This is a genomic window from Rhodoferax bucti, from assembly GCF_005876985.1.
Taxonomy (GTDB): Bacteria; Pseudomonadota; Gammaproteobacteria; order Burkholderiales; family Burkholderiaceae_C; genus Allorhodoferax; species Allorhodoferax bucti.
In genome coordinates this window covers 565,427-623,097 of record NZ_VAHD01000001.1, presented here as the reverse complement: position 1 = coordinate 623,097, position 57,671 = coordinate 565,427, and the positions used below count along the sequence as shown (strand labels likewise).

Here is a 57,671-nt window from a genome sequence, read left to right as displayed (position 1 = left end):
ACCGTGCAACCCAAAAGGTGGCCCTGATCGCTTCCAGCGAAGGCGGCATGGACATCGAGGAAGTGGCTCACTCCACCCCCGAGAAGATCATCACCGAGATGATCGACCCCCTGACTGGCATCACCACAGAGCAGAGCAAAAAGGTGGCAGCAGCTATCGGTTTGACTGGCGCTTCCGTCGACCAAGCTGTGGACATTTTCGCCAAGATCTACAAGTGCTACATGGACACCGATGCGTCCTTGGTGGAAATCAACCCCCTGAATTGCGACAGCAAGGGCAACGTCATGGCCTTGGATGCGAAGTTCAACTTCGACCCTAATGCGCTGTTCCGCCACCCCGAAATCGTGGCGTACCGCGATCTCGACGAAGAAGATGCGGCCGAAGTGGAAGCCTCCAAGTTCGACCTGGCCTACATCAGCTTGGACGGCAACATCGGTTGCCTGGTGAACGGTGCCGGCTTGGCCATGGCCACCATGGACACCATCAAGTTGTACGGCGCAGAGCCAGCCAACTTCTTGGACGTGGGCGGCGGCGCTACTCCCGAGAAGGTGACCGAAGCCTTCAAGATCATGTTGAAGAACCCCAAGGTCGAGGCCATCATGGTCAACATCTTCGGCGGCATCATGAAGTGCGACACCATCGCGACCGGCGTGATCACGGCTTGTAAGGCGGTGAACCTGTCCGTGCCATTGGTGGTGCGTATGAAGGGCACCAACGAAGACTTGGGCAAAAAGATGCTGGCCGAGTCCGGCTTGCCCATCATCAGCGCCGACAGCATGGCCGAAGCGGCCGAAAAAGTTGTTGCAGCCGTCAAAGCCCGCTAAGGAAACACCATGTCGATCTTTATCAACAAAGACACCAAAGTCATCACCCAAGGCATTACCGGCAAGACCGGCCAGTTCCACACCGAAAAGTGCCAGGAATACGCAAACGGCAAGAACTGCTTTGTGGCCGGCGTGAACCCCAAGAAGGCGGGCGAGTCCATCTTCAACATCCCGATCTACTCTTCCGTCAAGGAAGCAGCAGGTCAGACCGGCGCGACCGTATCGGTGATTTACGTTCCCCCGGCAGGCGCTGCAGCCGCTATCTGGGAAGCCGTAGAAGCGGACTTGGATTTGGCGATTTGCATTACTGAAGGCATCCCCGTCAAGGACATGCTGGAAGTGCGCAACAAGATGAAGGCCAAGGAAGCTGCCGGGGGCAAGAAGACCTTGCTGTTGGGCCCCAACTGCCCCGGTTTGATCACGCCTGACGAAATCAAGATCGGCATCATGCCCGGTCACATCCACCGCAAGGGCCGTATCGGCGTGGTGTCCCGCTCCGGTACGCTGACATACGAAGCCGTGGCGCAACTTACCGAAATCGGTCTGGGCCAGTCTTCTGCGGTCGGTATCGGTGGCGACCCGATCAACGGTTTGAAGCACATCGATGTGATGCAAGCGTTCAACGAAGATCCCGATACAGATGCGGTGATCATGATCGGTGAAATCGGCGGACCCGACGAAGCTGAAGCTGCTCGCTGGTGCAAGCTGAACATGAAAAAGCCTGTGGTCGGTTTCATTGCCGGCGTGACAGCCCCTCCTGGAAAGCGCATGGGCCACGCTGGCGCCTTGATTTCCGGCGGTGCTGATACGGCTGACGCCAAGCTGGCGGTGATGGAAGAGTGCGGTTTCAAAGTGACCCGCAACCCCTCCGAGATGGCGAAGCTACTGAAGGCTTTGCTCTAACTGCGATTAAGATGCCCCTTCGAAGCGAAGGGGCGTCTTCCTGCCATGCAGATGCCCAGTTCGCAAGACTGGGCATTTTTTTTAACTGGATATATACGCTATGGACTTGCTGCAACACGCAGACTTCTGGATCGGTCTGATCAAGATCGTTTGGATCAACATCATTTTGTCGGGTGATAACGCGGTGGTCATCGCGTTGGCAGCCCGTTCTTTGCCGGTAGAGCAGCAGAAAAAGGCGGTGCTTTTCGGCTCCGGGGCCGCAGTGGTGCTGCGGATTGCACTGACCGTGGTGGCGGCCAAGCTGATGCAGATTTCTTTCCTGCAAATTGTGGGTGGAATCTTGCTGTTGTGGATTGGCGTTCAGTTGCTGACCGACAGCGATGGGGACGACCATGCGGATGGTGCCAAAGGTGGCCTGATGGTGGCGGTACGTACCATTTTGATTGCTGATTTGGTCATGAGTTTGGACAACGTGATTGCGGTGGCTGCTGCAGCACAAGGCAGCATGGTGCTATTGGTTCTTGGCTTGGCAATCAGTATTCCCTTGGTGATTTTTGGTAGCACCCTGATGATCCGCTTGATGGAGCGCTTCCCGGTCATTGTGACTTTGGGGGCTGCGCTGATTGGTTGGGTCGCCGGCGAAACCATTGCGAGCGACACCGCGCTGAAGTCGGTCGTGGAGTCACACCACTGGCTGCATTGGGCTGCTGCTGCGGTGGGCGCATGCCTCGTGCTCGGTGTGGGCAAAGGCTTGAACCGGAGCCATGCTCCTGAGACCGCATAACGCCTGACGCGATCACCCGGCCACTCATCGTGCGCTGTGGCCTTTTGTCCGCAGAACTGCAAATGTGCGGTCGGGTGCCTTGTGAGCGCGCTGAGGCTCTGCTATCGTCATTTCAGTCAGTTTTTAACTTGCGAATAACAGCGGCCGCCAGGTCTGCGGACTCAGTGGGGGCCTTGTGACTGGAAAGCAAACAAAAAAAGCAGGTTTTTGGAGGGCGGACTGGTTCACGGGCATCGTGCTGGTCCTTGCTTCTCTGGTGGTGTACACCACCACAGACTTTGCCGGTACCTTGGAGCGCCGGTTTTACGATGTGGGGAGCAGCTCTGCCAACCGACAACCGTCGGACCGTATTGCCGTTATCGCCATTGATGACCAGAGCATCGCCAATCTGGGGCGTTGGCCGTGGCCGCGCAGCTACCAAGCCCAGTTGATTGACCTACTCGCCCAGGCAAAGGCGAAGACTGTGGTGCAAACGGTTTTTTTCCTGGAGCCTCAGATCGATCCTGGTTTGGTCTACATCCGGAAGCTCAAAGACCAAGTAAGCGCTTTGGATGAGTCAACCCCTGGTGTGCAGGCCATGGCGGCCACCTTGTCGGAGGCCGAAACGGCGCTAGATACAGATGCTGTGTTGGCTGCCAGCTTGCGCGCGGCCAACAATGTGTTGATTCCTGCCGTGTTTACGTTGGGCGAGCCGCAGGGCAAGTCAGACAGCCCTTTGCCCGCCTTTGTTGCGAAGCACGCGATCAATGATCCTTCCGGGTTTGCCCTAGCGTCTTCACGGGGGCAAATGCCGATTGAGTTACTGGGTAAAGAGGCTGCCGGAGTCGGGCATCTGAATCAATTGTTGGATGTGGACGGTGCGGTGCGCGTTGAGCCCCTTTTGGTGAACTACTACGGTAAAGCGGTACCTTCCATGGCCTTGCTGGCTGCGATGACCAGCTTGAACCTGGGCCCCGCTGATATTCGTTTGAATGCGGGAGATTCGGTACAAATTGGTCGTCTGAAGATCAAGACGGAGACCTCAGGGCTGATGCTTCCCCAGTTTTACCGCGACAGGGATGGGCGCGCCGCTTTCCAGGTGGACTCTTTCTACGACGTAGTGAGCGGAAAAATACCGGCTAGCAAGTATGCGGACAAGATCGTCATCGTGGGCGCGACTGCCGCTGGCGTAGGCAATCAATTTCCGGTGCCGGGGCATCCGGGCTTGTCTCCTGCCGAAACAGTGGCCCACATCACCTCTAGTATCTTGAGCGAGCATTTCATTGTGCAGCCTTCGTGGGGGTTGTGGGTGAGCTTGGGGGCACTGCTCTTGGTGGGCGGCTATGTGGCGTGGTTGCTGCCACGCCTATCTGCCGGTGCCGGAGCACTGGGCACTGCAGTTTTGCTGGTAAGCGCTGTGCTCGCAGAGTACGGGCTTTTGTCGGCCGCAGGCATGTGGGTAAAGCTTGTGTTGCCTGCCTTGGTGCTGCTGACCGGGCATGTGGGACTGACTACCAAGCGCTTTCTGATGACGGAGGCGGGTAAGGTGAAGTCTGACGAAGAATCGGCAGAGACCAATCGCATGATGGGGCTGGCGTTGCAGGGTCAAGGCCAGTTGGATATGGCCTTTGACCGTTTTCGCCGTGTGGCGCCCAGCGACGCTCTGCTGGGTAATTTGTATGGGCTCGCACAAGACTTTGAGCGCAAGCGGCAATTCAATAAAGCCCAATCGGTGTACGAGCACGTGGCGAGTATTGATCCGTCGTACAAGGATGTGAAAGTCAAGTTGGGTCGTGCCAAGCAGCTTTCCGAAACGGTCATATTGGGCTCCTCCGCGCACCCGGGTGGCACCTTGTTGCTGGATGGTGGGCCGGTGGAGAAGCCCATGCTGGGTCGATACCAAGTCGAAAAAGAGCTGGGTAAGGGCGCCATGGGTGTGGTGTACCAAGGGAGAGACCCCAAAATCGGACGCGTTGTGGCCATCAAAACCATGGCGTTGAGCGCAGAGTTTGCGGGCGACGAGCTGGTGGATGCGCGCGAGCGTTTTTTCCGAGAGGCCGAGACAGCGGGCCGGTTGCAGCACCAGAATATCGTGACGATATTTGATGCGGGTGAGGAGCATGACCTGGCTTACATCGCCATGGAGTTTCTGAAGGGGCGAGATCTGGCAGAGCACACCAAGCCCGGCCACTTGTTGCCGGCACCGGTAGTGATCAGTATTGTTAGCCGCGTGGCCCTCGCGTTGGACTATGCGCATCGCCAGCAAGTGGTGCACAGAGACATCAAGCCAGCCAATGTGATGTACGAGCAGGCTACCGATACGGTGAAGGTGACAGACTTTGGTATTGCCCGCATTACTGACAGCAGTAAAACTAAAACCGGGTTGGTTTTGGGTACCCCCAGTTTCATGTCCCCGGAGCAGCTGGCGGGCAAAAAGGTGGATGGTCGCTCTGACTTGTATTCCCTGGGCGTGATGCTGTACCAGTTACTCACGGGGGTATTGCCTTTCCGTGGAGAGTCTATGGCTGAGCTGATGTACAAAATAGCTAATGAAGATGCGGCGGGTATACGGGAGCACCAACCCCAGTTGAGTCCACACATTGCGTACGTAGTCGGCAAAGCACTGAGTAAGCAGCCTTCTGCACGCTATCAGTCTGGCAGCGATTTTTCAGCGGAACTGCTGGCAGGCATTCCTATTGACCAGCCCGTGGCGGTCGCTGGCACAGTGGCCGCGGCTGAGCCATCGAACTCAGATGGCAAGCAGGATTCTCAAGCCTTTGCTCAGACGATTGCACAGCAGCGGTCCGAGGCGTCCTCTGCCGGTCCGCAATAAAGCGGCCTCATACAACCCATAAAAATGAACTACCAATTTCACGCCATCACGGACGCTGGCCGCGCCAGAGATAACAACGAGGATTCGGTCGCATTCGACGAAGAGGCGATGGTTGCGGTGTTGGCGGATGGCATGGGCGGATACAACGCGGGTGAAATTGCCAGCGGCATGGCCACGGCATTCATCAAGTCAGAGTTGAGCCGCTGGCTTGTAGAGGCTGGCCCTGTGGCGCAACCCAAAGAGATTCGTCGGGCCATGGAGATTTGCGTAGACAACGCGAATCTCGCCATCTTTAATTCTGCAAATGCCAATGCCGCTTATGCCGGAATGGGGACGACGCTTGTATTGGCTGTATTCCGGGGCGGCCAGGTGACGGTGGGGCACATCGGTGACTCACGCTGCTACCGCATTCGTGACGGCGTGATGCAGCAGGTCACCAAAGACCACTCACTGCTCCAAGAGCAAATCGACGCAGGAATGATCACGCTGGAGCAAGCGGCGGTCTCGCCCATCAAGAATTTGGTGACCCGCGCATTGGGGGTCGAGCCATCGGTCATGTTGGAGGTCAACGAGTATCAGGTACAGCCGGGAGATGTGTATCTAATGTGCTCAGACGGCTTGTCCGATATGGTCCAAGACGAAGTAATCGCTAGAATCGTAGCCGAGGGCTCAGGGCTAGGCCAGATTGCAGAGAGCCTTGTTATGGCTGCCAACAATAATGGCGGAAAAGACAATATTTCTGTACTGATGGTTGCTGTGAGCGAAGCAGCAGAAAAAAAAGGCATTTTTGCCAGGCTGCTAGGGAAGTAAATTACAAGTGTTTTCCAGAACCAACTACAGGAAAAGGAGTCGATCATGCCGAAGATGATCGTTTCGATCGATGAGGTCGTGATCAAAGAAGTCCAACTCACCAAGGACAGAACCACCTTGGGACGCAGGCCTTACAACGATATCGTTATTGATAACCTGGCAGTAAGTGGAGAGCATGCCGTGATTTTGATGGCAGGCTCCGATGTGTTCTTGGAAGACCTGAACAGCACCAATGGCACGTATGTGAACGGGAAAGCTGTGAAAAAGCAGCAGCTCAAGCATGGCGACGGCATTGAAATTGGCAAGTACAAAATCAAGTTTGTTGCTGATGGTGTGGTGGAAAATTTCGATAAAACCATGATCGTGCAGGCACGCCCGGCATTTGCTGCTCCGCCGCAAGCGGCTAATTCCGGATTTGCGGCCAGCGCGGGCGATTCGCAGGGGTTGGGTGCATTCCACGCTGCGATCAAAGTACTCTCAGGGGCTGCCTCCGGACGTGAGGTTCCACTGACCAAAGTGGTCACCACTATCGGGAAGCCCGGCGTCGCAGTTGCTGCGATCACGCGACGACAACACGGGTTTGTAGTGCATCACGTCGAGGGTGCGGGCAATCCGACCGTGAATGGCGCACCTATCGGTTCAGACCCGATTCCGCTGAAAAATGGTGACTTGGTAGAGTTGGCCGGAACTCAAATGCAGTTTGTGCAAAGCTGAGCCCGTTTTTCTGAGCCCCAGTGAAGGCCATTAAACGACATTGGCCCCGTATTGCGGTCACCCTGATACCGCTGGTATTTGCACTGCTGCACGCCACTGGTGCTCTTCCCTTGGGCGTACTACAGCGGCTTGATGACATCATTTACGACGCTCGTCTGCGCGCCACCATGCCGCAAACCATGGATGAGCGGATCGTCATCGTTGATATTGATGAAAAGAGTTTGGCGGAGATCGGCCGCTGGCCGTGGGGACGGAACAAGCTCGCAGAATTGGTAACCGCCTTGTTTCAGAATCAGCACATCGCGTTGCTGGGCGTGGACGTCGTCTTTGCTGAGCCTGATAACAGTTCGGGGCTTCAACAACTCATGGCGTTGGCAGGTAACGAGTTGAAAGACCAGCCGTCTTTTACAGACAAGCTCCAACAACTCAAGCCCCGTTTGGATTACGACGCAAGTTTTGCTGCGGCTCTCAAAGACAAGGCCGTTGTTTTAGGGTATTTCTTCACTAACGATGCGCAGGGCCGTGCGAGTGGCCAGTTGCCCCTCCCCGTGTTTGGTGCAAGTGATCTTGAGGGCCGACAACTGCCTGCGCCGGAGTGGTCGGCCTATGGCTCGAATTTGGAGCAATTCGCGCGTGCTGCGCCCTTGGCGGGGCACTTCAATTCGGTGACGGATTCAGATGGTGTGGTGCGCTCCATACCGTTGATAGCGCAATACAAGGACGACTATTACGAGTCGCTTTCCTTGGCGATATTCCGGGCCGTTGTTGGCTTGCCAAAAATAGTGCCGCAGTTTTCAGCAGAAGCCTATCTATCGCGCGACGATCAGGCTCTAAATAAGCTATCGCTAGTTCAAGGCGATAAAGCACTGGACATCCCGGTGGATGGCCGTGGTACTGCGCTTATTCCTTATCGGGGGCGAGGCAATTCGCAGGGCGGCTCATTCAAATATTGGTCTGCGGTAGATATTCTGAACAAGCAAGTTCCTCCCGGCGAGCTAAAAAACAAGATAGTTTTGCTGGGTACAACCGCGTTGGGGCTCTTTGATATGCGCGTTACGCCCGTGGGGGAAACCTATCCCGGCGTGGAAACGCATGCGAATGTCATTTCCGCACTGTTGGATGGGCATATCTTGGTCAAACCCGATTATTCGATCGGGTATGAAGTGGTGACTTTGATGGTGTCGGGCCTGATGCTCGCCATTTGTTTGCCGCTTTTGAGCGCGGCCAGAGCGGTGCTGCTGAGTGTGCTGGTGTTGTCGGCATTGACGCTGCTTAATCTGTGGCTGTACCTCGGTCACGGTCTCGTGCTGCCCTTGGCTTCTGCTGTGCTGATGACAGTAACCGCTTTTGCGCTCAATATGAGCTATGGCTATTTTGTAGAAAGTCGCTCCAAGCGGGATCTTGCGAACTTGTTCGGGACCTATGTGCCTCCAGAGCTGGTGGATGAGATGCTCGAAGACCCGGACAGTTACAGCATGCAGGCGATGAACCGCGAGATGACCGTGATGTTTTGCGACATGCGGGGCTTTACCAACATGTCTGAAACCATGGAGCCCTTGCAACTCCAGGCCATGCTGACTGGCGTGTTCAGCAAGTTGACGGCAGTGATTCGCGGGCACCGTGGCACTATCGACAAATACATGGGCGACTGTGTGATGGCCTTCTGGGGTGCTCCTATCGAATCTTCTGCCCATGCCCATCTAGCGGTATCAACGGCCTTGGATATCGCGGCGGTGGTGCGAGAGATCAATGAAGACCATCAAGCACGGGGGTTGCCGGTGATAGGAATCGGCATAGGAATCAGCACAGGAACCATGTGTGTCGGTGACATGGGTTCGGACATCCGGCGCAGCTACACCGTGATTGGTGACACGGTAAATCTGGGTGCGCGATTGGAGTCTCTATCCAAGGTGTATGGCGTTGATATTGTGGCGAGCGAGCAGACAAGGCGCATGGCGAATGACTTTGTGTGGCAAGAGTTGGACAAGGTCCGCGTGAAAGGCAAAGACAAGTCCGTGACTATCTTTTGCCCACTCGCTATTGCGAAAAAGGCTGAGAGTGCGGTTCTGGAAGAAATTAAGCTGTGGACCCAATTTCTGAAGGCGTACCGCGCGCAAAACTGGGATCAGGCGGATGTGGCGCTACTGAACATATCCCGTTTAAATGCCCATAAGTACCTTTACCGCCTTTACAGTGAGAGAGTAGTCTCCATGCGGTATTTGCTGTTTGATCCTGATTGGGATGGTGCTACCAATTTCGAAACCAAATGAGATGGAGACGAGCAGGTGAAGGTACGCGTGCTGGGCTGTTCAGGAGCAATTGCTAAGGATTGCAAGACGACTTCTTTCCTGCTTGATGCGGCAATGCTCATCGATGCAGGCACAGGAGTGGGAGATCTGACATTGGAAGAAATGTTGGGAATCGATCATGTGTTTTTGACCCATTCCCACCTCGACCATATTGCGGCCCTTCCCCTGATGGTGGATGCCGTGGCATCCCGGCGTAAGTCCCCGGTGACTTTGCACGCTTTGCCTGAGACACTGAGCGCATTGAAAACACATGTTTTCAATAATGTGATCTGGCCCGATTTCACGTTGCTGCCAACGGTTCAGAATCCCTTCATTCAATTTTCCCCGCTCAGCGTTGGTGAGGTCAGAGAGATCGGCAACTTGATGATTGAAGCTTTACCAGCCAGCCATTCCGTGCCTGCAGTTGGCTACGCAGCATCGTCTGCAGGTGGAGTGAACTGGGTATTCACCGGAGATACGGGCCATAACCCCGCGCTCTGGTCGCGTATTAATCAGATGAGGGTCGGCATGCTGGTGATTGAAACGGCATTCAGCAACCGAGAGTCGGAGCTTGCGGTGCTGAGCAAACACCTCGCACCGCAGACGTTGGCTCAAGAATTACGCCACATTGATCAGTCCAACCTGTACCCCATCTACATCACACATACCAAGCCTGCAGAAACGAACCTCATCATGAATGAAATTGCTTTGTTTGAGCACAGCACGATGGCGGGGGCTGCTTGTGAACACGATATCCGTTGGCTCAGTGCTGGGCAGGAGTTTGAGTTATGAGTATCCCTACGAATCAAGATTCGCCAATCAAAATCAGCGAGCAGGCATTTTTTGAATCACAAAAACATCCCATCAAAAAAAGGGGGATGACATTCGAGGCACTCTTCTACCGCCAACTGCATCAAGTCACCGCCAGAATTCATGATACCGAACACCTCGAGCAAATCATGCTGGAAACCAGCCAGGATATTTGCAAGTTATTGAATGCTGATCGATTGACCCTGTACGCGTTGGCGGAGGATAGAGTTTCTATTGTTTCGAAAATTAAAACAGGCTTGAATACTAGCCGGGAGCTCAAGCTTCCAATTTCTCCCCAGAGTTTGGCTGGCTATGCGGCATTCAGTAAAACAGCTCTTAATTTGTCGGATGTGTATGACGATGAAGCGCTGAGAAAAATACATCCTTCTCTGAACTTTCTCAAAGAGGTCGATAAGCGTTCCGGCTATCGCACCAAGCAAATGATGGTGGCGCCTATTTTGGAGGGAAAGGCGCTCTATGGTGTGCTCCAAGTTATCAATAACAAAAGTGACGAGCCATTCGGTGAGCTGGAGCTGGACGGTGTAAACGAGCTGTGCAAAACACTGGCTACTGCAATACGCCACCGTCAGAGGCAGCATGACAATACGCCTCGTAAAAAGGCGACTAAATACGATGTGCTGGTAGATGCTGGTTTGATGACGGAATCTGATCTCCAGCAGTTAACACAAGAATCCAGGGATGAGGGTACTCAGCTGGAGGACTTGATTATTAGCAGGACGGGTTTGCGGCCAGGGCAAATCGGGCCTAGCCTGTCCCAGTTTTTTGGGGTGCCCTATGAGCCTTTCAACTCTGGGCGTATTCGCTCCGAAATACTTCATGGCCCACTGAAGCGAGAGTTCCTGGAGGAGCAAGAGTGGATTCCTCTGGAGGAATCGCCCGAGGGTTTGGTGATCATGTGTACAGATCCGGAAGCCGTGCGTGGCTCCAGAGTGGTACCGCAGGTGTTTCCCCGTATCAGCAAGTTTGCGTATCGGGTCACCACGCAGCAAGAGTTCAATGAAACCTTAGCGCAGATATTCGGTTCTGTTGCAGACAGTGGGACCATTGATCAGTTGCTGGCGGACATGGATGGTGGGCCTATTGATGACGGTAATAATGATGAGTCGTTGGAGTCCGCTGCTGCAGATAATGAATTGGTGAAGTTTGTCAATAAAGTAATTATTGATGCCTATCACCAAAAAGTGTCTGATATTCACATCGAGCCTATGCCAGGGAAGTTTAAGACAGGCATTCGTTTTCGTATTGATGGCAGCTTGGTTCCGTATGTTGAAGTGCCTGCGCATTTCAGGCAGGCTATGGTCACACGCTTGAAGATTATGTGCGATCTGGATATATCTGAGCGCCGTAAGCCGCAGGACGGAAAGATTAAATTTAAGAAGTATGGTCCACTGGATATTGAATTACGCGTAGCTACGATTCCATCCGCCGGAGGGGTGGAAGATGTAGTTATGCGCATACTGGCTGCCGGCGAGCCTATCCCTCTCGAAAAGTTGGGCTTGACCGAGCACAACAAGACGCGCCTGGAAGCCACAGTGAGCAGACCCTACGGCCTCTTTTATGTATGTGGGCCTACCGGTTCGGGTAAAACCACCACTCTGCACTCCATATTAAAGTTTCTCAACACACCAGATACTAAGATTTGGACGGCCGAAGATCCTGTAGAAATTACACAAAAAGGCTTGCGGCAGGTTCAAATCAATAAAAAGGCAGGAATTGACTTTGCGCTCGTGATGCGAGCTTTCTTGCGTGCCGACCCGGACATCATCATGGTGGGCGAGTCGCGCGATAAAGAAACGGTGTCCATGGGCGTGGAAGCGTCCCTTACAGGACATATGGTGTTTTCCACATTGCACACCAATTCGGCACCGGAGTCGATTACCCGGTTGCTAGATATGGGCATGGACCCATTCAATTTTGCAGATGCTTTGCTGGGAATTCTGGCGCAACGCTTGGCCAAGAAATTGTGTGATTGCAAACAATCATACGTACCCTCCCCCGAGGAGCTGCGTTTGTTTTGCAAGGAGTACGCCGAAGAATTGCGCAGCACCAAAGCGTGGAAAGACAACTACGCCGCTGAATCCCAAAAGTTAGTCGATCAATGGACCCAGAACTATGGGCAGGAGGGGCAGCTGCGGCTCTACAAGGCTGTGGGTTGCGACAAGTGCAATAAGACGGGATACAAAGGACGTATCGGTTTGCACGAACTGATGGTGGCTGACGACGAGCTCAAAAAACTCATTCAAGAGCGCGCGCGCGTGGCTGAGCTGTTTGCGACGGCCGTAGAGGGTGGCATGCGTACGCTGAAAATGGATGGGATGGAGAAGGTGTTGATGGGAATGACAGACCTGAAGATGGTACGACAAGTTTGTATCAAGTGATGTCGAAGTCATGCTCTTTGTCCGCTTCACGCCGCATTTTTGACATAAATGTCAGTGATTCATTGCTTTAGTGTTTGTTTGCGGCTTATTGGGGCTTGGCACGTTAAGTGCATCTTGCTGAACCCTTTTTTTATTGGAGTTATTTATGAAGCGTTCTATTCAAAAGGGTTTTACCCTGATCGAATTGATGATCGTTGTTGCGATCATTGGTATTTTGGCTGCCGTGGCGTTGCCTGCTTATCAAGACTACACTGTGCGCGCACGAGTATCCGAGGCTATTCTTGCCGGATCAACATGTAAAAATACAATTACTGAGACAATTTTAAATTACTCGAGCACAGGGCTTCCCGCTGCAGATACATGGGGGTGTGAGCAAAATACTGGTGAGAGTGCTGCATCTGCACCGACTAAATATGTGTTGTCTTTGAAAACATCTACCACTGGGGTTATTACAATTCGTACAACAAACCTTGGTGATCTTGGTGATGCAAAAGATAAGACAATCATCATGACGCCTTATAAAGACGATACTACTACTTTCACTGCTGCAACAGAATTTAATAAGCCTGTCTTCAAGTGGAAGTGCGGTCCCGGAACTATGAGTGCTAAATACCTTCCTGGTTCTTGCCGTGGTTGATTGATTTAGATTTTTAATAAAGCACCTTCGGGTGCTTTTTTTTTAGGAGGGCGAGGTGCGTGTTAAAAATTATCTGTTAATAGTGTTTGCTACTTCTATTTTTCTATCATATCTGTTGCCTAATCACTATGCGCCCTGGTTGAGCTTCCATCAAGAAGCGCTTGCTGCGTTTGCATTTATTGTTATATTGCCATATTATTGGGGTGGAGAGGCAATTAATGTTCCATTTGGAAATATATTAATATTTTTTGCTGCTCTTCCTGTTGTTCAATATGGCGTAGGAATTGTTGATTATTTTGGTGATGCAATTATATGTGCGTTATATTTTTTGGGATTTTATCTGGTTTATATGATGGGGGTTCGTGCGCGTTGGAGTGTTAATTTAAATATAAAAGATAAGGTGTTGAATTCTCTGTTTTTGGGAATTCTGTTTGCATCTCTATTGTCGGTTGGGATCGCCTTGCATCAGACGCTGGGGCTTCAGCGCTTTTCGGTATGGCTTGTGGAGACTCCAGCCGCGACTAAGGCAGTAGGAAATTTAGCTCAATCGAATCATTTGGCAAGTCTCTTGTTTTTGGGGCTTGTCGCCTTGGATTTTTTATATAAAAATAAAAAAATAAATAAATATTTATTGCTGATAGGGCAGATATATCTGAGCGTGGGCTTGGCTGCGGCTGGATCTAGAACAACCTTTGTTGTTTTTCTTTCTATCATTGTGCTGGCGCTGTATTATCTCAGGGTTCATCGAGTCTCGTTATTTCCCATGGTGGGGCGGATGGCATTTGCACTTTTGATGGGTTATTTTTTTTATTATGAGTTTATAGATTACTACCATATGAGAGATCCTCACACGTCTGTTGATGTATTGACATCAATGGATAGTGGTCGTGTACGATTGGCTTACATAAATATTGCATTGAGAGCAATAAAAGATGCGCCAATTTTGGGGTATGGAGTGAATCAGGTGGTTTTTTTAAATGAATATGTGAAGGGTGGTGAGTATGTGACATATACTTACTTTAACAGTGTTCACAATCTATTTTTGGATTTGTTTATTTGGCTTGGTTTGCCTTTGGGGGTATTTTTTGTATTTTCATTTGGCCGGGAATTGAGGGCCATTTTTTTAAATGGCCGGAGTGAGATGGGTTTTATTTTGATGACGGGGGTTTTGGTTGTCTTTGTGCATTCAATGCTTGAGTATCCATATAGGTATGCCTATTTTTTACTTCCAATTGGGTTTTTTATGGGTTATCTTCGAGCTAAACCCGATAAGAGTTTATCAAGTATGAAGTTGATTTCTCAAGGCGGAGACAGAACATTCTTTGTAATTGGATGCTTTGCCGTGCTGGCTGTGTTGGCTCTGATTTTGGAGTATTTTCCATACGAATCGGAGTGGAGTGATTTGGCTTATCGTGAGGCGAAAATTGGAAATCAGCCGCCAAGAAATCTACCAAGCGTATATGCACTGACAAATCTTTCTTCGGTAACAAAAATATACAGAATGCATCCGTCTGAGTATCTCGATGAAGATAATTTTAAAGATTTGAAGAAAGTGGCTCGCCATAATCCAACGGGACAAATTTTGATGCGCCTTGCTAATGCGCAGTTTCAACGTGGTGATTATTATGGCTACGATGAAACTATGAAGATATATTGCTCGACAAGACGGAGTAATAATTGTTATTATGATTCTTTTTCAACTGGAGATGATAAAGTTCGTTGATTATTTTTCTGTTGGTAGACGGAATATTGGACTTTTTTCAATAATTCATATTCTGTTATGCAGCGTGTTAGGTTGCACCATGGTTATGGCGAACGAACTGCCGATCGGGGGAGTTGATATTCCCACTCATTTCGAGCGCCACCTGGGCGACCGCACAGCCCAGGGCCTCTATCGCGATCCGGACTATCTAGACGACCTAGTCATCGCCGATTACCTGCAAAGCATCTGGCAGCCCTTAATGGCTTCCGCCCGCCAACGTTCAGAAATCTCTCCCGAGTTAGACGCTGCGTTTGCATGGCAGTTACTCCAAGGCAAAGACAGGACGATTAATGCCTTTGCCCTGCCGGGGGGCTACTTTGGAATTCATCTCGGTTTAATCGGTGCGGTGTCCAGCAAAGACGAATTGGCTTCGGTGCTGGCCCACGAGCTCAGCCATGTGACCCAGCGCCATATTGCACGGCTCATCAGCCGGCAAAGTGAGCAAGCGCCGTGGTTGGTCGGTGCGATGATTTTGGGTGCTATGGCTGCCAGCAAGAACCCGGGCGGAGCGAACGCCGTGATCGTGGGCGGGCAAGCGGCAGCCGCTCAAGCCCAGCTCAACTTCTCCCGCGACATGGAGCGGGAGGCGGACCGTATCGGCTTGGGGGTTGCGGGTCAAGCCGGCTTCGCCCCATCGGGGTTTGTGAGCATGTTCGAGAAACTGCAGCAGGCCAACCGCAGCAACGATTCCGGTAACTTCCCTTATTTGCGCAGCCACCCGCTCACCACGGAGCGGATTGCCGACATGAAGTCCCGCATCCCTGAAGCAAGCAAGGCACCAGACAGTGGCAACATGGAGCACGCCATGGTGGCCGCTCGCGCCCGTCTTTTGTCGAACGCCTCCGTCGACGGACTTCGGTCTTGGTATGCGGAAGCCGATCCGATACGGCTGGAAAAGCTCGCCCCGTTTCAGCGCGCAGCCGCTTTGTATGGAGCCGCTCTGGCCGCCACGAAGCTGCGGGAATTTGACAAAGCGCAGGCGTATGCCGCTGCCTTGAAGTCATTGGTGGCAAGTGACCCCCAAGCTGGTGCGCAGTGGCTCTACCTCCACGCCGAAATGCATATGGCCATGGGCCAGCCCGCGCTGGCACTGTCGCTGTGGGGCGCTGTGTCTACCCCGCCGCGCACACGCGCTGCGCTCTTGGTGTGGGCGTCCGCATTGCTGGCCACAGGGCAAGCGGGGCAGGCTGCAGATGCGCTACAGCTATGGGTGTCAGAGCGACCGCTGGATGCCGCAGCATGGCAGCAACTGGCTTTGGCGCGTACCGCCCAAGGCCGCACGGTGGCCGCAGTGCGAGCCGAAGCGGAGGTGAATGTGTCGCAGCTTGACTACGCGTCCGCCATCACACGATTGAAGGCGGCGCAAGACATCGCCCGCAACGCAGCTCAGGCTGCAGATCACATTGAAGCGTCTATCGTGGACGTGCGGTTGCGCCAGGTTGAGCAGTTACTTCGGGAACAGGCTGTCGAGCGCTGAGTTGATCACCATACCGGCGACGGTATAAAGCAGCGAGCCCAGCAGTGCAGCGCTGAAATCGCGCACCTGAAAGCCGTCCAGTAAGCTGGCGGCCCACCAGAACATGAGCGCATTGATCACAAAAAGAAACAAGCCCAAGGTGAGCAAAGTCACCGGCAAGGTCAGCACCACCAGTACGGGCCGCAGCAGGGTGTTGAACAAGCCGATCACCACTGCTGCAATCAAGGCGGACCCCAAGCTTTGCACTTGGACGCCTGAATAAAAATGCGCCACAGCCAACAAAGCCATGGCGCACAAAAGCCACTTGATCAGTAATTTCATGCGCCCCAGCATAGCACCGGGGCGCATGACTACCACTTAGCTGGCAGATGCCTTGCCCGCCGCCTGGCGTTTTTGGTTCCACCAGCCGGCACCCAGTACCGCCACGATCGCCAGTACATACAACGCCCAACGGGTCGCACTCTGGGTGCTGCTCAAGTCTGCATCCTTGCCAAATACGGATGCCAGCCACGGCTCATGCACCACCATCTTGGCCGCTGTAAAGGCCAGGACCGCAGCGCCCACTTGGATGATGGCCGGAAAGCGCTCCACCAGTTTCAGCACCACATTGCTGCCGAACACGACGATGGGCACGCTGATCAGCAGTCCGATGATGACCAAATCCATCGCGCCATGCGCCGCACCTGCTACGCCGAGCACGTTGTCCACGCCCATGAGCGCGTCTGCCACGATGATGGTTTTCATCGCACCCCAAAAGGTAGTGGCCGACGGGCCATCATGGTCGCCATCGCCCTGGTCGGCCAGCAACTGGTATGCAATCCACAACAATCCCAAGCCGCCCACCAGCATCAGGCCCGGAATCTTGAGCAACCAGACCACGCCCACCGTCATGGCCGAGCGCACCACGATGGCACCCACGGTTCCCCAGATGATGGCTTTTTGCTTCAGTGCGGGTGGCAGGTTACGGGCCGCAAGCGCGATGACGATGGCGTTATCACCGGCCAACACCAGATCAATCAAAACAATGGCCAGCAGGGCGGACCACCAGGGAGCGGACATGAATTCCATCAAAGCACCTCACAACGAAACAAAGAAGCCGTTGCAGGTGGGAGGCGGATAGGACCACGACTCCGCCTGCAATGGGCGTGAATCGAAGGTCTTGCTCGAATATCCAGTCTCGGATACCCCGACAGACCGGAAGCTTGCGCTTCGTATTGACGATCTGGCGAAGCGGCGTGGTGCCGCTTGGAGCTACTCCCCCCCGGAGAAGCGCGCAATATACCACTAGAACTTTTAGGCCTAAAAACTCGAGGGCTTCCCGCAAGCGCCTGAAGTCCGTAGGCCATTCGACCCGTCCACGCGTGCTGGCAGAGCTGCGGTATATGATGCGCCTCCCTCAAAGCCCCTCATCAACCCACTAGCGACAGAACTCCGTGGCCGGCATACACATCACTGATATTGAGTCGGCCATTAACTTTTGGCGTGCGCGCGAGCCCTCGCCGGATGGCGTGTCGCTGCCCGCCCCTACGCGGGCGCTGGCCGAGGTGTATGCCTTACTGGTGTACTGCCGCGAAACAGAGGCCGACGAGCACAGCATGCCGCCCAAGGCGCTCGCGGCCTGGCAAACCTGGTACGAGTCAACGCCCGACACCCCGTGCATTGCCATTTGCTCCACCAGCCAGGGGGACGAAACCTGCAAGGGCTGCGGACGCACCTTTGAAGAGGTGCAACTCTGGCCGGAAATGCGCCCAGCCGAGAAGCGGGCCACGTGGCGCCGTATCACGCTGGATGCCAGCTCCTGGCGTTTCAATCGCTATGCCGAGCGGGCAGCGGAAGCCAAATCACGCAGCTGATTCGCGATCGATCGTGTCGCCAGGTTTGCTATTAAATTTATAGCTACTCGCGCAGATTCCACCTGCGCTAGTGGCCGATTTGGCCCTTGTGCTGAACCCGTTACTTCCAGCGGATCGGCTCGATATCGACGGTGCTGCTGCCGTCCCCTAGCATCAACACTCCCTCTTGGACCGTAGCTTGCAGCTGCATGCTGCGCGCCGCCAGCTTGGCCAAGGCCTGGGAGGTCACGGACGGGATGCGCCACACCTGCAATTTGTCCAGGCGAGTGAGCTTGGTCTCAATGCCTTTCCACCAGATGTCCGCCGAGTGGGCAAAGGGATAGAGCAATACGCTATCTGCTTTGTTACAGGCTTTGGAAATCGGCTTGTCTTCGGGCTGGCCCACCTCGATCCACAGGCGCTTCTGCCCGGTGAAATCAGTGAGTGACACATCCGGATCTTCCGGATCGGACAGGCCCGCCCCAAAGGCCAGCGTGCCATCGCCATTGCACACGCTCTGCAGCTTGTGGGCATTGAAAGCCAAGGCCACCAAGCGCACCATCATGCGTTCATCGGTCTCGCTCGGGTGGCGAGCCAGTGTGAGCGCGTGGTCCGCGTAGTAGCTGTTTTCAATGTCTGCAATCTGCAGATTGGCTTTGTAGATGGTGGATTTGAGTGCCATCAGACGCGCTTTGCCAACTCCGACGCCTTGCCGGTATAGCTACCGGGCGTCATGGCCAGCAAGCGGTCTTTCTCGGTCTGGGGAATGTCCAGCCCGGCAATAAAGCCCTGCATCAGCTCGCGGGTCATCGCGGCACCCCGGGTGAACTTCTTGAGTTGCTCGTAAGGCTGGGGCAGGCCAAAGCGGCGCATCACGGTCTGAATGGGTTCGGCCAGCACTTCCCACGACGCGTCGAGGTCTTCGGCAATGGCGGCTTCGTTGATTTCCAGCTTGTTCAGGCCGGTCATCAGCGAGCTGTAGGCCAGCACCGCATAGCCCAAGGCAACGCCCATGTTGCGTAGCACGGTGGAGTCGGTCAGATCGCGCTGCCAGCGGGAAATTGGCAACTTCTCGCTCAGGTGGCGTAACAGCGCGTTGGCCAGGCCCAGGTTGCCCTCGGCATTTTCAAAGTCGATGGGGTTGACCTTGTGCGGCATGGTGGACGAGCCCACTTCGCCATCTTTGAGCTTCTGCTTGAAGTAACCGAGGCTTACATAGCCCCAAATGTCGCGGCTCAGGTCGATCAGGATGGTGTTGGTGCGTGCCACTGCGTCAAACAGCTCGGCCATGTAGTCGTGCGGCTCGATCTGGATGCTGTAAGGCTGGAAGGTCAGGCCCAGGCCCAGCGGCTCAGGGGTCTCGATGACTTTTTTGCTGAAGGCTTCCCAGTCGAACTCGGGCCAGGCGCTCAGGTGGGCGTTGTAGTTGCCAACCGCGCCATTCATCTTGGCCAGAATCTTGACGTTGGCAATGCGGTCGCAAGCGGCTTGCAGGCGCACCACGACGTTGGCCATTTCCTTGCCCACGGTGGTGGGGCTGGCAGTCTGGCCGTGGGTGCGGCTGAGCATGGGCACGTCGGCGTAGGCGTGGGCCATGTCGCGCAGCTTGAGCACCAGCTTGTCCAGGGCGGGCAGCACCACCACGTCGCGCGAGGCGCGCAGTTGCAGGGCGTGGCTGGTGTTGTTGATGTCTTCGCTGGTGCAGGCAAAGTGCACAAACTCACCGGCTTTTTCCAGCTCGGGGCGGGCTTCAAACTTGGACTTCATCCAGTACTCGACCGCTTTGACATCGTGGTTGGTGGTTTTTTCAATCGCCTTGATGGCTTCGCCATCGGCTTCCGAGAAGTTCTTCACCAGGCCCAGCAAGTAAGTGCGTGCTCCGGGGCTCAGGGGCTTGAATTCGTCAAAGCCGGCGTCGCTCAGGGCGATGAACCATGCCACTTCCACCTGCACACGGCGGTGCATATAGCCCAGTTCGCTGGTCAGCGGGCGCAAGGTGGAGAGTTTGGCGGCGTAGCGGCCGTCCAGCGGAGAGAGGGCGGAAATGGCGGAGAAGGTCATGCCCCGATTGTAGGTTGTGCGCCACGGACAACCCCATGGCCCGTCGCAACCCCCCCTGCTGGATAGAATCGTGATTCAAGTCACAGCAAAGTCCACATGAAACTCATCGGTTCCACTTCCAGCCCCTTCGTTCGCAAAGTCCGCGTAGTAATGGCCGAGAAGAAGCTCGATTTCACCTTCATTCTGGAAGACGTGTGGGGTGCGGACACTCGCATCGCCGACTCCAACCCGCTGGGCAAAGTGCCCTGCCTGGTGATGGAAGGGGCCGAGGCGCTGTTTGATTCCCGCGTGATCGTGGAGTACCTCGACACCTTGTCCCCCGTGGGCAAGCTGATTCCAACCGTAGGCCGCGAGCGGGCTGAAATCAAAACCTGGGAAGCGCTGGCCGATGGCCTGATGGAAGCGGCCATTCTGGCCCGCCTGGAGGCCACCTGGCCCGGCCGTACCGAGGCCCAGCGCAGCCAGGTCTGGATCGACCGCCAGATGCTCAAAGTGCACGATGCCCTTAAAGCGATGGCCCGTGGCCTGGGGGACAAATCGTTTTGCGCCGGCATTCACCTGACCCTGGCCGATATTGCGGTGGGTTGTGCGCTGGGGTATCTGGACTTCCGTTTTCCGGATATTCAGTGGCGTGACGACCACCCCGGGCTCGCCAAGCTCTATGAAAAGCTGGCGCAGCGCCCCAGCTTTGCCGACACTCTGCCGGCCTAAGAACGGCGCGGCCTGGCAGCCCGAATGCGGCTGCAAGCCGCGTGCTTACAAGGCATTACACAAATGCCCTCGCCAAAGCCGGGCGGACTATTTACAGTCTGCCCACTATGCCGACATATAAAACTGTCTATAAATGCCGCGAATGCGGGGCCACCAACTACCAGCCAGTGATTGCGCGGGCCGCCAACGGCGATCTCAAAGCCACGGGGCAGTACAAATGCACCGGCTGCCGCAATGTGTTCCCCAGCCTGCGGGCGTGGTGGGAGCCGCGCCGGCAGGCGGACTTTCAGCCCAGCCAACGCACGCCGCTGGAAATCACCCCGCAATGAGGCGCCTTGAGGCGCCGCATGTGGGCGGTGCGTCAGCTGTTGGCCCGCTTTTTCAGCCAGCGCATCAGGCCGCCGACCAGCGGTAGTTTTTCGTACAACTCCTCGGCCGCATCCCAGTAGTCGCGGTGCAAAGTTACCAAACCCGCCTCGTTGAACACCACGTGGGTGGCGCCCAGAATGACTTGCTCGGTGCCCGGCGAAAAGCGCTTGAACCGGAAGCGGAATTCCCAGGTTAGAAAACACTGCGAGCCCTGCACCACCCGCTCCAGCACCACAAACCGGGGTTGATCCAGTGCCACAAACATGTGCCTGAATATGCGCTGGATGTCGGGCAGCCCGGTCACGTCATTGAACGGGTCTTTGAAGCGGGCGCCGGGGGCGTAAATCTGCGGCAGCTCGGCCACCGTTTGCGGTGTGATGTGCTCAAAGAAGTCCACCATCCGCTGCACGGCGGCGTGGTGGGGGTCGACGGGCGCGTGGGTGGGTGATGCGTTCATAAGGTGGCGCGTTTCACCAGCGCGAAAAACAAACGGTCGGGCAGCAGACGCAGCAGTTGCATCCACAGGGTAAACCGTTTGGGGAAGTGGATTTCAAACCGCCCTTGGGCCCAGCCCTTCACCATGGCTTGCGCTGCTTGGGCGGGGGTGATCAGGGCGGGCATGGCAAAGGCGTTGTTGGCGGTGAGTGGGGTTTGTACAAAGCCCGGGCTGATGAGCGACACGCCCACGCCATGGGCTTGCAAATCGAGGTACAGGGTTTCGGCCAGGTTGATGAGGGCGGCCTTGGTAGGGCCATATGCCAAGCTGTTGGGCAGGCCGCGGTAGCCGGCCACACTGCCCACCAGGCTGATGTGGCCGTGGCCCTGTGCCAGCAGGGCCGGTATCACGGCTTGCAATACATAAAGTGCGCCGGTGTAGTTCACTTGCAGGTGGCGCTCCATGTCGGGCACATCCAGCGTAAAGGCGCGCATGGCGTTGTAGTGGCCGGCGCAGTAGATCACGCAGTCCAGCGGGCCGGCGGCTAGCAGTGTGTGGGCGGCGGCTTGCACTGCCGCCGGGTCGGCGGCGTCCAGCACCAGTGCGCGGCTGCCGGGGTGGCGGGCGACAAAGTCTTGCAAGGCGGCCTCTTTGCGGGCAGACACGGTCACCTGTGCACCCAATGCGTGCAGGGTGGAGGCGGTGGCCTCCCCGATGCCGCTGGAGGCTCCAACGATCCACACCGACTTGCCCTGCCAATCCTGAATGGGCGGGTTCAGCGGCGCAAAGAAACCCCTTGCACGTCTTTTTGCTACTGTTTTAGTAGCGTATGGCGCAGGCTGGTTCTGGGCAAATGCTTGTTTTGGCATAAAAATTAGCGCTTGGTGAACGACAGCGTGACTTCGCCCAGCGTCACCCCGAATTTGCGCATGGTGGCCTTGTTGAGCATGACTTTGTCGGTCATCAGGTACATCCAGTCGGCAAACTGAACGTCGTAGACTTTTCCATCCACCGGCAGGCTCAGGGTGTAGGTCCAGAAAAACGCATTGCCGCGTGCCTGGCCCTGTGCGGTGCCGACCACATCGCCGGCGGTGCCGGTGTACTTGCCATCCGGCAGCTTGGTGAGGCGCCAGACGCGCTTTTGCGTGCTGCCGTCAGAGTAGGTGAAGTCTTCATCCAACACGCCCTCGTTGCCTTGCCAGCTGCAGCGCATGACGACGGTGAAGCGCTTGACCACGGCACCCGAGCGGTCGGTGAAGACGCCATAGGCATCCAGCGTGCCGTTGAAGTAGTTTTGGAGGTCCAGCTCCGGCTTCTCGGCGCGGTACTGGTCGATGTGTTGGGAGGCGCAGCCCCCCAGCACCAGGGCGCTGCCGGTGGCGGCAGCGAGGAGTAGGCGTCGTTTCATGGGGACCTCCGCAGAACAAGGGTGGTGAGCAGAAGTGCCGCCACGGCTTTCAAGGCACAGGGCAGCAGGCAGTAGGCGAATGTGAGGGTGTTGAGCGCCTGCGCATCCCGCGCGCCGGGGGTGTAGCCCAGCCACGCCAGCGCGGGCAGGGCCACGCCGGCGGCCAGGGCGAGGTTGAGTTTGGTGGCAAAGTTCCACCAGCCGAAGTAGGCGCCCTCGGCGTGGCCACGGTCACCACTGCCGGCGATGACGCCCGCCAACAGCGCGCCGGGGATGGTGAGGTCGGTACCCAGCGCCACGCCGGAGAGCGCGCACACCAGAACAAACGGCAGCGTGTCCCCCGCGCCCAGCCCGGCGGCGAACACAAACACGGCGATCGACAAGCCCATGCCCGCCAACCAGGTGCGAGCCAGCCCGATGCGCGCCACCAGCTTGAGCCACAGTGGAATGGCGAGCGCCGCACACACGAAGTAGCTGCCCAAAAACAGCGGCTCGCTCTGGGGCGCGGCCTGAAGCCGGTCTTGCACAAAAAACAGAATCAGCGTGGCGGGGATGGCGCTGGCAATGCCGTTCACCACAAACACGGCCAGCAAAGCGCGGAACGCGGGGCGGCGAAAGGGCTGCCAGATGGAGGTGTCGGGGGTGGGTGACGTGGCGTGCCGCTCAGGCTGCGGTACCTGTGGGCGGGGGGCGCGGCTCCACGCCCACCATCCTGCAGTGAGTGCTATTAAAAAAGTAGCAGAAGTCGCAGATAAGCCGAGGGCTAGAGGCAGAATTGACGCTAAAACGACCCCTGCCAGACCTAAACCTTCCCGCCAGGCAACGATGCGGCTGCGGTAGTGTTCATCTCCTCCCAGCATGGCGCCCCAGCTTTGGTGGCTGATGCTGAGAAAACTGTAGGCGGCGTAGGTCACCAGCAGGCTCACGGTAGCCCAGAGCAACAAGGCATCGGTGCCTTGCACCTGCGGGAAAAACAGCAAATAGAAGCCCGCCCCCAGCAAAGCGCAGGCCACTGCCGCCCGTTGGAGCAAGGTGCCTGCCCCGCGGCGGTACAGCCGGTCGCTCCAGCGGCCCAGTAGCGGGTCGATGAGTGCATCCAGCAAGCGGGCCAGCAGCAGCACCGCACCCAGCGCCGCCAGCGGTACCCCGAAGGCCTTGGCATAGTGGTTGGGCAGGGTGACATACAGCGGCAAGGCCACAAACGCCAGCGGCAGGCCCATCAGCCCATAGCGCCAGCCCTGTGGGGCAGGCAGGGTGTGGGCGAGTGGGCTCATGGTGCGAGGCCGGACAACAGCTCGGTGCGCAAGCGGGGTTCGCTGGTGGTGTCGGCCAACCAGATGCCGAAGAATGCGCGGCTGAAGTCAGCGTCTTTGACCGCCGGCCGGGGCTGGCCGTTGAACCAGAAACGCGCCCCTTGGCCGGGCGTGTGCAGGCCGGTGATGCGGTCGCCCGCCTTCACATCTGGAAACGCGGCGTTCATGGCGGCCAGCCAGCGCTCGGCGGTGTCCGGGGCGATGGGGCCGCTGCGCCGCATTTCGTCGAGGGAGCGTTGGGCGATGGCGCTTCCGCTCAGGCTCCGCAGGTAGCCCAGCTCCAAGGCGAAAGGGTGCTGCCCGTAGGTGGCGGGCTTGAAGCCGGGGGTGACCCACAGGCGGGCGTCGTAAATGTTGAGCCCGAAAAAGCGCATGCGGGTGCTGCCGGCCAAGGTGGCGCCCGGTAGTTCGCTGCTCACTTCGGGGGGCTGCGTCGCGCCGGTTTGTGCCACGGTTGTACTTGCCAGCAGGGGCAGGCTGGCGGCCGCACCCAGCGCGAGCAGGCTGCGGCGGGCGAGCAAGGGGGGGCGCGGGGCGGGGTGGTGCATGGTGGGCAGCTTCGGTGGTGGGGCGGGCTGGCGCTCAGTCCGGCTTGCGCAGGGTGTACTGCACGACATCGATGTTGTCTTCAAGGAATGCCGCCTCGCAGTAGCAGAGGTAGAACTCCCAGATGCGCATGAAGCGCTCATCGAAGCCCTTGGTCAGTACGTCAGCGCGCTTTTCCAGAAAGGCGTCGCGCCAGCGCTTGAGGGTTTCGGCGTAGTCGTGGCCGAACGAGAGTTCGTTCACCACATCCAGGCCCGCAGCCCGTGCATGGGCGCGGAATTCTTGGGGGCAGGGCAGGCAGCCACCGGGGAAGATGTACTGCTGGATGAAGTCGGTGGAGCCGATGTAGCGGGCAAACAGGGCGTCGTCGATCACGATGCTCTGGATGCAGGCGCGTCCGCCTGCCTTGAGTTTGTTGGCGATGGTGGCGAAGTAGGTGGGCCAGTATTCGCGGCCTACGGCCTCGACCATTTCAATGGAGCAGATGGCGTCGAAGGGCGCGTCCGAGATGTCGCGGTAGTCCTGCAGCCGCAAGTCGGCTTGGTTTTGCACACCCAGTTTGCGCATGCGGTCTTGGGCGAAGGCGAGTTGCTCGGTGCTCAGGGTCACGCCGGTGAGGTGCGCTTTGAATTCGGTCGTGGCCATTTCGGCCAACGCGCCCCAACCGCAGCCGATTTCCAGCACCCGGTCGCCAGCTTGCACACCGGTCTCTTCCAGGGCGCGGCGTACTTTGGCTTTTTGGGCGGATGCCATGGGCTGTGCCAGGTTGGAGCTGAACAGCGCGGAGGAGTAGTTCATCGTGTCGTCCAGCCACAGGCTGTAAAACGCGTTGCCCAGGTCGTAGTGCGCGTGGATGTTTTTCTGGCTATTGGCCTTGGTGTTGCGGTTCAACAGGTGCTTGATGCGGTAGAGCAAGCGCCCGGCCCAGCTACCGTAGATCACGCCCTCGACTTCAGCCCGGTTTTTCACCAGCACCCGAAGCAGCTCGGTGAGGTTGGGGGTGGTCCAGTCGCCGGCGATAAAGCCTTCGGCAAAGCCGATGTCGCCGGACTTGAGAGCGGCGCCGCAGACCTTCCAGTTGTGCAGCACCAGGCTGGCGTGCGGGGTGGCGTCACCGCCAAAGCGATGCGCGCTGCCGTCGGGCAACTGCACGGTCAGGCTGCCGTGGCGCAGTTGGCGCAGCAGCTTGAACACGGTGCGGGCAGCGGCCGGTGTGCCGGGGGGCAGGGCGGTGGACGGCTGGGTGGCCACACTGGGGTTCAGGGTGTTGGTGTTCATATCGGTCTCTTGCATTTCAGAGTCAAGGGGTATCGGTCGTGCGGGCAGCCAAGGGTTGGCGGGTGGTCAGCAGCACCGGAGGCACAGGCTTGCGGAAGAAAGGCACTTTTTTGATCCACAGCTTGAGGGCCTGCCAGTGGATGCGGGCTACCACGCCCAGCGTCATGGCGGGGTAGTGCCACAGAGCGTGGCGCTGGCTTGCAGCAGTCAACGCTTCAAGTTTGCCGCTCACGCTGGTTTCTATTAAGGGGCCGTGGGCATCGTCGTAGTCAATACGCGCCACCGTGCGGCTGCGGTCGGCGGTGAGCATGAAGCGGAAGCGGTACCCGCCTTCGACCGGGCAGAAGGGGGACACGTGGAAGACCTTGTCTGCCCGCAGCTCCTGCCCGTAGCGGGGCTGGTCCAGCAGGTAGCAGTGCCGCTCGCCGAAGGTGTTGTTCACCTCCACCAGAATAGCGCGCAGGCTGCCATCTGCCCGGTGGCAGTACCAGAAGCTCACCGGTTTGAAGGTGAAACCCAGCACCCGTGGATAACAGTGCAGCCAGACCTCGCCGATGGCATCCACAACCCCTTCGCGGTGCAGCAGTTCGTCCAACCACGCCAGGGCGCCGCCTTGCTCCAGCGTGCGGCCATCGCCATGGTCGCGGTCAAAAAAGCTCAGGGCTCCGGAGCGATTGCGCGCGAGTGCGCCGCTGCCATGGCGCGCCATGCTGCGCAGGGGCAGCATCAAAAAGTAGGTGCCGTAGACAAAGGCATTGCGCACCGGTTTGAGCCGGGCATGCCGCACCTCCCCAAAGCCGATCAGGGGCACGGCGTGGTCTGGGGTAGCAGCGAGGGCGGGCATGGTGGGCAATGGGTTCAGGGGGCTTCCAGTCCCAGCCGCGCCTTCAGAAGGCGGGCAACTTCCAGCCCGGACTTGAGGCCGTCTTCATGGAAGCCGTAGCCCGTCCAGGCGCCGCAGAAGTAGGTGTGTTGCTGCCCTTGAAGGGCAGGCACCTGTTGCTGCGCTTGAATGGCGGCGAGGTCAAACACCGGGTGGGCGTAGTCAAAACTGCCATGCACCAGGGCGGGGTCGATGTCGCTCACCGGGTTTAGGGAGACGACCACGCTTTGCGCAAAAGGCAGTGGCTGCAACATGTTGAGCAGGTAGTGCAGGCAGACCCGTGCGCTGTCCTGGCCAGCGTCTGCGCTGCGTTCGTAGTTCCATGCAGCCCAAGCACGGCGGGCTTGTGGCAACACACGGGTATCGGTGTGCAGCACGGCGCGGTTGGGCTGGTAGCGGATGGCGCTTAATATTTCACGCTCTGCGGGGCTGGCGTCACCCAGCAGGGCCAAGCTCTGGTCAGAGTGGCAGGCCAGCACGACTTCGTCAAAGCGCTCGGTGTGCCCGTTCATGCTCAGCGAAACGCCCTGCGCGTCACGGACGATGTGTTGCACGGGGGTATTCAGGCGCTTATCGGCAATCTTTGCGATGATTTTCTCGACATAGTGCCGGGCGCCCCCGGTCACTGTCCACCACTGGGGCCGGTTGCTCACCTGGATCAAGCCGTGGTTGTGGCAAAACCGGATCATGGTGGCGACCGGAAACTGCAGCATCTGGTCGGTCGGGCAGCTCCAGATGCAACCCAGCATGGGCAGAAAGTACCAGTCGCGGAACTCGGCCGAGAGTTGGTGCTGTACCAAAAACTCGGAGAGGGGCTGCATCAGCTCCTTTTCGGCGTTGCGTACCGCAATGTCGGTGGCCAGGGCATTGAACCGGAGCACGTCCCGCAGCATGCGTAAAAAGCGCGGGTTCACCAAATTGCTGCGCTGGGCGAACACGGTGTCCAGCGACGAGCCGCTCCACTCCAGGGGACCGCCACGCTTGGCTCCGGGCACCTGCACCGAGAAGGACATGTCCGACTTTGCCGTTTCCACGCCCAACTCCGCAAACAGTGCAATCAGCTGGGGGTAGGTACGCTCATTGAACACCAGAAAGCCGGTGTCCACCCCATGGGTGATCGGGCCGCTGGGGCCGGGCAGTGTCACATCCACCGTGTGCGTATGCCCACCGAAGTAGTCGCCCGCTTCCAGTAAGGTGATGTCGACCAAGCCTCGCAGGCGGTGCGCAACCGCCAAGCCGGAGATGCCGGAGCCGACGATGGCGACTTTCATGTGGCGGCTCCCGTGGCGGTTCGGGGGGCGAGGAACGGAGAGTTCATACGACGAGGCTTATACGAAGCCGTAATTATTGTGACTGATTGGTAATATATCGCATTGATAAGTTTTGTGGGTGGTGTTTTTTAAGGATCAAAGTCCCCGGTGCTTGCCATGTGACTGAAATGTGTCAAGTAATTGACATACGTCAGGACTAAAATTTCTGCAGTTTTGAAAGGTTGTCATGCTCTACCCTGAACTCTTTAAGCAGTTGGAATCCGTGCGTTGGGACATGGACAAAGACATCCCCTGGGATAGCTTTGACCCCGCCATGCTCTCTGACGAGCAGGCCGCCACCATCAAGATGAACGCGATTACCGAGTGGGCCGCGCTGCCGGCGACCGAGATGTTTCTGCGGGACAACCGGGGCGACAGCGATTTCTCTGCCTTCATGTCCATCTGGTTCTTCGAGGAGCAAAAGCACTCTTTGGTGCTGATGGAATACCTGCGTCGCTTCCGTCCGGACCTAGTGCCGACCGAAGAAGAGCTGCATGCGGTGCGCTTTGAGTTCGATCCCGCCCCCGCGCTGGAGACATTGATGCTGCACTTCTGCGGCGAAATTCGCTTGAACCATTGGTACCGTCGCGCTAGCGACTGGCATACCGAGCCGGTGATCAAGGCGATTTACACTAAGCTCAGCCAGGACGAAGCCCGCCATGGTGGTGCGTATTTGAAGTACATGAAGCGTGCCATCGGCAAGTTCGGGGTGGAAGCCAAGTCGGCCTTTGCCAAAGTGGGTGTGCTGATGGCCAGTGCGCGCCGTACAGCCCAAGCCTTGCACCCGACCAATTTGCATGTGAACAAAGCGCTGTTCCCGAATGACACCATCCAGAGCCGCCTGCCCAACCCCGAATGGCTGGAGCACTGGTTGGACAAGCAAATCAACTTCGACGCGGTGTGGGAAACCAAGGTGGTGGAGCGCATTCTGCACAACATGAGCCTGCTCATGGAGCACAGCTTTACCACGGTGCAGGAGCTCAACAAGTTCCGCAAAGAGCTTGCCAAAGAGCTGGTGGCTGCGCCCCAGCCTTTACCAGGGGCGGTCTGATTTCGGCAGGCTGGTGAGCGGCAGCAGCCGCTCCAGGTTGAGCTGAATCTTCACGTCTTTGTGGGGCACGCTGGCCACAATCCGGTATTCGCGCAGGTGGGTATCGCGCAAGATGGGCTCCACCGTGGGAACTCCACTGCGGTTGAGAAGCACCGCCACCCGCGGTGTGGTGGTGTTTTGGCCGCGTTGAATCACGACGGCTACTTCTTGGGTGGTCAAGCGCACAAAGGAGCCCGGCTGGTAAATACCGACGGCCTTGATGATGGCAGCACCTGCTTCATCAATGGCCTGGTTCTCATCAAAGTAACAGGCTTGCATGGCGGCGGCTGGCGCAATCGGTGGGCGCGAGGCACGCGGCGATAGGCGTGCTGCAAACATGTCGGCGCGCCGAATCAGCCGGGCCATGCGGTCTGCCGGGGTGCGGCTCGCCAAGGGCCCCGGCACTGCACGGTGGTGGTCCCGCACTATTTCTAACCACAGAGGGTCTTGAACCCCGAGGTCCAGCAGCATTTCGACCGAGTGGTGGGAATGGTTGTTGACCTGCTGTCGCTGCGAAGTCGCCGGAGGCTCCAGTTGAAGGGCCAGCTTGTCTTGCAACTCGGTCATGCCGATGTTCATAGTGAGTGCGGCTTTGCCGATCAGCTGTTGCTCGGCTTCCGGCCACGCCAGCACTTCCTTGGCGGCCAGCATGCACATCAAGCTAACCAGCATGGCGTGGGTCGCGCTGTACATGCGGAGCTCGGAGGCAGACAGATAAATCAGCGCAAACAAAGCCCCATCCGGGTTGCGCTGGATGTGGCGCATCAGCTGGCGCTGTAGGCGCTCTAGCCGCTCCTGAAAACTAGCGGGCTGCGTATCGCGCAGCAGAGTGTTGGCAATCGCTTGCAGGTCCAGCCAGTCCATGCGCTCATCTTGGCTGGCCTGCCGGGCGCTACGGGTCTCTCCAGAAATCTGGGTGTTGGCAATTTCCCCTAGCGACTTTTCGGCCCGCACCAGCCCGTGGAGCTGGTCTACATAGGCACGGTGGTGGGCTTCGGAGTCGGCCACATCAATGAAAAGTCCACCGCCGCGCTCCGAAAACTCTTTCAACTCACTGCGTGAGGGCACCACAAAGCCTTTGCGTGCCAGCAAGGTGCCGTCCTTGTCCATCAATGGAAAAGGGAGTGGGTGTCCGGTGCGGACGGATTCGATGCTGACTGGAACGAGGTGCATAAGGCTGCGCGATTATGCAGTCACCATCGGCAGGCCGGTGGCGCACTTGAATTGGGCGGTGAAAGGGGTGGAACTGATAGCATCACCCGCATGACTGACGCCGTGCCACTCCCCGAATTTCTCCACAAAATCACCGACGATGCCGGCCTGGAACAGGCGCTTGCGCATTTGCCCCGCCCCTGGGTGTTTACCAACGGCGTGTTTGATGTGCTGCACCGCGGCCATGTGCTCTATCTGGCGCAAGCCCGCGCGCTAGGTGGCAGCCTGATCGTGGCGCTGAACACGGATGCCTCGGTACGCCGGTTGGGCAAAGGCGACGACCGCCCCCTGAACGCGCAAGACGACCGCGCAGTGGTCATGGCCAGCCAAGGTGCGGTGGACCTGGTGACTTGGTTCGCCGAAGACACGCCGGAAGCCTTGATCGCCCGTATCCGCCCTGATGTTTTGGTCAAAGGCGGGGATTACGACATGGCCAAGTTACCGGAAACCCGGCTCGTGGAATCCTGGGGCGGGCGTGCGCAGGCCTTGCCGTTTGTCAGCGGTTACTCCACCACGGGCTTGGTGCGCAAAATTCGCGCACAAGCCGCTCCTCGCTAACTACCGAACACCTGTTTCCAAAGCCGAAGGCCGGCCAGCTGTGCCGGCGATGTCGGGTCTTCCGGGATTTGGGTGGGCACCTCGTCCAAGCGGGCTTTGTGCTGGATCTGGCGCAGCTCCCGGTAGGCCTGCGCTGCGTCGTCCCCGACGGGGCTGGGTAGCAAGCCGGCCGCTTGGGCACGCTGCAGCAAGGCAATATTGCCCACGTTGTCCAGCAGTTCCGCATGGGTATGGCCTGCGCTGAGGACCAAGAACTGCACGGCAAATTCAATGTCCACCATACCACCCAAGCTGTGCTTGACATCAAAGTTGTCCGGGTGCACCGGGTGGCCACTGCGGACTTTGTCACGCATGCTGTGGATTTCGGTGCGTAGTGCAGGCGTGTCGCGGTGGCTGCAGAGTACTGCGTGGCGCACGGCATCAAAGCGCGCGGCGAATTCCGGGCTGCCGAAAACGCAGCGCGCGCGGGTGATGGCTTGGTGCTCCCAGGTCCAGGCGGTGTTGCTGCCGCGCTGTTGTTGGTAGTTACTAAACGCATCAAAACTGGTGACCAGCAGGCCCGAGTTGCCGTTGGGCCGCAAGGCGGTGTCGATCTCGTACAGATCGCCCTCCCCGGTTTTGACGGTGAGCCAGTTGATGAGCTTGCGCACTAGTGCGGAGTAAATTTCCGAGGCGTTGTCGTCCTGGTCGTCGTAGACGAACACGATGTCCAAGTCGCTGCCATAGCCCAGCTCTTTGCCCCCTAATTTGCCGTAGGCCAGAATGCCGAAGCGGGGTGTTTCCAGATGCCGGGACTTGAGCCGACGCCAGCACCAACGGGTCGTCACGCCCAATACCGATTGGGCCAAGGCGCTCAAATCGTCGGCGACTTGTTCCACGGTCAACCGGCCTTCCACATCGCGCGCCAAGGTACGGAATACCTCAGCATGGTGGGCCCGGCGCAGCAGGTTGAGCAGGTTCTCGTCGTCGTCTTCACCGCTGCCTTGCAGGGCTTGCAAGCGACGCTCCAGGTCGGCTTCAAAACCCGTCAGGTCAAAGCGCTCGTCCAGGATGCGGCTGTCTGCCAGCTCATCAATCACGCCGGGGTGTTTGAGCAGGTACCGTGCGGGCCAGCGGGCGGCGCCCAGCATGCGCAATAAGCGCTCGTGCACCTGCGGGCGCTCCAGCAGCATGGCGAGGTAGCTCTCGCGGCGTAGCAGTGGCTCCATCCAGTCGGCCAGGCGGACGGCCGCGTCTTCGGTCACGCGGCCTTCGCTCAGCCACAGGGCGGTGCGTTGAACCAGCCGTGCCAGCCGCTGTCGGGACTCTTCTTTCAGCGCCAGCACACGGGGGTGGCTGCGCCAGAAGGCAATACGCTCCTTGAACACCCCGGTCAGCGTGTCCAGCGTGGTGTCAAAGTCGTACACCTCTGCGTGTGACTTGCCGGAGCAGCCTTTGCACTCCTGGGTATTGCCGCCGAGCAAAGCGTCAAACTCTTGCGCCACCAATTCGCGGTGGCGGTCCAGCTCGCACAGCAAGGCACTGCTGTCGGTCAGGCCCAGGGAGGCGGCCATCCATTGCAGGTCGGCGGTGTCGGTAGGCAAGACATGGGTTTGCTGGTCATCCAGATACTGGATGCGGTGCTCCACCTGGCGCAAAAACACGTAAGCCTCGGCGAGCCCGGCAGCGGTAGCCGCTGGCATCAGGCCCGCTTGCACCAAGCGCTGCAGGGCGCTGACGGTAGGGCGGGTCCGTAAATCGGGAAACTGCCCGCCCCGCACCACTTGCAGCAGTTGCACGGTGAATTCGATCTCGCGGATGCCGCCACGCGACAGCTTCACATCGTTGCTGCGCTCCGGCCGACCGGCGCTGCGCTTGGCGGCGTGGTCGCGAATCTGGCGGTGCAGCACGCGCAAGGAGTCGAACACGCTGTAGTCCAGATAGCGCCGGAAGACAAACGGCACCACGATGGAGCGCAGCTGCAGCGCGGTGGACGAGCCAATGGCGGCAGCGGGCGCCACGATGCGGCTCTTAAGCCAGGCAAACCGCTCCCACTCGCGCCCCTGCACATGGAAATACTCCTCCAGCGCGCCCAAAGACACGGCCGGTGGGCCCGAGTTGCCGTTGGGCCGCAGCGCCAGGTCGACCCGGAACACAAACCCATGGTCCGTGCTGTCGCCCACCAAGGCGTAGATGGAGCGAACCATCTTGGCAAAAAACTCTTGATTGGAAATGCGGCCCCGCCCGATGGCGTCACCGGCGGTATCGCCATCCTGGTCGTACACATAGATGAGGTCAATGTCGCTGGACACGTTGAGCTCGCGCGCGCCCAGCTTGCCCATGCCGATCACGAAGAGCTGCGCCACTTCGCCGGACGGCCCTTGGGGCTCGCCGTATTGCAGGGCGAGGGCCGCATAGCTTTCAATAAACGCAACATCCAGCGCCAGCTCCGCGAGCAAGGTCATGACCCCGGTGACTTGGGGGACATCGGCCTGGCCCGTACTGTCCAGCGCAGCCAAGCGCTCCAGTGTCAGTTGCCGGGTGATGCGCAATGCGGTGCCGGTATCGTGGCCCAGGGCACGCAAGGCATGCACCAGTTCGGTCAGTGTGGTTTTGTCCGGCAAGCCGGGCGGCAACATGCTGATTTCCTGGGCGTAGCGGCGGCGTATCCGCTGGGTAAACCGGGTGCCGTCTGTCACAGCGGGATTCTCAAGGCGGGTCATAATTCCTGACTAAGTCCTCACAGCACGATGAACGAATTGATCTCCGCCCCTTCACCCCAACTTAGGGTGTTTGCAGTCCTTGCGAAATGGGCGTTGCGTTTGCTGGCTGCGGGCTGGGTGGCCATGGGCTTGCTCTGGTGCGGACTGCATTTCATCATTGTGCCGCGAATTGCGGATTTCCGTCCCTGGGCCGAGCAGCAGGCCACGCAAGCACTGGGGTTGCAGGTGCGTATCGGCGATATGCAGGCCCGCTCAAACGGGGTGATTCCGTCGATCGAACTCTTGCGCGTCACCGTGTTTGACAAAGACGGTCGGGAGGCCTTGCTTCTTCCCAGCGTTTCCGCCGCCTTGTCTCCCCGCTCTTTGATGGGCGGCGGTTTTGAGCAGCTGTATGTAGACAGCCCGCAGCTGGATATTCGTCGTACCCGCGACGGACGCTTCTGGGTGGCGGGCTTGCCGGTGTCGGATGCTTCCTCTTCAGACGGTGCTGCGGCAGATTGGCTGTTTTCCCAGCCGGAGCTGGCGCTGGTGCGCGGCACCGTGACCTGGACGGATGAGACCCGCGCGGTGGAGCCGGTACGCCTGAGCGGAGTGAGCCTAGTGGTGCGCAACCGCCTGCGGACTCATGCCTTGCGCCTGGATGCCGAGCCTCCGGCCGCGTGGGGGGAGCGCCTGAGTCTGCAGGGAGTGTTCAAGCAGCCCTTGCTGTCCCGCCATGCCGGCGAATGGACGGAGTGGGAGGGCCAGGCCTATGCTGATTTCCCCCGGGTGGACCTGGCGCATTTGGGGCGCTATGTGGACCTGGGTGTCCAGCTCACACAAGGCTCAGGCGCTTTGCGCGCTTGGGTCGATGTGGTGCGCGGAACCCCGACGGGGGCAACGGCCGATGTGAGCCTGGCCGCCGTGCGCCTGACGACCGACCCCAAGCTCGAACCGCTGGCCTTGGCCTCGGTGTCGGGCCGGCTGGGGGCCAAGTCACTGCCCGATGGCACTGAGTTCCGCACCGAGGCCTTGCAGTTTGAAACCCAAGACGGCCTGCGCTGGCCCGGCGGCAATGTGCGCCTGCAATTGCTGGCAGCCCAAGCGAAAGAGCCGGAGCACGGCGAGTTGGCGGCGGATCGCCTGGACTTGGCGGCTCTGGCCCAGATTGCCGGAAAGTTGCCGCTGGATGACAACACCCGCGCCATGCTGCAAGCCCTCAATCCTCGTGGCACGGTGGACCAACTGCAAGCTAGCTGGAAAGGTCCGGTGCACAGCCCCAGTGCTTACACGGTCAAAGGCCGCGTCAGTCAGCTGAGCCTGCCGTCATGCCATTGCGCCGGACAGGCCCGCCCCGGCGTGCAGGGCTTGGATGCAGATTTTGAATTCGACCAATCGGCGGGTAAAGCCACTCTTGCACTGCAACGCGGCACGGTGGATGCCTATGGCGTGTTCGATGATCCGGCGGTGTACTTTGAGCAGCTCAGCGGCGATGTGCAGTGGAAGCTCGACAAGCTCTGGAGCGTGACCGCATCCAATGTGCGTTTTGCCAATGCCGATGCGCAAGGCGAGTTGCAGTTCAAGTGGCAAGGCCCAGCAGCTGGTCATGCAGGCCCCGGTGTGCTGGATTTGCAAGGCAGCCTGAGCCGCGCAGATGGCGCCCGTCTGCACCGCTACCTGCCGCTCGTGATGGAGAAGGATTCGCTCGACTACATCCGCGCCGCTGTATTGGGTGGCAGCGCCAGCAATGTGAAATTCAAGCTCAAAGGCGATCTGGCCAAGTTCCCTTACAGCAATGCCAAAGATGGCGAATTTCGTATTTCGGCCGATCTACAAAACGGTTCTATGGCCTTTGCACCGGCCTATTTGCTGCCCAAGGATAGCCCGCAGTGGCCTGTGCTCAACCAACTGCAGGGCGAGCTGGTGCTCAATAATGACCTGCTGCAAGTCAAGGTCAACCGCGGCGTAGTGGGCAACACCGGGCTGCAGATCGGCAAGGCCGAGGCCCAGGTCACCCGCCTGTATGAGGCTTCTACGCTCAGCGTGACGGCCGATGCCAAGGGGCCGTTGGCAGACGTGCTGGGGGTGGTGAATACCTCCCCCTTGAGCCTGCTCACGGACAAGGTACTGGCACGCGCCACCGCCACCGGCGTGGCGGACTACAAGCTCAAGCTCGCCTTTCCGGTGGCGGATGTCAACAAAATCACGGTCCAGGGCAGTCTGGTGCTGGCCGGCAATGACGTGCAGGTGGTGCCGGACACGCCCAAGCTCAGCCGCGCCCGGGGTACGGTGAACTTCACCGAAGCCGGTTTCAGCGTGGCCGGTGCCCAAGCCCGTGCGCTGGGGGGCGATGTGCGGATAGAGGGCGGATTGGCCCTGACCGCCAACGCTCGCAACCTGCCCAACACATTGAAATTTACCGGGGTCGCTACGGCAGAGGGCGTGCGCCAGGCCAAGGAGTTGGACGCGGCGGCTCGTCTGGCGCAATTCGCCAGCGGTTCGTCGGCCTATGTTGCTACTTTGGGCGTGCGGTCCGGTGTGCCGGAACTCTTGATCAATACCAATCTGGTCGGCATGGGGCTGACCTTGCCTGCACCCTTTGCCAAGGCGGCAGATACGCCCTTGCCGGTGCGGTTTGAGTCTGCTTTGCAACGCCCGGCATCTGCAAGCACTCCGGCCACGCCGGGCCGCTTGCGGGACCAGGTGCAGCTGGACATCGGGCGTCTGGCATCGCTCACCTTTGTGCGTGATCTGTCGGGTGCAGAGCCCAAGGTGTTGCGAGGGGCCATGGGCGTGGGGCTGGCGGCCGATGAGTCGGCGCCGTTGCCGGAGGATGGCGTGGTCGCCAACCTGAACATTCCACGTCTCGACACCGACGCCTGGAGCACCGTGCTTGACAAGCTGGGAGCGGAGAGCGGTGGCGCCGGGCCTACCCGCCTGAGCGCAGGCACCGGTTATATGCCGACGGTGGTGGTGTTGCGCGCCAAGGAGCTGCTGGTGTCGGGCCGCCAGATCAACAATGTGGTGGTCGGCGGTGGGCGGGAGGGCAACTTGTGGCGGGCTAACCTGGATGCCTCGGAGCTCAGCGGCTATGTGGAGTACCGCCAACCCTCGGGGGCCAACGCCGGGCGCTTGTATGCGCGCTTGGCCCGTTTGGTGATCGGTCAGAGCAGTGCGCAGGATGTGGAGTCTTTGCTCGATGAGCAGCCCACGGCCATTCCTGCGCTGGATATTGAGGTGGATGACTTCGTGCTGCGCGGCAAAAAGCTGGGCCGCATCGACATTGAGGCGGTCAACCTCGGCAGTGCAGGTGCCCGGGAGTGGCGGCTGAACCGTTTCAACATCCAGACGCCTGAGGCCCAGCTCACGGCCAGTGGCAACTGGGCCAGCATCAACGCCAGTGCGGCGCCGGTGGGGCGCAGTGTGCGGGAGCGGCGGCGCACGGTGCTGAACTTCAAGCTCGACATCCACGACTCCGGTGAGCTGCTCACCCGCCTGGGCATGCCGGGTGTGGTGCGCAAAGGCGAGGGCAAGGTGGAAGGCCAGGTGGCATGGGCGGGCTCGCCCATCACGGTGGATTACCCCAGCATGAGCGGCAAGTTCAATGTGAATGTGGATACCGGCCAGTTCCTGAAGGCGGACCCCGGCATTGCCAAGCTGCTGGGGGTACTGAGCCTGCAAAGCCTGCCCCGCCGCTTGACCCTGGATTTCCGCGATGTGTTCAGCGAAGGCTTTGCCTTCGACTATTTCCGGGGCGACATCGCCGTGGAGCAAGGCATTGCCAAAACCAGCAACCTGCAAATGAAGGGCGTGAATGCAGCCGTGCTGATGGACGGCCAGGCCGACATCGGCAAGGAAACCCAGAATCTGCGGGTGGTGGTGGTGCCGGAAATCAATGCCGGCAGCGCCTCTTTGATTGCCTCCGCCATCAACCCGGTGGTGGGCTTGAGCACCTTCCTCGCGCAGCTCTTGCTGCGCGGCCCGCTGGTGAATGCCGCCACCCAGGAGTTCATCGTCGATGGCACCTGGCTGGACCCCAAAGTAACCCAGGTGCCGCGCAAGCCCTGAGGGCGTGGCGCCCCTGACCGTGGAGTAAGACATGAAAGTAGCTGCCCTTCAAATGGTGTCCACCGGCGACCTGCAGGACAACCTGCGCACCGCCCGAGCGTTGCTGGAGCAGGCCGCCGCAGGCGGCGCCGAGTTGGCGGTGCTGCCAGAGTATTTTTGCCTGATTGGCCTGAAAGACTCCGACAAACTGGCGATCCAGGAGCCCTTCGGCAAAGGGCCGATCCAAGACGCCATGGCCTTGGCTGCCCGCGAGCTGGGTTTGTGGATCGTGGCCGGCACCCTGCCTTTGAGCGCCAGCCAGCCGGACCATGTGTTCAACAGCTCGTTGGCCTTCAACCCCCACGGCGAGTGCGTGGCCCGGTACGACAAGATCCACCTCTTCCGCTTTAACAACGGCACGGAGAGCTACGACGAATCCCGTGTGCTGGAGCGTGGCAACACCCCCACGGTGTTCAGCCTGCCCTCCAAGGACGGCGTCACCTGGTCGGTGGGCCTGAGCGTGTGCTACGACATGCGTTTTGCCGAGCTCTACCGTGACTATGCCAGCCGTGGGGTGGACTTGATTCTGGCCCCTAGCGCCTTCACCCACACTACGGGCGAGGCACACTGGGAAGTGCTCTTGCGTGCCCGTGCCATTGAAAACCTGTGCTTTGTGGCGGCGGCGGCCCAAGGTGGCGTGCATCCCAGCGGGCGCAAGACGTGGGGCCAGAGTGTGCTGATTGACCCCTGGGGCACCGTGCTGGCCCAACAGGCGCAAGGCGCGGGCGTGGTGTTGGCGGATCTGGACTACGCCCGCCTCCAACAATGCCGCACCCAGCTACCAGCTTTGCAACACCGGGTGCTAGGCTAATTGCTATGAAATTAGTAGCTGCTTGCGCATGTTCCACGAGCGCCAGGGCTACTTTTTGTCTTCATTGTCGTCCGGCGGAAGTTCGCCGTTTTCCCGGCCTGAAAACATGGTCCACCAGATGATTCCGATAAATATCAGGCCGGCCCCCAGGGCTTCGAGCAATAGCAGTGTCATGGGTCGTGTCCTGGTGTGGTGGTCTTGGGCCGCCATTGTAGGAACGCTGGCCGCCTGTGGCAGTGCGCCGCCTGTGGCGCCGTCGCGGGCGCCCATGGAATCCTTCCGCATCCCGGCCACGCCTGCGGCCAGTACCGCCACCGCTGCACCGGGGCGCAGCCGCTGGGTGCCCGTGGCGTGGGAAGAGCTGCCCGGTTGGGGCAACGATAGTTTGTTCGAAGCCTGGAATGCCTGGCTCAAGAGCTGCGAAAAACCCCAAGCGCCCTTGGCCGCCTTGTGCGGCGATGTGCGGCGCCTCAGCATCGGCAGCCCGCAAGAGCAGTTGGAATGGATGCAGACCCGTCTGCAACCCCACCGTGTGGAAACCCCCCAGGGCGAGTCCACCGGTTTGCTCACCAGCTACTACGAGCCGGTGCTGGAGGCGCGCCGTAGCCCGGCGCCCGGCTTTACCGTGCCCCTGTACCAGGTGCCTGCAGGCTTGGCCCAGCGCAAGCCCTGGTTCACCCGGCAGGAGATGGATACCTTGCCCGAAGCGCAGACCGCGCTGCGCGGCAAAGCCTTGGCGTACCTGGCCGACCCGGTGGATGCGCTGGTGCTGCAGATTCAGGGCTCGGGACGCATGCGCATTACCCAGCCCGATGGCAGTCAGCGCATGGTGCGTCTGGCGTATGCGGGCACCAATGACCAACCCTACCGCAGCGTGGGGCGTTGGTTGCTGGACCAGGGCCTGGTCAAAGATGCTTCGTGGCCTGGTATCAAAGCCTGGTTGGCACAAAACCCGCAGCGCCAGCAGGAGCTGTTGTGGTCCAACCCCCGGGTGGTGTTTTTCAAGGAAGAGCCTTTGGGCGAGCTGGACGCCGCCTTCGGCCCCAAGGGCGCACAAGGGGTGGCGCTCACGCCCGGCCGCTCGATTGCGGTGGACCCCGGCAGCATTCCCTACGGTGCGCCGGTGTGGCTGACCTCCAATGGCAATCAAACAAATTTGCAAAAATTGGTACTGGCCCAGGACACTGGCAGTGCCATTACTGGGGCCGTGCGGGCCGACTATTTTGCGGGCTGGGGCCCGGAGGCGGCAGAGCTGGCAGGCCGCTTGCGCCAGCCCTTGCAAATGTGGATTTTGTGGCCCAAATGAGCCAAAAGCCGGTAGGATGGATGCATTGAATCTGTGAGATTCGGAATACAAGGATGGAGCCATGAGCAAAGAGTTACGTGAGATTGACGAGCGGACCAACCTGGCTGCCAACAGCATGTTTGAGCTGCTGCTGTTCCGCTTGGGCGAGGCTCCGGGTACCCAGCGGCGCGAGCTGTTTGGCATCAACGTGTTCAAGGTGCGCGAGATTCTGGTCATGCCCGAAATCACCGCCATGGTGAACTCGCCACCTGCCGTCATGGGCGTGGCCAATATCCGCGGGCAAATGATCACCGTGATCAACCTGCCTCAAGTGGTGGGCTGCACGCCCACCAAGGGTTTGGGTATTTTGTTGGTGACTGAATTCGCCCGCACCACCCAGGCCTTCGCGGTGGAAGAGGTCAATGAAATCGTGCGTTTGGAGTGGAAGCAGGTGCTCTCCGCTGAGAACACCGGCGGCGGCTTGGTGACCAGCATCGCCCGCCTCGATGGCAATGCCGAAAACACCCGCCTGGCCCAGGTACTCGATGTGGAGCAAATCCTGCGCGATGTGATGCCGCAGGAGGCCAAAGACGACACCGCCAGCACCACCCCCAAAATGCGTTTGGAGCCGGGCCAGGTCATTCTGGCGGCCGATGACTCTGCGGTCGCCCGCATGATGATCGAGAAGGGCCTCAAGGCCATGGACGTGCCTTACATCATGACCAAAACCGGCAAAGAGGCCTGGGAAAAAATGCTGTCGCTGCAGGCCCAGGCCGCGCAGGAAGGCAAGACCATCAAGGACAAAGTGGCTCTGGTGCTGACCGACCTAGAAATGCCCGAGATGGACGGCTTCACGCTCACCCGCAACATCAAGCAGGATGGCCGTTTCAGCAGCGTGCCGGTGATCATTCACTCCTCGTTGACCGGGGCGACCAATGAGAGCCACGTCAAGAGCGTAGGGGCGGATGCCTACATCGCCAAGTTCGTGGAAGAAGAGTTGGCCGCCACCATCCGCGAAGTGTTGCACCGCTAAGCGTGCAGCGGCATCACATCTTGCACTGCACCAGACCTGGCCCTTCGGTGAGCACAAACTCCCGGAAGGCCTGATTCACCCCGCTCAAGCTGGAGTCGCGCCGGTGCAGCAGGCACCAGTCCAGCATTTTTGGCATGTCTTCCATGTGTAGCACGGCGAGTTTGCCGGCTTCAAATTCCACCTGGAACGTGTGGGCCGACAAAAAGCTGATGCCCATGCCGGCAATCACCGCCTGCTTGATGGTCTCGTTGCCGGACAACTCCATCGATAGCCGCACCTGCAGGGATTGCGCCTGAATCAGGTGCTCAAAGAAGTGGCGCGTCGCCGAACCCGGTTCCCGGAAGATAAACGGCTCGTTGCGCAAGGCATCCCAACCGATGCGTTTTTTCCGGGCTAACGGGTGGTTTGCCGCCGCCACGATGCAATGCGGGTTCTGGGCAAAGGTTTCGGCCTCCACATCGGCCTCGGAAGGCGGGTAGCCCGCAATAGCAACGTCGAGCTGGTGATCTTGCAGCATGGCCAGAATGGTTTCCCGCCGGTCTACCGTGAGTTTGAACTTCACACCCGGCCAACGCTGTGCAAACGCCATCATCAGGGTCGGCGCAAAGTAATGGGCGGAGGACACCACTCCCAAATGCAACAGCCCGCCACGCCCGCCTTCGGCAGGGTGGAAGGCTCCCATGGATTCCTCTGCCAGCAGCACCTGGTTGAGGATGCGCCTGCACTGCCGCAGCATCTCCTCGCCCGCTTGGCTCAGGCTGACTTTGCGTCCGGACTTCACCAGCAGCTGCAGGCCCACCTCGGTCTCCAGTTGCTGGATTTGCATGGACACCGCGGGCTGGGTGACGTTCATGACCTCTGCTGCGCGCGAGTAACTCAGGTGGGTGGCCACCGCTTCAAACAAGCGGAGTTGCCGCAGGGTGAGGTTGCGCAACCGGTGCTGTGTCCGCTCGGTCGGCGCCTCGCGCACAGGGGTGCGTTCCGTGCGGGATATCCCTAGTGCGGGGGAGGCGCTTGCGCCGGAGCGTTTGGGGGTTTTCATCAGTACTTACCCTAGGAAAAAGGCCTGTCACTCGTCCAAGCCGGCCGTGCGCATGGCGTGTTTCTGCGATGCCGTTGAGCGCCGTATGAATGCATAAGAATAACTGATTGAATGGATAAAAATGTCTGCGTTGTGCCTATGGCTTGCACTGTCTACAGTCACGCCAATTCTTCGTAACTGCACTGCCCATGACACAACGTATTTCTCCCGCCCCGTTCCCCGTCTGGAATGCGGACCATGCCGCCAAGCTCGACCAGCCCAACCTGTTGCTGTACCGCTCCAACCTGCTGGGCTCCGACCTGCGCATTACCAACTACGGTGGCGGCAACACGTCTGCCAAGATCACCCAGAAAGATCCACTGACCGGCCAGGACGTGCAAGTGCTGTGGGTCAAGGGTTCCGGCGGTGACGTGGGCTCCATGAAGCTCGACGGCTTCTCCACGCTGTACATGGACAAGCTCAACGCGCTGCAAGGCATTTATCGCGGCCCCGAGCATGAAGACGAGATGGTGAGCTACCTGCCGCACTGCACCTTCAACCTGAACCCCCGTGCCGCCAGTATCGACACCCCCCTGCACGCCTACCTGCCGTTTGCGCATGTGGACCATATGCACCCGGACTCGGTCATCGCCATCGCTGCCATGGCCAATAGCGAAGCCATCACCAAGGAAGCCTTTGGCGGCACCATCGGCTGGTTGCCCTGGCGCCGTCCCGGCTACGAGCTGGGCCTGCAATTGCAACGCTACGTGGCAGCGTACCCAGGCCTCAAGGGCTTGGTGCTCGGTGGCCACGGCCTGTTCACCTGGGGTGACGATTCCCGCAGCTGCTACGAGAACACCGTGGCCGTGATCGAGCAAGCACAGACTTGGTTGGCCGCGCAAGCGCAGGCCCGCAAGGCCGTGCCCTTTGGTGGCGCCAAGGTCAACGCGCTGGATGCCGCCGCACAAGACGAGGTGCTGGCCCGGGTGCTGCCCGTGTTGCGCGGCCAGGCCTCACAAAGCGGCCACAAGCTGCTGCATGTGGACCGCCAGGCCGTGGTCATGGAGTTTGTGAACAGCCAGCAGCTCGAAGCGCTGGCGGCTCTGGGCACCTCCTGCCCCGACCACTTTTTGCGCACCAAGATCAAGCCGCTGATCCTCGACGAGTCCGTCTACACCCTGGGCGGTGCCGAGCTGTCCAAGGCCATTGCCGCCAAGCTGGCCGACTACCGCGCCGACTACACTGCCTACTACGAACGCTGCAAGCGCGCCAACAGCCCGGCGCTGCGCGACCCGAACCCCGTCATCATCCTGCTGCCCCGCATCGGCATGGTGGCCATCGCCAAGGACAAGGCCACGGCCCGCATTGCCGGCGAGTTCTATGTGAACGCCATCAACGTGATGCGCGATGCCAACGCCATCGACACCTATGTGGGCCTGCCCGAGCAGGAGGCGTTTGACATCGAGTACTGGCTGCTCGAAGAAGCCAAGCTGCAGCGTATGCCCAAGGCCAAGCCTCTGGTGGGCAAGGTGGCCCTGGTCACCGGTGGTGCCGGTGGTATTGGCCGCGCGATTGTGGAGCGCCAGTTGCAGGAAGGCGTGTGCGCCGTGCTGCTGGACATTGATGCCGCCGCGCTGGAGTCCACCGTGGCCGAACTCTCCAAGAAGTTTGGCAAAGACGTGGTGCGCGGCGTGGTGTGCGATGTGACCAGCGAAGAGTCGGTCATTGCGGCCTATGCCCGCACCGCCATCGAATACGGTGGCGTGGACATTCTGGTATCGAACGCCGGCATCGCCTCCGCATCGCCGCTGGAAGACACCACGCTGGCGCTGTGGAACCGCAACCAGAGCATTCTGGCCACGGGCTACTTCCTGGTCGGCCGCGAAGCCTTCCGCCTCATGAAGGCGCAGGCCGTGGGCGGCTCCATGGTCTTCATTGCCAGCAAGAACGGCATGGTGGCCAGCAACCAGGCCGTGGCCTACTGCGCGGCCAAGGCCGCTGAAATTCAGCTGTCGCGCAGCTTTGCGCTGGAAGGCGCACCGCTGGGCATTCGCTGCAATGTGGTGAACCCCGATGCGGTGATCCGCGGCAGCAAAATCTGGACCGGTACGTGGAGCCAGGAACGTGCCGCGGCCAACAAGGTGAGCGAGGAAGAACTCGAAGCCTTCTACCGCGACCGCTCCATGCTCAAGCGCAGCGTCTTCCCCGAAGACATTGCCGAAGCCACTTACTTTTTGGCCAGCGAACTCGCGGCCAAATCCACCGGCAACATCCTCAACGTGGACGCAGGCAACCTCGCTGCCTTCCCACGCTAAGACCCCACGTATTCGAGACACACCATGACACAACAGATCAACACCGGGCTGATCGCCGACCACAACGCCCAGGCCGCAGCCCGCGTGAACCTGGACTATGAAACCCTGGGCGAGCAACTGGCCCGCCGCGGCGTGGACATTGCCGTCCTCAAGGCCGAGGTGGCGAAGTTCGCCGTGGCCGTGCCCAGCTGGGGCGTGGGTACCGGCGGCACCCGCTTTGCGCGCTTTCCCGGCTTGGGCGAGCCGCGCCATGTGTTCGACAAGATCCAGGACTGCGGCGTCATTCAGCAGCTGGTGCGCTGCACCCCCACCGTGTCGCCCCACTTCCCTTGGGACAAGGTGAGCGACTACACAGAGCTGCGCCAGCACGCCGAGGCCAATGGCGTGGCGTTTGACGCCGTCAACTCCAACACCTTCTCCGACCAGAAAGACCAGCCGCTGTCCTACAAGTTCGGCAGCCTCACGCATGCTGACGCTGGCGTGCGCGCCCAGGCCGTGGCCCATAACCTGGAGTGCATTGAGATTGGCAAGCAGTTGGGCAGCAAGGCGCTGACCGTGTGGATCGGCGATGGCTCCAACTTCCCCGGCCAAAGCCATTTCCGCCGCCAGTTCGAGCGCTACCTGGACAGCAATCGCCAGATTTATGACGCGCTCCCCGCCGACTGGCGCATGTTCCTCGAGCACAAGATGTTCGAGCCCGCGTTTTACGCCACCGTCATCCAGGACTGGGGCAGCAGCTTGTTGGCCGCCCAGACGCTTGGCCCCAAGGCGCATTGCCTGGTGGACTTGGGCCACCACGCGCCCAACACCAATATCGAGCTGATCGTGGCCCGCCTGGTACATGCCCAAAAGTTAGCCGGTTTCCACTTCAACGACAGCAAGTACGGCGACGACGATCTGGACAGCGGCAGCATCAATCCCTACCAACTCTTCCTCGTGTTCAGTGAATTGGTAGACGCTGCACAAAGCCGGGCGCCGGGCTTTGACCCCGCCTACATGCTGGACCAGTCGCACAACGTGACCGACCCGATTGAGAGCCTGATGACCAGCGCCGTGACCGTGCAGCGCTGCTATGCCCAGGCGCTGTTGGTAGACCGCAAGGCGCTGACCGCCTACCAGGACAGCAACGATGTGCTGATGGCCGCGCAGACCCTGAAGCAGGCCTTCCACACCGATGTGACGCCCTTGCTGCAAAAGATCCGTATCGACGCGGGCGGCGCTGCCGACCCGGTCCAGGCCTACCGCGCCAGCGGCTACCGCCAGCAGATGGCGGCCATCCGCCCTGCCAGCGGCCCCAGCAGCGGCATTGTTTGAGCGTGGTTGCCATTGGCAGTTGCGCACTCCCCATCGACCCCGGTGCACCGTGTCCCTTCGTGGCCGGTGCAGGCGGTATCGAGACCGGCCTTCGGGTCAATTTTTCCTACTAACAATTCCAGGAGACAAGCATGAAGAAACAACTCAAAACCCTGCTGACCATTGCCCTGAGCGCGGCCCTGGTCAGCCCCGCGTTCGCTGCCGACAAGATCGCCCTAGTGGTGAAGAGCCTGGGCAACGGCTTCTTTGACGCGGCCAACCAAGGCGCGCAGGAAGCGGCCAAAGAGCTCAAGAACGTCGAGATCATTTACACCGGCCCAGCCAAAGCCACTGCCGAAGGCCAGATCGAAATCGTGAACTCGCTGATCGCGCAAAAGGTCTCCGCCATCGTGATCTCCGCCAACGATCCGGATGCGCTGGCCCCTGTGCTCAAGCGCGCCATGGACCGTGGCATCAAGGTGTTGTCCTTTGACTCCGGCGTGCGCAAAGACGGCCGCCTGATGCACCTGAACCCCTCCAGCAACCCGCTGATCGGCGAGAAGTTGGTGAAGATGACGGCAGACGCTATCGGCGCCACCGGTGAAGTGGCTGTGCTGTCTGCCACCGCCCAAGCCACCAACCAGAACATCTGGATCGAAGAAGCCAAGAAAGTGCTGGCACAGCCCGCCTACAAGGGCCTGAAGCTGGTGAGCGTGGTCTACGGTGACGACCAGACCGACAAGAGCTACCGCGAAGCCCAGGGCCTGTTCAAGAGCTACCCCAACCTGAAGGCCATCATCGCCCCCACCACCGTGGGTGTGGCCGCAGCCGCCAAGGCCGTGCAGGATGAAAAGAAGGTCGGCAAGATCTTCGTGACCGGCTTGGGCTTGCCTTCGGAAATGGCCGGCCACGTGAAGAGCGGTGCGGTCAAGTCCTTCGCCATCTGGAACCCCATCGACCTGGGCTACTCCTCCATCTACGCGGCCAGCCAGTTCATCTCTGGCAAGGTCACCGGTAAGGCGGGTGACAAGGTGTCTCTGGGCCGTGTCGGTACCGTGACGCTGGATGCGAATGGTGATGCCGCCATGGCAGAACCCTTCACGTACGATGCCTCCAACGTCGAGAAGTTCGCCAAATTCTTCTGACACTCGAAAAGCAAGTTCGTGGGGCATCGCTCTCGGGTAGGTGCCCCTTTTTTATGACAAGTTGGATTTCGCACAATGTCTGATGTATTGCTGAGCCTGCGAGGCATCCACAAGCGCTACGGGGCGACCCATGCGCTGCGCGGGGTGGACCTGGATTTGCAGGCCGGAGAAGTGCTGGCCCTGGTGGGCGAAAACGGCGCGGGCAAGTCCACGCTGGTCAAGATGCTGACCGGTGTGGTGCCGGTGGATGAAGGCCTGATCACGCTCCACGGTGTGGCCCAGCGTTTTGCCAACGCGCAGGCTTCGCAGGCGGCAGGCATTCTGGCCGTGCACCAGGAAACGGTGATGTTCGAAGAACTCAGCGTGGCCGAAAACATTTATGTGGGGCGCCACCTGATGCGCGGCCCCTTCATCGACTGGAAGTCCATGAACCAGCAGGCCCAGGCCGTGCTGGACCAGATCGGTGCGCGCTTCAAGGCGGTGACGCTGGTGAAAGACCTCAGCTTGGCCGAGCGGCACCTGGTCGAGATTGCACGGGCCTTGTCGCAAAAGGCCTCGGTGGTCATTTTGGACGAGCCCACCGCTGCGCTGTCGCAGGCGGAGATTCGCGACTTTTACGGCATCGTGCGCCAACTGCGCGACCAGGGTGTGGGCGTGATATTCATCACCCACAAGTTCGATGAAATTTTTGCCGTGGCGGACCGTTATGTGGTGCTGCGTGACGGTGCTGCAGTCGGCAGTGGCGCGATTGCCGATGTGAGTGAACAAGAGCTGGTCAAGCTCATGGCGGGCCGCTCCATCGACCAGATTTATCCCCCCATTGCCTCCACACCGGGCGAGGTGGTGATGACGGTGAAAAACCTCTCCCACCCCACCGAGTTTCACAACATCCACTTCGAGTTGCGGCGCGGCGAGATTTTGGGCTTTTATGGCCTAGTGGGCTCGGGCCGCAGCGAGGCCATGCTGGCCATCATGGGCCTGAACCCGGATGCGCGCGGCGAGTTCGTGGTGGGCGGGCAGGTGTTGAATGCCCGCCGTCCCGGCGACGCGATTGCCGCCGGCATTGCCTATGTGCCGGAAGAGCGCCAGCGCCAGGGTGGCATTCTGGGCTTCTCGGTGGAGCACAACATCAGCTTGGCGGGGCTCTCCCGTTTTGCGCGCGGCATCTGGCTCTCCAAACTGCGCGAGTCGGAGCTGTGCCAGCGCATGATTGCGCGCTTGCGCATCAAGACCCATTCCCCCGACACCCTGCTCTCCGGCCTGTCCGGCGGCAACCAGCAAAAGGTGGTGATTGCCAAGTGGCTGGGGCTGAACCCGCGCATCGTTATCCTGGACGAGCCTACCAAAGGCATTGACGTAGGCGCCAAACAGGCGGTCTACCACCTGATTGCCGAAATGGTGGAGCAGGGCTTGGCGGTGATTCTGGTCTCCAGCGAATTGCCCGAGGTAATGAACCTGGCCCACCGCACCATCGTCATGCGGCGTGGGGAGCAGGTGGCGGAGTTTGACAAAGCGCAGGCCCATGCCGAAGACATCGTGGCGGCGGCATCGGGATTGAACCAGCACGCAGCGCCCCCGGCGGCAGCGCGTGCGAGCGAGGAGTTGGCGGCATGAATGCTTTGAAATCGATTCGGCGCGAGTGGCTGTTGCTCGCCATCATCGTGGCCATTGCACTGGCGGTGGGCGTGCGTGCCCCGGTGTTTTTGACCTGGCGCAACGGCCTGGATATTGCCAACGACTCGGCGATTCTGGCTATCTTGGTAATGGGGCAGATGCTGGTATTGCTGACCCGTGGCATTGACCTGTCGGTTGCCTCCAACCTAGCCCTTACGGGCATGGTGTGTGCCCTGATCGGGAAGGCCTGGCCCGGGGCTTCCGTGCCCGTCCTGATCATGCTGGCACTCGCGCTGGGCGCCTTGCTGGGGGCGGTGAATGGCTGGCTCATCACCCGTTTCGGCTTGCCTCCCATTGTGGTGACGCTGGGCACTCTGTCGGCCTACCGGGGCGCCATCTTTGTGGCGAGCAAAGGCGCGTGGGTGTCCGACCAGGACATCCACGAAGTGATCAAGGGGCTGCCGCGCGAGGTGTGGCTGGGCCTGCCTGCACTGGTGTGGTTTGCGATTGCGGTCTTGGTATTGAGCACCGTGTTTCTCAAGCTGCGCCGTGAGGGCCGTGAAATCTATGCCCTGGGCGGCAACCCGTTGGCGGCGGCCTATGTGGGCATTTCCCCGCGCAAGTGTTTGATGCGGGTCTACACCCTGTCGGGCATGTTGGCGGGTTTGGCCGGCTTGCTGTGGGTGGGGCGCTACTCAATTGCATACACCGAACTGGCCGCCGGCTATGAGCTCACGGTGGTGGCCGCCTGTGTGATTGGTGGCGTCAGCATTGGTGGGGGTGTCGGCACCGTGGCCGGTGCAGCGCTGGGCGTGCTGTTCATCGGTGTGGTGAATGGTGCCTTGCCGGTGATCCAGGTCTCGCCGTTTTGGCAGCAGGCGATTGCCGGTGCCGTCATCCTGATTTCGGTCACCGTGAACGCACGCGCCGAGCGACGCGGCGGGCGCCAGATTCTGGAGCGCAAAACGACAACCCTCGACAACACGCAAGGAGCAGTGGCATGAGTGCCTGGAACACATGGGAGCGCGTCTTGCTGGCTTTGCTGGCCTTGTTGCTGCTCGTTTTCGGATTCGCACAGCCCGGTTTCATGACGCCGGATGCCTTGGCAGACAGCACTTTCAACTTCAGCGAAAAAGGCATCCTCGCGCTGGCGCTGGCCTTGCTCATCATTGCGGGTGAGATCGATTTGTCGATCGCGGCCATTCTCGCGCTGTGCTCGCTGGCCATGGGTTACGCCATGAAAGCGGGTGCAGGCCCCTGGGGCATGACACTGGCGGCCTTTGTCACCGGCGGCGTGGCGGGGGCGGTGAACGGGGTGCTGGTCACGCGCTACAAATTGCCTTCGATTGTGGTGACCATCGGCACCTTGTCCTTGTACCGCGGTCTGGCGCTGGTGGCGCTGGGAGACCAGGCGATTTCAGGCTACCCCGAGGCGTTTTCTATCGTGGGCAACAGCTATCTGGGCGAGTTGGTCGGGGTGCGTGGGCTGATTATTCCGATCGAGTTTGCCATTTTGCTGGTGTGCGCCTTGTTGGTGGGCATCACCCTGCACCGCACGGTGGCCGGACGCCGCTTGTATGCCATTGGCGCTAACCCCATCGCCGCGCGTTTCTCGGGCATCGAGGTCGACCGCTACCGCATGGCCTTGTTTGTGTTCGCTGGCTTGATGGCCGCACTGGCAGCCGTGATGCTGACCGGCCGTATTGGCAGCACCCGCCCCAACATTGCCATGGGTTGGGAGCTGGATGCCATCACCATGGTGATTCTGGGCGGTGTGGCGATTGAAGGCGGGCGCGGCAGCATCGTGGGCACCATGTTGGCCGTGCTGTTGCTGGGCCTCTTCACCTTTGCCATGGGCATGGCCAATGTGACCGGTATTGTGATGAGCATGGTGATTGGTGCCTTGCTGATTGTCTCCATGGTGCTGCCGCGACTGCTGCAACGCAAAGGAGCCACGGCATGAGCACGCTCCCAAGCACCGAGAAATATGCCTTCCGCATGTTTCTGAACCCCGGCTGCGTGGCCGAATACAAAAAACGCCACGACGAGATCTGGCCTGAGCTCAGTACCTTGCTGAGCCAAGCCGGTGTGCGTGACTACAGCATCTACCTCGATGAAGAGCACCACGTGCTGTTTGCCGTGCAGCGCCGCCTGCCCGGCCACACCATGGAGGCGCTACCGCAGCACCCGGTGATGCAGCGCTGGTGGGCCCACATGGCCGACATCATGCGGGCGAATCCGGATGGGTCGCCGGTCGCCGAGCCGCTGCCCTGCATGTTCCACATGGATTGAGGGGAGTGCGCGTGCCGGATGAACTGACGCTGGTGATCGACATCGGCAAAAGCCACGCCAAGCTCTTGATGCTCGATGCGGCAGGCGAGGTGGTGGAGCGCTACGGGCGTGACAACCGTAGCGTGCCTTCCGCCCTCGGCTACCCCGCGCTGGATGTGCAGGGCCTGGAGGCGTGGATGGCAGATACCCTGCGGGCTTCCGCCCATGCAAGCCGGTGCCGCCGGGTGGTCACCTCCACCCATGGTGCCGCTTTGGTGGCTTTGGCAGACGATGGCCGCCTGGCCTGGGACCCGGTGGATTACGAATATGACGCCTTGGGCCCGCACCCCGCACTGGCACAGGCCTTTGCAGATTCTGCAGATGCGTTTGGGGCCACCCTGTCGCCCGATTTGCCGGCGGGGTTGAATGCAGCGCGGCAGTTGTTCTTCATCCAGCACCTGCATCCACAGGCCTGGCAGCGTACCCGCTGCCTCGTGCCCTACCCGCAATACTGGGCCTGGCGCCTGTGTGGTGTGCAGGCCAGCGAGGTGTCGTCTCTGGGCTGCCACACCCATCTGTGGCAACCGCAGAGCGGGCAGTTCTCTGTGCAAGCCCAGGCGGCGGGCTGGGCGGCCTTGTTTGCGCCGCTGCGCTCCGCGTGGGAGGTGTTGGGCCCGGTGTTGCCCGACATGGCCGCCCGTTTCGGTTTGCCGCCGGACTGCGTGGTGCACACCGGTGTGCATGACAGCAACGCCTGCTTGGCGCGCTACCTGGGCGCCACGCCTGCCGAGGCGGCTGACGAGCAGGCGCTGACCGTGGTGTCTTCCGGCACCTGGACGGTGCTGATGGCCCCGGGGGCCTCTACCCACGGCTTGCAGGCGGAGCGGGACATGCTGGCCAATGTGGACGTGTTGGGCCGCGCCACTCCCACCGCCCGCTTCATGGGCGGGCGCGAGTTTGAGGCCCTGCTGGCCGGTGCACCGCCGGATGCGGCGGACTGGGGTGATGTGCACACCGTGCTCACTCACGGTGTGCTGGCCTTGCCTTCTTTTGCCGCCCATGGCGGGCCGTTCCGGGGGCAGACGGGTTGTGTGCGTGTGGGGGCGCAAGAGTTTGTTGATAGTGCAGCGGCCGGGCTTTCTGCCGGCCAACGCGCAGCCTTGGCCTCGGTGTACTGCGCCCAAACCACGGCCTGGCTGGTGCAGCGTTTGTGGAGCGACAGCCAGCTGCCCCGTACGGTGGTGGTGGAAGGGCCTTTGGCCCGCAATGCGGTGTTTCTCGGGTGTTTGCAGGCCTTGATGCCGCAGGCCAAGTGCCGGGTTAGTCACGATGCCGTGGAGGGCACGGCCCGGGGCGCCTGGATGCTCTCGCGCTGGGGGCAGGGCACGGCTGCTGATGTGTTGCCGATAGAGCCGGCCCCGGTGCAAGGGCTGCAGGCTTACCACGCGGCGTGGTTGGCGGCTTTACCGGCCTGACACTTCTGCGCAGGGGCTAGCGCAGCTGGACGCGCAGTTGCACCTCGGTGCGGGTGGTGCTGCCTTGCAGTTGTGCGCCCCGCAGGCTCTGCTGGTTGTTTTGGAGGTTTTGCTCGGTCTCTGCCACTGTCATCCACTCGCCCACTGGGAGCAGCATGCTGCTGCCGGTGCTGGACTGTACCGGTGGAGCATTCACTGCTCCTGCTTGGGGAAACAGGGGGCGCAGTGCTTGCTGGGTGTTGAGCTCCACCTCGACCATATCTCCACCGTCCCAACGCGGTAGCGCGCTAAAGCCCGTGCCCGCTTCTATTAGCACGGTCCCTTGGGTGGTCACGATTTGCCCGTTGCGCACAAAGCTTTGCAGCAGGCGCAATGGCGTTTGCGTTTGCACCGCGATGCGTGCAGGCCGGCCATTCAAAATGAGAATTTGTTGCACCGCCGTGCCGCTGCTCCGGCCTTGCGCCAGGCCGCCTGTGACCCTGCCGCCTTGTACGTCTATGTCCGCCTGCTGGCCGTCTTCGGATTGCACCTGCCTCACTTCGATGAGCAGATTGCGCAAGGGCAAAGGAGTTGCATTTGCTCCTGAATTGATAGCTGCTTGCGCATATACAGCGGGCGCCAGGTGCCAAAACAATGCCAAAGCCAGCCAATCTCTGCGGTTCATGGGCGTCCTTTCATGGTGGCGCCTGTGGGCGGCGCTTGTAACTGGCTCAAGGGCAGCGCACTGCTGGCCTTGACCTCGCCCAGCGAGAAGCTGGTGTGCAGGTCTTTGACGTTGGGCAGGTTGATCAGCACTTCGCGCGCGAACTGGCTGAAGCTGTTGAGGTCGCGGCTGACCACCTGCAGCTCAAAGGTGCCGGTGCCGCTGATGTAGTGGCAGCTAATGACCTCCGGAATCAGCCGAATGGCGTCCTCCAGCGCCTGCAACACATCCCCACTGTTGCGGTTGGCATCCAGGCGTACAAAGGCCAGCACCCCCAGCCCGATTTTGTGGCGGTTGATTTCCGCCCGGTATCCGGTGATGAAGCCGCTCTCTTCCAGCGCCTTCACCCGCCGCCAGCACGGCGCCGCACTCAGGCCCACGCGGGTGGCGAGCTCGGCGTTGCTGAGGCGCCCATCGTTTTGCAGTTCGCTCAGGATGGCCAGGTCATAGCGGTCAAGTGTTTCCATAAAACGCATTATGGAGAAAGAATCGTTCTTTAAGAGGTGGTTTTAAGGCAAAGAAAGCAAACACCTATCTGGGTTGCGGGCATACACTTTGCCGAACAAAAACACGGAGACAAGCACCATGAATGCACCCCTCAACCGGGACCTGCCCGCGCACATCCGCACGGCGCTGGATTCGGTCACCCTCGACGACAAATACGCCCTCGACCACGGCCGCGCTTTCATGAGCGGCGTGCAGGCGCTGGTCAAGCTACCGATGCTGCAGCGCGTGCGCGACCAGCGCGCCGGCAAGAACACGGCGGGCTTTATCAGCGGCTACCGCGGGTCGCCCTTGGGCACCTATGACCAGTCGCTGGTCAAGGCGCAAAAGTACCTCGAAGCACACCACATCAAGTTCCAGCCGGGGGTGAACGAGGAGCTGGCCGCCACCGCCCTGTGGGGTACGCAGCAACTGGGCTTCGCACCGCCGGGCAGCAACAAGTACGACGGCGTGTTCGGCATCTGGTACGGCAAGGGCCCCGGTGTGGACCGCTGCTCCGACGTGTTCAAGCACGCCAACATGGCCGGCACCACGCCCTGGGGCGGTGTGATCGCCGTGGCGGGGGATGACCACATTTCCAAAAGCTCCACCGCCGCTCACCAGAGCGACCATATCTTCAAGGCCTGCGGGTTCCCGGTGTTCTTCCCGGCCAATGTGCAGGAGATTCTGGACCTCGGTTTGCATGCCTTTGCCATGAGCCGTTTTTCCGGCGTGTGGGCGGGCATGAAGACGATCCAGGAAATTGTGGAGTCCAGCGCCACCGTCACCATCGACCCTGAGCGCGTCATCACCCGCATGCCGGCCGACTTTGAGCTCCCTCCCGGTGGTCTGCACATCCGCTGGCCCGACCATGCGCTGGACCAGGAAGCCCGCCTGTTTGATTACAAGTGGTATGCCGCGCTGGCCTACATCCGTGCCAACCGCCTGAACCATAACGTGATTGAGGGCCCGAACGACCGCTTCGGCATCATCTCCAGCGGCAAGGCCTACAACGACACCCGCCAGGCCCTGCTCGACCTGGGGTTGGATGACGACACCTGCCGCCGCATCGGCATCCGCCTGCACAAAGTGGGTGTGGTGTGGCCGCTGGAGGCGCAGCTGACCCGCGAATTCGCCACCGGCTTGCAAGAGATTCTGGTGGTGGAAGAAAAGCGCCAGGTTATCGAATACCAGCTCAAAGAAGAGCTGTACAACTGGCGCGCGGACGTGCGCCCCACGGTGCTGGGCAAGTTCAACGAGGTGGAAACGCCCGACCATTACGGCGCCGGTGGCGAGTGGTCCATGCCCAACCCGAGTGCCAACACCTTGCTGCGCGCGAATGCGGATTTGTCGCCGGCCATCATCGCCCGCGCGATTGCCCAGCGCATCAAGAAGCTAGGGCTGGATGCCGACACCAGCGCCCGCATCGATGCCCAGATGGCGATTCTGGAAGCCAAAGAGCGTGCCATGCACGTCATTGACTTGGGTAACTCCGGTGCAGCGGCTGCGGTTCGCCAACCCTGGTTCTGCTCAGGCTGCCCGCACAACACCAGCACGAAAGTGCCGGAAGGTTCACGGGCGATGGCCGGTATCGGCTGCCACTTCATGACCATCTGGATGGACCGCAGCACCGATGGCTTTACCCAAATGGGCGGCGAGGGCGTGCCATGGGTCGGGCAGCAACCGTTCACCAACGACAAGCACATCTTCGCCAACCTGGGCGATGGCACCTACTTCCACAGCGGCTTGCTGGCCATCCGCCAGAGCATTGCGGCCGGCGTCAATATCACCTACAAAATCCTCTACAACGATGCGGTGGCCATGACCGGCGGCCAGCAGGTGGGTGAGCGGCCGGAAGGGCACTCTGTGGTGCAGATCGCGCAGAGCATGCGTGCGGAAGGCGCTATCAAAATCATAGTGGTGACAGACGAGCCTGAAAAATACGATGCAGTCGAGGGGCTGCCCGAGGGTATTGCCATTGAGCACCGCGATGAGCTGGACCGCATCCAGCGCGAGTTCCGCGACATCAAAGGCACCACCGTCATCATTTACGACCAGACTTGTGCCACCGAAAAGCGCCGCCGCCGCAAGCGCGGCACCATGGTGGACCCCGCCAAGCGCGTAGTCATCAACGAGTTGGTGTGCGAAGGCTGTGGCGACTGCGGCGTGCAAAGCAACTGCATGAGCGTGGAGCCGCTGGAAACCCCCTTCGGACGCAAGCGCCAGATCAACCAGAGCACCTGCAACAAAGACATCTCTTGCGTCAAAGGCTTTTGCCCCAGCTTTGTGACGGTGGAAGGCGGTAGCCTGAAGAAGCCGGTCAAGCTGCAAACCGATGTCAGCGGCTGGCCGGCGCTGCCTGATCCGCAGCTTCCCGACCTTGCAACGGTGCAGGGAGGTGTGTGGGGCACCATTGTGGCCGGCGTGGGCGGCACGGGGGTGATCACCATGGGACAACTGTTAGGCGTGGCGGCCCACCTGGAAGGCAAAGGCATCGTCACCCAGGATGCTGGCGGTTTGGCGCAGAAAGGCGGGGCTACTTGGAGCCATGTGCTGATCGGCGCGTCGCAAGATGCCATCCGCACCACGCGGGTCGGTACAGCATCTGCAGATTTGGTGCTGGGCTGTGATCCGGTCGTGGTGGCAGGCAAAGAAACGTTGATCCGCATGCGTCCCGGTCGCACCCATGTGGCGTTGAACGCCAACACGGTGCCTACCGCCGGCTTTGTGAAGAATGCCGACTGGACCAACCCGGGCGACCAGTGCGTGAGCGACATCACCCGCACCGTGGGCGAAAGCCATGTCGGGCTGTTTGATGCCGATGCGGTGGCCACCAAGGTCATGGGCGACAGCATCTACACCAACCCTATGATGTTGGGCTATGCGTGGCAAAAGGGCTGGATTCCTTTGGGGCTGGCGTCCTTGATGCGCGCCATCGAGCTGAATGCGGTGGCTGTGAGCAACAACAAGGCGGCTTTTGAGTGGGGCCGCCGGGCGGCGGCAGACTGGCCTGCCGTGCAGCGCGCGATCAACCCGGGTCAGGTAGTGGCCTTTCACCCTCGTACCAATGAATCGCTGGAGGCCATGTTGGAGCGCCGCATCGCCTTCCTCACCGGCTACCAGAATGCGGCCTATGCCCAAGGATATGCCGATCTGGTGGCACGGGTGCGCAGTGCGGAGTCCGCATTGGGCGTGGACAAGCTGGTGCTCACCGAGGCGGTTGCCCGCTATTTCTTCAAGCTCATGGCTTACAAGGATGAGTATGAAGTGGCCCGTTTGCATACGGATGCGGCTTTCCACGCCAAGGTGGGTGCCTTGTTTGAAGGCGATTTCAAGCTGAGCTACCACCTCGCGCCGCCATTGTGGGCGCGCAAAAATGCGCAGGGCGAGTCGCAAAAGGCCCGCTTCGGCAGCTGGATGGGGCTGGCATTCCGGCTCCTGGCGCCTTTGAAGGTGTTGCGCGGTACCGCCTTGGACGTCTTCGGCTATTCAGAAGAGCGCCGGGAGGAGCGGGCGTTGGTGGGGGACTATCGCCAGGCCATCGAGGGCCTGTTGCCTACGTTGACCGTGGCCAACCGGGATGCGGCTGCCGCGTTTGCTCGCGTGCCGGAGCACATCCGAGGCTATGGCCACGTTAAAGCCCGCCATCTGAAGGCGGCCCGCGTCCAGTGGGCAGAGCTGTTGGCCCGCTACCACGCAGCACCAGCCCTGCAACAAGCCCGGGCTGCTTAGGGCCTTGCCCGCTTGTCCCGGGCGGGCCTTTTCCCCCGCTTACAATGACCGGTTGTCTGGCCAGAGGCCTGCCTGCGCGCAGCTCTCTGGCCGCAAACGTTTTTGTTTTGTTCCCTTTTGTGGAGTTTGCCTGTGTTCATTTCTTCTGCTTTTGCCCAAACCGCTCCTGCTGCTGCCGGAGGCGACATGCAATCCTCCCTGATGAGCATGCTCCCCTTGGTGCTGATGTTTGTGGTGCTGTATTTCGTGATGATCCGCCCCCAGATGAAGAAGCAAAAAGAGCACCGCGCCATGATTGACGCTTTGGCCAAGGGCGATGAAGTGGTGACCGCCGGCGGCGTGCTGGGCAAGGTTTCCAAGTTGGGCGACAGCTATGTCGGCCTGGAAGTGGCCAGCGGCGTGGAAGTGCAAGTGCAACGCAGCGCCGTGGTGCAGGTGTTGCCCAAGGGCTCCATCAAGTAAGTATTCAACCCGA

The 57,671-nt window shown here is 59.8% G+C and carries 49 protein-coding genes (1 of these 49 cut by a window edge); 31 read left to right on the top strand and 18 right to left on the bottom strand.

Annotation, left to right across the window (positions count from 1 at the left end):
• The 12 genes from sucC to FDM28_RS02870 all read left to right on the top strand — a co-directional run.
• Positions 1-824, top strand: the 3' portion of a protein-coding gene (gene sucC, locus FDM28_RS02925; RefSeq protein ID WP_138512860.1) for an ADP-forming succinate--CoA ligase subunit beta. The gene continues 343 nt to the left of window position 1, outside the view; the window shows 824 of its 1,167 coding nt (coding positions 344-1,167); its start codon lies beyond the left edge, outside the window; its stop codon occupies positions 822-824.
• A gap of 9 nt (positions 825-833) precedes the next feature.
• The gene (gene sucD / locus FDM28_RS02920; RefSeq protein ID WP_138512858.1) at positions 834-1,727 is read left to right on the top strand and encodes a succinate--CoA ligase subunit alpha; all 894 of its coding nucleotides are present in this window, start codon (positions 834-836) and stop codon (positions 1,725-1,727) included.
• 100 nt (positions 1,728-1,827) lie between these two features.
• Positions 1,828-2,511 carry a TerC family protein gene (locus FDM28_RS02915; RefSeq protein ID WP_138512856.1) on the top strand — a complete coding sequence of 228 codons (684 nt, stop codon included), beginning with the start codon at positions 1,828-1,830 and terminating at the stop codon, positions 2,509-2,511.
• A 235-nt stretch (positions 2,512-2,746) separates the two neighbouring features.
• Complete coding sequence (locus FDM28_RS02910) at positions 2,747-5,323, top strand: CHASE2 domain-containing serine/threonine-protein kinase (protein WP_240791879.1); 2,577 nt, start codon at positions 2,747-2,749, stop codon at positions 5,321-5,323.
• Positions 5,324-5,347: 24 nt separating this feature from the next.
• Positions 5,348-6,133: a Stp1/IreP family PP2C-type Ser/Thr phosphatase gene (locus FDM28_RS02905; RefSeq protein WP_138512852.1), complete on the top strand. Its 786-nt coding sequence runs from the start codon at positions 5,348-5,350 to the stop codon at positions 6,131-6,133.
• A 45-nt stretch (positions 6,134-6,178) separates the two neighbouring features.
• Positions 6,179-6,847: an FHA domain-containing protein gene (locus FDM28_RS02900; RefSeq protein ID WP_138512850.1), complete on the top strand. Its 669-nt coding sequence runs from the start codon at positions 6,179-6,181 to the stop codon at positions 6,845-6,847.
• Positions 6,848-6,867: 20 nt separating this feature from the next.
• Positions 6,868-9,117 carry a CHASE2 domain-containing protein gene (locus FDM28_RS02895; protein WP_138512848.1) on the top strand — a complete coding sequence of 750 codons (2,250 nt, stop codon included), beginning with the start codon at positions 6,868-6,870 and terminating at the stop codon, positions 9,115-9,117.
• A gap of 15 nt (positions 9,118-9,132) precedes the next feature.
• Positions 9,133-9,927 carry a 3',5'-cyclic-nucleotide phosphodiesterase gene (locus FDM28_RS02890; RefSeq protein WP_138512846.1) on the top strand — a complete coding sequence of 265 codons (795 nt, stop codon included), beginning with the start codon at positions 9,133-9,135 and terminating at the stop codon, positions 9,925-9,927.
• Positions 9,924-12,344: an ATPase, T2SS/T4P/T4SS family gene (locus FDM28_RS02885; protein WP_138512844.1), complete on the top strand. Its 2,421-nt coding sequence runs from the start codon at positions 9,924-9,926 to the stop codon at positions 12,342-12,344. The genes FDM28_RS02890 and FDM28_RS02885 overlap by 4 nt, the downstream gene beginning before the upstream one ends.
• 145 nt (positions 12,345-12,489) lie before the next feature.
• Entirely contained in the window at positions 12,490-12,981 is a 492-nt protein-coding gene (locus FDM28_RS02880; RefSeq protein ID WP_138512842.1) for a pilin, read from the top strand.
• Between the two features lie 55 nt (positions 12,982-13,036).
• Positions 13,037-14,704, top strand: a complete 1,668-nt coding sequence (locus FDM28_RS02875) for a PglL family O-oligosaccharyltransferase (RefSeq protein ID WP_138512840.1) — start codon at positions 13,037-13,039, stop codon at positions 14,702-14,704.
• A gap of 85 nt (positions 14,705-14,789) precedes the next feature.
• Positions 14,790-16,220 carry a M48 family metalloprotease gene (locus FDM28_RS02870; RefSeq protein ID WP_240791878.1) on the top strand — a complete coding sequence of 477 codons (1,431 nt, stop codon included), beginning with the start codon at positions 14,790-14,792 and terminating at the stop codon, positions 16,218-16,220.
• Here the strand turns inward: FDM28_RS02870 and FDM28_RS02865 are convergent.
• Together FDM28_RS02865 and FDM28_RS02860 are read right to left on the bottom strand one after the other, a co-directional pair.
• Positions 16,191-16,541: a phage holin family protein gene (locus tag FDM28_RS02865; protein WP_138512836.1), complete on the bottom strand. Its 351-nt coding sequence runs from the start codon at positions 16,539-16,541 to the stop codon at positions 16,191-16,193. The two genes, FDM28_RS02870 and FDM28_RS02865, sit on opposite strands and share 30 nt — an antisense overlap.
• A 36-nt stretch (positions 16,542-16,577) precedes the next feature.
• Positions 16,578-17,288: a TerC family protein gene (locus FDM28_RS02860; protein WP_138512834.1), complete on the bottom strand. Its 711-nt coding sequence runs from the start codon at positions 17,286-17,288 to the stop codon at positions 16,578-16,580.
• 365 nt (positions 17,289-17,653) lie between these two features.
• Between FDM28_RS02860 and FDM28_RS02855 the strand changes: the two genes are divergently transcribed.
• A complete protein-coding gene (locus FDM28_RS02855) occupies positions 17,654-18,073 on the top strand; it encodes a DUF3717 domain-containing protein (protein WP_138512832.1) in 420 nt (139 codons plus the stop codon).
• A gap of 100 nt (positions 18,074-18,173) precedes the next feature.
• On the opposite strand, the gene FDM28_RS02850 is transcribed toward FDM28_RS02855, so the two are convergent.
• Both FDM28_RS02850 and purB read right to left on the bottom strand, forming a co-directional pair.
• Positions 18,174-18,734 carry a YaeQ family protein gene (locus FDM28_RS02850; RefSeq protein WP_138512830.1) on the bottom strand — a complete coding sequence of 187 codons (561 nt, stop codon included), beginning with the start codon at positions 18,732-18,734 and terminating at the stop codon, positions 18,174-18,176.
• Positions 18,734-20,113, bottom strand: a complete 1,380-nt coding sequence (purB, locus tag FDM28_RS02845) for an adenylosuccinate lyase (RefSeq protein ID WP_138512828.1) — start codon at positions 20,111-20,113, stop codon at positions 18,734-18,736. The genes FDM28_RS02850 and purB overlap by 1 nt, the downstream gene beginning before the upstream one ends.
• Positions 20,114-20,209: 96 nt before the next feature.
• On the opposite strand from purB, the gene FDM28_RS02840 reads away from it, so the two are divergent.
• Complete coding sequence (locus FDM28_RS02840; RefSeq protein WP_138512826.1) at positions 20,210-20,824, top strand: glutathione S-transferase C-terminal domain-containing protein; 615 nt, start codon at positions 20,210-20,212, stop codon at positions 20,822-20,824.
• A 107-nt stretch (positions 20,825-20,931) separates the two neighbouring features.
• A complete protein-coding gene (locus tag FDM28_RS02835) occupies positions 20,932-21,153 on the top strand; it encodes a hypothetical protein (RefSeq protein WP_138512824.1) in 222 nt (73 codons plus the stop codon).
• A gap of 32 nt (positions 21,154-21,185) precedes the next feature.
• Here FDM28_RS02835 and FDM28_RS02830 read toward each other — a convergent pair whose 3' ends face one another.
• From FDM28_RS02830 to FDM28_RS02795, 8 genes are read right to left on the bottom strand one after another with little or no spacing between them, the layout of a single operon-like run.
• Positions 21,186-21,650, bottom strand: coding sequence for a nuclear transport factor 2 family protein (locus FDM28_RS02830; protein ID WP_138512822.1), 465 nt, complete (start codon positions 21,648-21,650; stop codon positions 21,186-21,188).
• Positions 21,647-22,498, bottom strand: coding sequence for an SDR family NAD(P)-dependent oxidoreductase (locus FDM28_RS02825; RefSeq protein WP_138512820.1), 852 nt, complete (start codon positions 22,496-22,498; stop codon positions 21,647-21,649). Before FDM28_RS02825 ends, FDM28_RS02830 begins: the two co-directional genes overlap by 4 nt.
• A 5-nt stretch (positions 22,499-22,503) precedes the next feature.
• Positions 22,504-23,037, bottom strand: coding sequence for a DUF3833 domain-containing protein (locus FDM28_RS02820; RefSeq protein WP_138512818.1), 534 nt, complete (start codon positions 23,035-23,037; stop codon positions 22,504-22,506).
• Positions 23,034-24,311 (bottom strand): MFS transporter, encoded by a 1,278-nt coding sequence (locus FDM28_RS02815; RefSeq protein ID WP_138512817.1) that lies wholly within the window; start codon positions 24,309-24,311, stop codon positions 23,034-23,036. Before FDM28_RS02815 ends, FDM28_RS02820 begins: the two co-directional genes overlap by 4 nt.
• Positions 24,308-24,898 carry a chalcone isomerase family protein gene (locus FDM28_RS02810; protein WP_138512815.1) on the bottom strand — a complete coding sequence of 197 codons (591 nt, stop codon included), beginning with the start codon at positions 24,896-24,898 and terminating at the stop codon, positions 24,308-24,310. Before FDM28_RS02810 ends, FDM28_RS02815 begins: the two co-directional genes overlap by 4 nt.
• A 34-nt stretch (positions 24,899-24,932) precedes the next feature.
• On the bottom strand, positions 24,933-26,174 hold the full coding sequence (locus FDM28_RS02805; RefSeq protein WP_138512813.1) for an SAM-dependent methyltransferase: 1,242 nt from the start codon (positions 26,172-26,174) through the stop codon (positions 24,933-24,935).
• A gap of 22 nt (positions 26,175-26,196) precedes the next feature.
• Positions 26,197-27,018: a DUF1365 domain-containing protein gene (locus FDM28_RS02800; protein ID WP_138512811.1), complete on the bottom strand. Its 822-nt coding sequence runs from the start codon at positions 27,016-27,018 to the stop codon at positions 26,197-26,199.
• 14 nt (positions 27,019-27,032) lie between these two features.
• Complete coding sequence (locus FDM28_RS02795) at positions 27,033-28,328, bottom strand: NAD(P)/FAD-dependent oxidoreductase (protein ID WP_138512809.1); 1,296 nt, start codon at positions 28,326-28,328, stop codon at positions 27,033-27,035.
• Positions 28,329-28,554: 226 nt separating this feature from the next.
• Between FDM28_RS02795 and FDM28_RS02790 the strand changes: the two genes are divergently transcribed.
• Entirely contained in the window at positions 28,555-29,418 is an 864-nt protein-coding gene (locus tag FDM28_RS02790; protein WP_138512807.1) for a ferritin family protein, read from the top strand.
• Here the strand turns inward: FDM28_RS02790 and FDM28_RS02785 are convergent.
• Positions 29,401-30,630: an HD-GYP domain-containing protein gene (locus tag FDM28_RS02785; RefSeq protein ID WP_138512805.1), complete on the bottom strand. Its 1,230-nt coding sequence runs from the start codon at positions 30,628-30,630 to the stop codon at positions 29,401-29,403. The two genes, FDM28_RS02790 and FDM28_RS02785, sit on opposite strands and share 18 nt — an antisense overlap.
• Positions 30,631-30,720: 90 nt before the next feature.
• Between FDM28_RS02785 and FDM28_RS02780 the strand changes: the two genes are divergently transcribed.
• Positions 30,721-31,227 carry an adenylyltransferase/cytidyltransferase family protein gene (locus FDM28_RS02780; RefSeq protein WP_138512803.1) on the top strand — a complete coding sequence of 169 codons (507 nt, stop codon included), beginning with the start codon at positions 30,721-30,723 and terminating at the stop codon, positions 31,225-31,227.
• On the opposite strand, the gene glnE is transcribed toward FDM28_RS02780, so the two are convergent.
• Positions 31,224-33,929, bottom strand: a complete 2,706-nt coding sequence (gene glnE / locus FDM28_RS02775) for a bifunctional [glutamate--ammonia ligase]-adenylyl-L-tyrosine phosphorylase/[glutamate--ammonia-ligase] adenylyltransferase (protein ID WP_138512801.1) — start codon at positions 33,927-33,929, stop codon at positions 31,224-31,226. The two genes, FDM28_RS02780 and glnE, sit on opposite strands and share 4 nt — an antisense overlap.
• Positions 33,930-33,956: 27 nt before the next feature.
• Here glnE and FDM28_RS02770 point away from each other — a divergent pair, with 27 nt between their 5' ends.
• Together FDM28_RS02770 and FDM28_RS02765 are read left to right on the top strand one after the other, a co-directional pair.
• Positions 33,957-37,976 carry a YhdP family protein gene (locus tag FDM28_RS02770; RefSeq protein ID WP_138512799.1) on the top strand — a complete coding sequence of 1,340 codons (4,020 nt, stop codon included), beginning with the start codon at positions 33,957-33,959 and terminating at the stop codon, positions 37,974-37,976.
• 31 nt (positions 37,977-38,007) lie between these two features.
• Positions 38,008-38,826, top strand: coding sequence for a carbon-nitrogen hydrolase family protein (locus tag FDM28_RS02765; protein WP_138512797.1), 819 nt, complete (start codon positions 38,008-38,010; stop codon positions 38,824-38,826).
• Between the two features lie 48 nt (positions 38,827-38,874).
• On the opposite strand, the gene FDM28_RS18065 is transcribed toward FDM28_RS02765, so the two are convergent.
• Complete coding sequence (locus tag FDM28_RS18065) at positions 38,875-39,000, bottom strand: hypothetical protein (RefSeq protein ID WP_276611851.1); 126 nt, start codon at positions 38,998-39,000, stop codon at positions 38,875-38,877.
• On the opposite strand from FDM28_RS18065, the gene mltA reads away from it, so the two are divergent.
• Positions 38,945-40,132, top strand: a complete 1,188-nt coding sequence (gene mltA / locus FDM28_RS02760; RefSeq protein WP_420853000.1) for a murein transglycosylase A — start codon at positions 38,945-38,947, stop codon at positions 40,130-40,132. The genes FDM28_RS18065 and mltA overlap by 56 nt on opposite strands.
• Positions 40,133-40,193: 61 nt before the next feature.
• Positions 40,194-41,144, top strand: a complete 951-nt coding sequence (locus FDM28_RS02755) for a chemotaxis protein (protein ID WP_138512792.1) — start codon at positions 40,194-40,196, stop codon at positions 41,142-41,144.
• A gap of 13 nt (positions 41,145-41,157) precedes the next feature.
• Here the strand turns inward: FDM28_RS02755 and FDM28_RS02750 are convergent, their stop codons facing one another.
• Positions 41,158-42,186, bottom strand: a complete 1,029-nt coding sequence (locus tag FDM28_RS02750) for a LysR family transcriptional regulator (protein WP_240791876.1) — start codon at positions 42,184-42,186, stop codon at positions 41,158-41,160.
• A gap of 188 nt (positions 42,187-42,374) precedes the next feature.
• Between FDM28_RS02750 and FDM28_RS02745 the strand changes: the two genes are divergently transcribed.
• The 8 genes from FDM28_RS02745 to FDM28_RS02710 all read left to right on the top strand — a co-directional run bounded on the left by FDM28_RS02745 (position 42,375) and on the right by FDM28_RS02710 (position 52,278).
• The gene (locus FDM28_RS02745; protein ID WP_138512790.1) at positions 42,375-44,480 is read left to right on the top strand and encodes a bifunctional rhamnulose-1-phosphate aldolase/short-chain dehydrogenase; all 2,106 of its coding nucleotides are present in this window, start codon (positions 42,375-42,377) and stop codon (positions 44,478-44,480) included.
• A gap of 24 nt (positions 44,481-44,504) precedes the next feature.
• Complete coding sequence (rhaI, locus tag FDM28_RS02740; RefSeq protein WP_138512788.1) at positions 44,505-45,794, top strand: L-rhamnose catabolism isomerase; 1,290 nt, start codon at positions 44,505-44,507, stop codon at positions 45,792-45,794.
• A 131-nt stretch (positions 45,795-45,925) separates the two neighbouring features.
• Entirely contained in the window at positions 45,926-46,918 is a 993-nt protein-coding gene (rhaS, locus tag FDM28_RS02735; RefSeq protein WP_138512786.1) for a rhamnose ABC transporter substrate-binding protein, read from the top strand.
• A 75-nt stretch (positions 46,919-46,993) separates the two neighbouring features.
• Positions 46,994-48,532, top strand: a complete 1,539-nt coding sequence (locus tag FDM28_RS02730; protein WP_138512784.1) for a sugar ABC transporter ATP-binding protein — start codon at positions 46,994-46,996, stop codon at positions 48,530-48,532.
• A complete protein-coding gene (locus FDM28_RS02725) occupies positions 48,529-49,536 on the top strand; it encodes an ABC transporter permease (protein WP_138512782.1) in 1,008 nt (335 codons plus the stop codon). Before FDM28_RS02730 ends, FDM28_RS02725 begins: the two co-directional genes overlap by 4 nt.
• Positions 49,533-50,495 carry an ABC transporter permease gene (locus FDM28_RS02720; RefSeq protein WP_138512780.1) on the top strand — a complete coding sequence of 321 codons (963 nt, stop codon included), beginning with the start codon at positions 49,533-49,535 and terminating at the stop codon, positions 50,493-50,495. Before FDM28_RS02725 ends, FDM28_RS02720 begins: the two co-directional genes overlap by 4 nt.
• The gene (rhaM, locus tag FDM28_RS02715; protein ID WP_138512778.1) at positions 50,492-50,824 is read left to right on the top strand and encodes an L-rhamnose mutarotase; all 333 of its coding nucleotides are present in this window, start codon (positions 50,492-50,494) and stop codon (positions 50,822-50,824) included. The genes FDM28_RS02720 and rhaM overlap by 4 nt, the downstream gene beginning before the upstream one ends.
• 11 nt (positions 50,825-50,835) lie before the next feature.
• The gene (locus FDM28_RS02710) at positions 50,836-52,278 is read left to right on the top strand and encodes an FGGY-family carbohydrate kinase (protein WP_138512776.1); all 1,443 of its coding nucleotides are present in this window, start codon (positions 50,836-50,838) and stop codon (positions 52,276-52,278) included.
• Positions 52,279-52,294: 16 nt separating this feature from the next.
• Here the strand turns inward: FDM28_RS02710 and FDM28_RS02705 are convergent, their stop codons facing one another.
• Both FDM28_RS02705 and FDM28_RS02700 read right to left on the bottom strand, forming a co-directional pair.
• Positions 52,295-52,942, bottom strand: a complete 648-nt coding sequence (locus FDM28_RS02705) for a hypothetical protein (RefSeq protein WP_138512774.1) — start codon at positions 52,940-52,942, stop codon at positions 52,295-52,297.
• Positions 52,939-53,448 carry an Lrp/AsnC family transcriptional regulator gene (locus tag FDM28_RS02700; protein ID WP_138512772.1) on the bottom strand — a complete coding sequence of 170 codons (510 nt, stop codon included), beginning with the start codon at positions 53,446-53,448 and terminating at the stop codon, positions 52,939-52,941. The genes FDM28_RS02705 and FDM28_RS02700 overlap by 4 nt, the downstream gene beginning before the upstream one ends.
• Positions 53,449-53,566: 118 nt before the next feature.
• Here FDM28_RS02700 and FDM28_RS02695 point away from each other — a divergent pair, with 118 nt between their 5' ends.
• Positions 53,567-57,196, top strand: a complete 3,630-nt coding sequence (locus tag FDM28_RS02695) for an indolepyruvate ferredoxin oxidoreductase family protein (RefSeq protein ID WP_138512770.1) — start codon at positions 53,567-53,569, stop codon at positions 57,194-57,196.
• A gap of 132 nt (positions 57,197-57,328) precedes the next feature.
• Complete coding sequence (yajC, locus tag FDM28_RS02690; RefSeq protein ID WP_087495958.1) at positions 57,329-57,658, top strand: preprotein translocase subunit YajC; 330 nt, start codon at positions 57,329-57,331, stop codon at positions 57,656-57,658.
• Positions 57,659-57,671: the final 13 nt, after the last annotated feature.

Bases quoted from the DNA above. Each gene is read 5' to 3' on its own strand.
- sucD (WP_138512858.1), top strand. From the start codon at position 834: ATGTCGATCTTTATCAACAAAGACACCAAAGTCATCACCCAAGGCATT.
- FDM28_RS02915 (WP_138512856.1), top strand. From the start codon at position 1,828: ATGGACTTGCTGCAACACGCAGACTTCTGGATCGGTCTGATCAAGATC.
- FDM28_RS02905 (WP_138512852.1), top strand. From the start codon at position 5,348: ATGAACTACCAATTTCACGCCATCACGGACGCTGGCCGCGCCAGAGAT.
- FDM28_RS02900 (WP_138512850.1), top strand. From the start codon at position 6,179: ATGCCGAAGATGATCGTTTCGATCGATGAGGTCGTGATCAAAGAAGTC.
- FDM28_RS02885 (WP_138512844.1), top strand. From the start codon at position 9,924: ATGAGTATCCCTACGAATCAAGATTCGCCAATCAAAATCAGCGAGCAG.
- FDM28_RS02880 (WP_138512842.1), top strand. From the start codon at position 12,490: ATGAAGCGTTCTATTCAAAAGGGTTTTACCCTGATCGAATTGATGATC.
- FDM28_RS02870 (WP_240791878.1), top strand. From the start codon at position 14,790: ATGGCGAACGAACTGCCGATCGGGGGAGTTGATATTCCCACTCATTTC.
- FDM28_RS02865 (WP_138512836.1), bottom strand. From the start codon at position 16,541: ATGAAATTACTGATCAAGTGGCTTTTGTGCGCCATGGCTTTGTTGGCT.
- FDM28_RS02860 (WP_138512834.1), bottom strand. From the start codon at position 17,288: ATGGAATTCATGTCCGCTCCCTGGTGGTCCGCCCTGCTGGCCATTGTT.
- FDM28_RS02850 (WP_138512830.1), bottom strand. From the start codon at position 18,734: ATGGCACTCAAATCCACCATCTACAAAGCCAATCTGCAGATTGCAGAC.
- purB (WP_138512828.1), bottom strand. From the start codon at position 20,113: ATGACCTTCTCCGCCATTTCCGCCCTCTCTCCGCTGGACGGCCGCTAC.
- FDM28_RS02840 (WP_138512826.1), top strand. From the start codon at position 20,210: ATGAAACTCATCGGTTCCACTTCCAGCCCCTTCGTTCGCAAAGTCCGC.
- FDM28_RS02835 (WP_138512824.1), top strand. From the start codon at position 20,932: ATGCCGACATATAAAACTGTCTATAAATGCCGCGAATGCGGGGCCACC.
- FDM28_RS02830 (WP_138512822.1), bottom strand. From the start codon at position 21,650: ATGAACGCATCACCCACCCACGCGCCCGTCGACCCCCACCACGCCGCC.
- FDM28_RS02825 (WP_138512820.1), bottom strand. From the start codon at position 22,498: ATGCCAAAACAAGCATTTGCCCAGAACCAGCCTGCGCCATACGCTACT.
- FDM28_RS02820 (WP_138512818.1), bottom strand. From the start codon at position 23,037: ATGAAACGACGCCTACTCCTCGCTGCCGCCACCGGCAGCGCCCTGGTG.
- FDM28_RS02815 (WP_138512817.1), bottom strand. From the start codon at position 24,311: ATGAGCCCACTCGCCCACACCCTGCCTGCCCCACAGGGCTGGCGCTAT.
- FDM28_RS02810 (WP_138512815.1), bottom strand. From the start codon at position 24,898: ATGCACCACCCCGCCCCGCGCCCCCCCTTGCTCGCCCGCCGCAGCCTG.
- FDM28_RS02805 (WP_138512813.1), bottom strand. From the start codon at position 26,174: ATGAACACCAACACCCTGAACCCCAGTGTGGCCACCCAGCCGTCCACC.
- FDM28_RS02800 (WP_138512811.1), bottom strand. From the start codon at position 27,018: ATGCCCGCCCTCGCTGCTACCCCAGACCACGCCGTGCCCCTGATCGGC.
- FDM28_RS02795 (WP_138512809.1), bottom strand. From the start codon at position 28,328: ATGAAAGTCGCCATCGTCGGCTCCGGCATCTCCGGCTTGGCGGTTGCG.
- FDM28_RS02790 (WP_138512807.1), top strand. From the start codon at position 28,555: ATGCTCTACCCTGAACTCTTTAAGCAGTTGGAATCCGTGCGTTGGGAC.
- FDM28_RS02785 (WP_138512805.1), bottom strand. From the start codon at position 30,630: ATGCACCTCGTTCCAGTCAGCATCGAATCCGTCCGCACCGGACACCCA.
- FDM28_RS02780 (WP_138512803.1), top strand. From the start codon at position 30,721: ATGACTGACGCCGTGCCACTCCCCGAATTTCTCCACAAAATCACCGAC.
- glnE (WP_138512801.1), bottom strand. From the start codon at position 33,929: ATGACCCGCCTTGAGAATCCCGCTGTGACAGACGGCACCCGGTTTACC.
- FDM28_RS02770 (WP_138512799.1), top strand. From the start codon at position 33,957: ATGAACGAATTGATCTCCGCCCCTTCACCCCAACTTAGGGTGTTTGCA.
- FDM28_RS02765 (WP_138512797.1), top strand. From the start codon at position 38,008: ATGAAAGTAGCTGCCCTTCAAATGGTGTCCACCGGCGACCTGCAGGAC.
- mltA (WP_420853000.1), top strand. From the start codon at position 38,945: ATGATTCCGATAAATATCAGGCCGGCCCCCAGGGCTTCGAGCAATAGC.
- FDM28_RS18065 (WP_276611851.1), bottom strand. From the start codon at position 39,000: ATGACACTGCTATTGCTCGAAGCCCTGGGGGCCGGCCTGATATTTATC.
- FDM28_RS02755 (WP_138512792.1), top strand. From the start codon at position 40,194: ATGAGCAAAGAGTTACGTGAGATTGACGAGCGGACCAACCTGGCTGCC.
- FDM28_RS02750 (WP_240791876.1), bottom strand. From the start codon at position 42,186: ATGAAAACCCCCAAACGCTCCGGCGCAAGCGCCTCCCCCGCACTAGGG.
- FDM28_RS02745 (WP_138512790.1), top strand. From the start codon at position 42,375: ATGACACAACGTATTTCTCCCGCCCCGTTCCCCGTCTGGAATGCGGAC.
- rhaI (WP_138512788.1), top strand. From the start codon at position 44,505: ATGACACAACAGATCAACACCGGGCTGATCGCCGACCACAACGCCCAG.
- rhaS (WP_138512786.1), top strand. From the start codon at position 45,926: ATGAAGAAACAACTCAAAACCCTGCTGACCATTGCCCTGAGCGCGGCC.
- FDM28_RS02730 (WP_138512784.1), top strand. From the start codon at position 46,994: ATGTCTGATGTATTGCTGAGCCTGCGAGGCATCCACAAGCGCTACGGG.
- FDM28_RS02725 (WP_138512782.1), top strand. From the start codon at position 48,529: ATGAATGCTTTGAAATCGATTCGGCGCGAGTGGCTGTTGCTCGCCATC.
- FDM28_RS02720 (WP_138512780.1), top strand. From the start codon at position 49,533: ATGAGTGCCTGGAACACATGGGAGCGCGTCTTGCTGGCTTTGCTGGCC.
- rhaM (WP_138512778.1), top strand. From the start codon at position 50,492: ATGAGCACGCTCCCAAGCACCGAGAAATATGCCTTCCGCATGTTTCTG.
- FDM28_RS02705 (WP_138512774.1), bottom strand. From the start codon at position 52,942: ATGAACCGCAGAGATTGGCTGGCTTTGGCATTGTTTTGGCACCTGGCG.
- FDM28_RS02700 (WP_138512772.1), bottom strand. From the start codon at position 53,448: ATGGAAACACTTGACCGCTATGACCTGGCCATCCTGAGCGAACTGCAA.
- FDM28_RS02695 (WP_138512770.1), top strand. From the start codon at position 53,567: ATGAATGCACCCCTCAACCGGGACCTGCCCGCGCACATCCGCACGGCG.